We start from the raw sequence: 53825 nt of genomic DNA, 5'->3' as shown, positions 1-53825 counted from the left end.
TGGGGTGGCTCGCGGTCGGCCGGCGGGGGGGGGGGGGGGGGGGGGGGGGCGGGCGGCCCCCCCGGCCGGCCCCTCGCGCGCGGCGGTCGCTCAGAAGTCCTCGGCGATGATGCGCTCGATGTTGCGCTCGGCGAGGGCGGTGATGGTGACGAAGGGGTTGACGCTGGTGTTGCCGGGGATGAGCGAGCCGTCCATGACGTAGAGGCCCCGGTAGCCGTGGAGGCGGCCGTGGTTGTCGGTGGCGCGGTCGAGGACGGCGCCGCCGAGCGGGTGGTAGGTGAGGTGGTCGCCCCAGATCTTGTAGGTGCCGAAGAGGTCGGTGCGGTAGATCGTCCCCTCCTTGGCGTTGATCTTGTCGAAGATGGACTTCGCCATGTCGATGGAGGTCTGCTTCCAGGCCCGGTCCCAGCTGAGGTCGACCCGGCCGGTGGCCGGGTTCCAGGTGAACTCGGCGCGGCGCGGGGTGCGGGTGATGGAGAGGTAGAAGGAGGCGTAGGTCTCGATGCCGGTGGGCAGCGGGGCGACCTCGGCGAAGGCGCCGCCCGCGTCCCAGTTGTCGATGCCGGCGGTGGGCATGGCGGACTGGAGCGTGCCGGTGGGGTCCCACATGTGGTTGGCACGGCCGCACATGACGTTGCCGTTGTCGCCCCAGCCCTTGCCGATGTGCTCGTTGAGGGCGGGCAGGGCCCCGGTGGCCTTGAGGCGGGTGAGGAGCTTGCTGGTGCCGACGCTGCCGGCGGCGAAGAAGACCCGGTCGGCGCGGACGGTCTTGGAGGCGAGGACGGCGCCGGTGGTGTCGATCTGGTCGATGGCGACCGTGTAGCCGCCGGCGGCGGCCGGGGTGACGGAGGTGACCCGGTGGAGGGCGGAGACGGTGACCCGGCCGGTGGCGGCGGCCTGGGCGAGGTAGGTCTTCTGGAGGCTCTTCTTGCCGTGGTTGTTGCCGTAGATGACCTCGCCGGCCAGGGCGGACTTCGGTACGGCTCCGGCGGCCTCCTGCTTCATGTAGTCCCAGTCGTAGACGTTGGGGACGAAGACGAAGGGGAAGCCGGAGCGCTGCGCGTGCTTCCGGCCGACGCGGGCGTACTGGTAGGCGTCGGTCGACTCCCACCAGGCGGTGTCCACGGGGGTGACGCCCAGGCCCGCGTTGGCGCGCGGGTAGTAGGTGGCGTACATCTCGGCCGGGTCGACGGTGGGCAGGATGGCGGGGAAGCGTTCCCGGAGCGGGGTGACGGCCATGCCGCCGTTGACGAGGGAGCCGCCGCCGATGCCGCGCCCCTGGTAGACGGTGATGCCGGCGAACTCCTCGGCGTCGAGGATGCCGGTGTGGCGGGGCACGTCCTTGTCGAGGGGGAAGCCGAGGAACTGGCTCAGCGGCTGCTTGGTGCGGGTGCGCAGCCAGAAGGAGCGGTAGTCGGGGGTGGTGGTGTTGGCGAAGATCTTGCCGTCGGGGCCGGTGGCGTCCCAGGCCAGACCCATCTCGATCATGTGGACGTCGACACCGGCGCGGGCGAGCCGGAGGGCGGTGACCGAGCCGCCGTAGCCGGTGCCGATGACGAGGGCGCGCACCTGGGAGCCGTCGGGGATGGGACAGACGTTCAGGCCGGGGACCTCGGCGCGGGCGGGGGTGGTCAGGGTCCCGGCGAGGGCGGCGGCGCCGAGAACGGAACCTGTTCCGGTCAGGAAGCGGCGGCGGCTGACTCCGTGAATTCCCCGGGCGGACAGGGGGTGTTCACTCATGTGATCTTCCTCACTCGTGAGCGAATGGGAACATGTTCTACGACCGGCCGCCGAGGAAGTCACGAGAAACCGACGGGTAACTTCAGGCCGGATACGCCCCCTTGATCGCCGCGGCGACGTGCGCCGCGTGGGCCCGCGCCGCCGGCAGCGCGTCCGCCCAGGAGCCGTACTCCCCCGCCAGGTACTGGGCCCGGGCGGCCGCGAGCACCGGCCGGTGCTCCGGGGGCAGTTCGGGCAGCAGCGCGGCGGCGGCCCCGTCCTTGGAGCGGATCCGGCCGGTGCGCAGGGTGGTGAGGATCCGGGCCAGGGTCAGCAGGACGTTGCGGGTGTCGCCGTCGAGGTCGGCGAGGAGTCCGGGCACCCCCTCGACGATCGCCGCCCGCAGGTCGGCCTCCGGCACCGGGTCGAACAGCTCGGAGGGGCGCGGGCCGAGGAGGGGGGCGTCGCCGGAGCGCGCCATGGTGATCAGCGGGGCCAGGTCGGGGCAGGGCGCGGGCCCGGGGGTGAGCCCCGCCTCGAAGTCGTCGCGCAGCCACTCGCCGTAGAGGTACTCGCAGACGGGCGGGTACCGCCAGGGCCGGACCCGGTCGTGGACGACCAGGCTCAGTTCCACGGGCCGCGCGGGGCCCTCGTACGCCCGGGCTCCGGAGACGGCGAGGAGCGCGTCGGTGAGGGCACGGCGCTCGGCCCCGGTGGTGGGCCGGTCCAGGACGACGAGCACGTCGACGTCACTGGTGGGGCGCAGTCCGCCGAGGACGGCCGAGCCGTGGAGGCAGGCGGCCCGCACGGCCGGGTCGCCGAGCGTCTCCCGGACGAGGCGGACGACGCGGCGGGCCTGCTCGGCGGCGCTGTCGGGGAGTGCGGGCACGGGAGCTCCTGGCGGCGGGGGCGGGGGTGGGCCGTCACCGTATCGGGAGCGGGGGTGCCGCGGAGGCTCCGCGGGCGCGGGCGGTGCGGGCACGGAGGCGTCACGGGCGCGGGCGGGGCGGCAGACGCCACAGGCACGAGCCGGGCGGCGGGTGCCGTACGGGGGCGGGCTCGCCCGGGAATGCGGACGCGGGGGCCGGTGCCGTACGGGAGGGGGTGCGGGCGGCGGCGGGGTCGTTACCGGCTCACGGGCGGAGGAGGGGGAGTTCGACGCCCGCGAGCCGGTGTTCGGGGGCCGTCAGGCGCGGGCCGGGGCGGGGGAGGCCTCGCGGGAGGCGCCGGTGGCGAGCGCGGGCGCGGCGCGGACCGGGCCTTCGAGGAGGCGGCGCAGGACGGCGGTGCGGCGGGCCGGGTCGTCGCCCTCGGTCCCCGCGAGGAGGGCGGCGAGGACGGCGATGCGGGCCTGGCCGGCGCGCAGGGAGCCGGTGAGCAGGCCGCCGTTGGCCACCAGGTCGACGGCGCCGCCGCCGGTGTAGATCTCGGCGAGCGGGCCCGCCGGGACGCGGGTGGTGACCGCGACGAGGACGCCCCGTGCGGTGGCCTCGGCGACCGCCTCGGCGATCTCCGGGGTGGCGTTGCCCGCACCGGTGGCGACGAGGACGATGCCCCGGGCGCCGGCGGCGAGGGCGGCGTCGAAGTGGAGCCGGTCGCCGTCGGTGTGGTGGAAGACGACGTCCACCCGGGGCAGCGCGCCGCGGCCCGCGTCGGGGTCGGCGGTGAGGGCGGCGGCGGGCAGCGGGAGGACCGCCGGGCGGTCGGGGAGGCGCTCGATGTCGACGCGGGAGAAGCCGACGCGGCCCAGGCGCTCGGCCGAGGGGTCGGAGAAGGCGTCGGCGGCCAGGGTCTGGGTCTTCACCGTGCCGCGGGCGGCGTGGACGCGGCCGTCGAAGACGACGAGGACGCCGAGGTCGCGGACGGTGGCGGCGACCTGGAGGGCGTCGTACAGGTTCCCGGGTCCGTCGCCGTCGCCGGTGCCGAAGGGGCGCTGGGCGCCGGTGAGGACGACCGGGCGGGGGTCCTCGTGGTGGAGGTCCAGGAGGAAGGCCGTCTCCTCCAGGGTGTCGGTGCCGTGGGTGACGACGATGCCGTCGACGCCGGGGTCCGCCAGGGTCTCGTGGACCGTGCGCAGCAGGACGAGCTGGTGGGCGGCGGTGAGGAGGGAGCTGTTGACGTTGAAGAGGTCGCGGACCTCGACGGTCACGCCCTCGGGCAGCGGGGCGGTGGCGAGGACGTCGTCGCCGGAGGCGTCGGCGGCGTAGCCGGTGCCCTGCCAGCGGCTGGCGATGGTGCCGCCGGTGCTGATGACGACGATCCGGCGCGGGCTTCCGTCGTTCGTTCGCTGCATGTCCGCCGCCTCTCCCTGGCCGTACCGGTTCCGCTCTTCTCGGCAACGTTAGGCCAGAGGGGGGAGCAGGCGATTGCCAATATGGGCGCAGAAATGTTTCATCGTGGCAGATAATCGCGTCATGGACCGAATCGATCTCCACATCTTGCGCGAGCTCCAGCAGGACGGCCGGCTGAGCAACCAGGAGCTGGCCCAGCGGGTCGGCCTGAGCCCCTCCCCCTGTCTGCGCCGGGTGCGCCAGCTGGAGCAGGACGGGGTGATCCGGGGCTACCGCGCGATCATCGACCCGGAGGCGGTCGGGCGGGGCTTCGAGGTGCTGGTCTCGGTCGAGGTGAAGCGGGACCGGGAGACGGTGGAGGCCTTCGAGGAGGCGCTCCAGTCGATCCCGGACGTCATCGAGGCGTACCGCCTCTTCGGGAGCCCGGGGTGCCTGCTGCGGATCGCGGTGGCGGACCTCTCGGCGTACGAGCGGCTGTGGATCGAGCAGCTGACGGCGCTGGCCGGGGTCACCGAGGTGAACTCCCAGATCATCATGAAGCGGATCAAGGAGCCGAAGGGGATGCCGGTGGACCTCCGGGGCACCTGAGGCGGAAGCGGCGCGACTCGCCCGCGGACGGCCGCGCCGTATGCGAGAACGTCACCGAATGGCTCTTTGTCCGTAACACGACAAGCCCTTCTCCCGTGCCACCCTCCGGGATGACACGAAATCAACACGCGTAGAACGCCGCCCCCTCGAGCCGGGCCCGGTGTTCGCCCGCGTGCCCGTCCCCGGGAAAGGGCCCCCCATGTCGGTTGCACGGATACGCAGTTGGAAGGCCTGGGCGGCACTGTCCGCCGCCGTCGTCGGACTCACGCTCCCCGCGGTCACGGCGACCCCCGCCGCCGCCACCACGACCGCGTACGACACCACGTACTACAAGAACGCCGTCGGCAAGACCGGCACCAGCCTCAAGTCGGCGCTGCACACCATCATCAGCAGCCAGAGCAAGATCTCGTACGACGCCGTCTGGAACGCGCTGAAGGTCACCGACCAGGACCCGAACAACACCAACAACGTCGTCCTGCTGTACAGCGGCGCCTCGCGCAGCAAGTCCCTCAACGGCGGAGCGGTCGGCAACTGGAACCGCGAGCACACCTGGGCGCAGTCGCACGGCTCCTTCGGCACCGCGGCCGGCCCCGGCACCGACCTGCACCACCTGCGCGCCTGCGACGTCCAGGTCAACAGCACCCGCGGCAACAAGGACTTCGACAACGGCGGCAGCGCGGTGAGCGGCGCCCCCGGCAGCTACACCGACTCCGACTCCTTCGAACCGCGCGACGCCGACAAGGGCGACGTGGCCCGCATGATCCTCTACATGGCCGTGCGGTACGAGGGCGGCGACGGCTGGCCGAACCTGGAGCCCAACGACTCCACCACCAACGGCAGCGTGCCCTACCACGGCCGGCTCTCCGTCCTGAAGCAGTGGAACGAGCAGGACCCGCCGAGCGCCTTCGAGGAACGCCGCAACGACGTCATCCACACCACCTACCAGGGCAACCGGAACCCCTTCATCGACCACCCGGAGTGGGTCGAGGCGATCTGGTAGCCCGTCAGGGCCGCGCGGCCGGCTCCCCGGAGGACGGGGAGCCGGACCCCGGTTTTGGATTGTCGGAGGATCATCAATACGATCCGCCGATGATCACGACAAAACGGCTGACGACCGGGGCCTGCGCCCTGCTCGTCGCCCTGAGCGCCGCGCTGCTGCCGACGAGCGCCTCCGCCGACGCACCGGAGGCGAAGGAATCCCCCAAGGTCGAGCTGGTCCTCGACGTCAGCGGCTCCATGCGCGCCAAGGACATCGACGGCAAGTCCCGGATGAGCGCCGCCAAGCAGGCCTTCAACGAGGTCCTGGACGCGGTGCCCGAGGAGGTCAGGCTCGGCATCCGCACCCTCGGCGCCGACTACCCCGGCAACGACCGCAAGCGCGGCTGCAAGGACACCCGGCAGCTCTACCCGGTCGGACCGCTGGACCGGACCGAGGCCAAGACCGCCGTCGCCACCCTCGCCCCCACCGGCTGGACCCCGATCGGCCCGGCACTGCTCGGCGCGGCCGACGACCTCGGCGAGGACGGGGCGACCAAGCGGATCGTCCTCATCACCGACGGCGAGGACACCTGCGCCCCGCTCGACCCCTGCCAGGTGGCCCGCGAGATCGCCGCCAAGGGCATCCACCTCGTGATCGACACCCTCGGCCTGGTGCCGGACGCCAAGACCCGGCAGCAGCTCACCTGCATCGCCGAGGCCACCGGAGGCACGTACACCTCCGTGCACCGCACCGAGGACCTCTCCCGCCGCGTCCGCCAGCTGGTGGACCGCGCCGCCGACCCGGTGGTGACCCCGGTCGCCACCGAGGGCGCCGGGCGGTGCGCGGACGCCCCGCAGCTCAAGCCCGGCCTCTACACGGACCGCGAGACCTTCGGCGAGCACCGCTGGTACAAGGTCGACCTGCTGCCCGGCCAGGAACTGCGCGCCTCCGTCAGCGTCTCCGCCGACCGGGCCGTGAACAACGACTACGGCGTGCTGCTGCGCGCCGTGACCCGGCACGGCCGGGAGATCGTGCGCGGCTCGGAGGCCGGCGACGGCCGCACCGACGTCGTCTCGACCGGGCTGCGCTACCCGAAGGCCGAGGTCGAGGACGCGGACGAGGACGGCGACGGCAAGCCGGCCGCCGAGACCGTCTGCCTCCAGGTCAGCAACTCCTTCTCCGCTCCGCCGGCCGTGAAGACCACGCCCGGCATGCCGATCGAGCTGACCGTGGACATCGTGGACGGCCCGGCGAGCGCCTCGGACGTGGCCTCCTTCGGGCTCGGCCGCGGCTGGTGGCTGCTCGGCACGCTGGTGCTCGCCGGCTTCCTCGCCGGACTGATCTGGGGCTGGCTGTCCCGCTGGCGCTTCGCCGTCTGGAGGACCCACTGATGCGCACCGTACGGATGCTCGCGGCCACCGCGCTGGCCGGCGCCGCCCTGCTGGGCCCCGCCGCGCCGGGCGCCCTCGCCGACACGCCCGCGCCGTCGGCCCCGGCCGACGGGGAGGCGGGCCCCACGGAGGCCGGCACCACCTTCCGCACCGCCGCCGCCTTCCGTCCCGGCCAACAGGCCACCGCGCAGGCGGCGACGGGCGACTACCTCTACTGGGTGTTCCCCGCCGACACCGGCGAGCGGCCCACCGTCAGGGCCACGGTGACGCTCCCGGAGAGCGCCCTGCGGCACGGCGCCGCCACCTGGCGGGTCGACGTGTACGACGGCCTGCGGCGCCGTCAGCCCTGCGTGTACGGCGCCCAGTCGCGTACCGCCGCCAAGGAGGCCGCCTCGCTGGAGCTGGCCTGCGTGCTGCGGCCGGTGCGCGCCTCCGCCGACGCCTGGGCGAACGACCCGCTGCCGGGCAGCTACTACGTGCGGCTGACGGTCACCGGGCTGCCGGACGAGGACCTGGGGCAGCCGTTCTCGGCCCGCGTCGGCGCCGACGTCGACGACCGGGACGGCGCGTACGCCACCGACGGGGCGCTCGCCGCGCCGCTGGTGCCCGGCGCGACCACCGCCGAGCAGGCCGAGGCCGAGGAGGAGGCGGGCCGCCGGACCGCCGTGGAGGCCGCCGCGCCGGAGGACGGCTGGTCCTCCGGACGCTGGTCCGACCGCTGGATCTGGACCGCGGCCGGCGGCGTCCTCGCCGCGCTCGCGGGCATCGGCGGCTACGCCCTGACCAGGGGGTCGGGCCGTCCGTCCCGGGTTCCGCCGGCCGCCTGACCCGCCCGGCTCCGAAGGCCCCCGCCGCACGCGCGGCGGGGGCCTTCGCGCGTCAGGCCATGCGCCGGTCGCCCTCCATGACGGCCTGCCGGATGCGGTGGTAGGTGCCGCAGCGGCAGATGTTGCGCAGTTCGTCGAGGTCGGCCTCGGTGACCGCGCGGCCCGCCTCCCTGGCCCGGCGGACCGCGTCGACGGCCGCCATGATCTGACCGGGCTGGCAGTAGCCGCACTGGGCGACGTCGAGGTCGAGCCACGCCTCCTGCATCGGGTGGAGTTCGGCGCCGACGGTGTCGGCCAGGCCCTCGATGGTGGTGACCTCGTCGTCGGCCGCGAGCGCGCCGACGGGGACGGCGCAGGGCGTGAACGCCCTGCCGTTGAGGTGGCTCGTACAGGCCCGGCAGACGCCGACCCCGCAGCCGTACTTGGGTCCGGTCACGCCGAGGACGTCCCTGAGGACCCACAGCAGCCGGACGTCGGACTCGACCTCGGCGGTGACCGCCTTGCCGTTGAGGATGAAGGTGTGCTGAGGCACGGGGGGGCTCCGGGAGGGATCAGAGGACGCGGTCGCGGCCGTCGGTCGGGGACGCCGGGACCGGGGGGACGGCCGGGGCGGGGGTGAAGGGGAGCGGGGCGGTGTGGTTGACCGGGAAGTCGGTCGGCATCGTGCCCGTCGCCCGGCCGTAGGCGCAGGCGACGGCCGCCATGGCCGCCGCGACGGCCAGCTCGCCCGCGCCGCCGGGCTTGTCGCCGGTCGGCGGCATGACGACGATCTCCAGCTCGGGCGGGGTGTTCCACTGCCGGGTGTAGAAGTAGTTGTCCCAGCTCGACTCCAGGAAGGCGCCGTCCCTCAGGTGCAGTCCCGAGGTGAGGGCCAGGGCGATGCCGTCGGAGATGCCGCCCATCATCTGGGCCTCCAGGCCCTTCGGGTTGACGGCGAGGCCGACGTCGACGGCGCAGACCACCTTGGTGACGCGGGGGCCGGTGCAGGCGTTCGGGACGGTGCGCCCGGTCGTCGCGGGACGGCAGTCGATCTCGGCGAGCACCGCCACGTACGAGTGGTACTCGGGGTGCACGGCGATGCCCTGCGCGGTGCCGGGCTCCATCGGCCGGCCCCAGCGGCCCCGCCGGGCGACCTCGTCGAGGACGGCGCGGGCCCGGGCCTCCTTCAGCAGGCGGCGGCGCAGCGCGCAGGCGTCCTCGCCCAGGCGGTCGGCCAGCGCGTCGACGACGAGCTCCTGCGCGGTGCGCACGTTGGGCGAGTAGATGTTCCGCATCGAGCCGGTGTGGTAGCCCTTGTCGGTCTCGGCCAGGAGCTGGGTGGTGACGCCGAGGTGGTAGGGGCTGGTCTGGGTGAGCTGGAACATCGTCTCGGAGAAGGTGAGGTCCGCGACCGGCAGCCGGGCCGCCTCCGCCGTCAGCACCTCGCCGATGCCGTGGCCGAAGTCGGTGGCGACCGAGGTGTGCCGCTGCTCGTACGTCAGGACCTCGCCCAGCGAGTAGGTGGCGCGGACCCGCGAGGTCGACATCGGGTGGGTACGCCCCTGCCGGAAGTCGTCGGTGCGGTGCCACATCAGCTTCACCGGCTTGCCGAGCTTCTCCGAGATCTCGACGGCCTCGTGGGCGGCGTCGTGGAAGAGCTTGCGGCCGAAGGAGCCGCCGCCCTCGGTGACGTGCACCCGCACGGCGGAGACGGGCAGCCCGAGGCGGAGCGCGATCTGCTCCTGGGCGACGATCGGGGCCTTGAGGGAGCCCCAGATCTCGGCGGAGTCCGGGCGGACGTCCGCGATGGCGCAGTTGGTCTCCAGGGCGGCGTTGCTGGCGAAGCGGAAGGTGAAGCGGGCGTCGACGGCCTTCGTGAGGAGCGGCAGCGGCGGGACGACGAGCGGGAGTTCGGCCCGGCGCAGCTCGGCGAGGACGGTGGCGTCGGTGGCGCCCTCCGCGGTGCCGGGGCCCCAGTCGACGTCGAGGGCGCGGATCGCGTCGACGCACTGGCCGAAGGTGCGGGCGCGGACGGCGACGCCGGTGGAGACGGTGACGGCGTCGGTGACGCCCGGCATGGCCCGGACGGCGTCGAGGTTGGCGACGGAGCGGACGGTGCCGTTGATCGTGGGCGGGCGGCAGACCATCGTCGGCAGGGCGCCCTCGACCCGGAGGTCCATGGCGAACTTCTTGCGGCCGGTGACGGCGTCGAGCGCGTCGAGGCGGCGGCGGGCCGTGCCGATGACCCGGAAGTCCTCGCGGTCCTTGAGGGTGACGGCGACGGCGGAGTCCGCCACGGCCGCGGCCCGCGCGGCGAGTTCGCCGTAGCCGAGGACGGCTCCGGCCGGGGAGAGGACCGTGCCGGCCTTGGTAGTGAGGGTGGAGACGGCCTCGCCGAGGACGAGGGAGGCGGCGTGCAGCAGCCGGCCGCGGGCGACGGCGGCGGCGACCCGGATCGGGGTGTAGGTGGAGACGGTGGTGTTGGAACCGCCGGTGAGCTGGTTGAAGAGCAGCTCGGGGCGGGCGTCGGCGAGGGTGACCCTCACCTTCTCCAGGGGCAGGTCCAGCTCTTCCGCGATGAGCATGGCGGAGGAGGTGGTGACGCCCTGGCCGACCTCGGCGCGCGGCAGGGCGAAGTGGACGGTGCCGTCGGCTTCGAGGCGCAGGGTGATGAGGTGGCTGGTCGGGAGCGCGGCCGCGGTCAGCAGGTCGTTGAGGTCGAGGAGTTCGGCCGGTCCGGGCAGCGAGGGGACGGCGGCCCCGGCCGTCGTGGGGGCGAGCGCCTCCGCGCCGGCCTGCGCGGCGACGGTGAGGGTGGGCGCGGCGAGCACGTAGCCGAGGAAGCGGCGCCGGCCGATGCCGGGCGCGCCGTCGGACGGCTGCCCGGCCGGCGGGGGGTTCTGTTCGTTCGCGGACGCGGGGTGCCGCCTGGCCATGGGGGGTTGCCTCTCGACGCTGCCGTACCGGCCCTGGGGCCGGCCTCCTCCTCGGGTGCGGGGCGATCATCGCGCATCCGGGGGCGCGGCGGGGCCACTTCGGCGAGGAATCCGCGCAGGATCCGCACTGGTCAGAGCCGTTTTCAGTCAGGTCCGCCGGTTTTCGTCCGGTGGGCGGCCCGGAGGTGGCGGTGGCCCGGGGCGCGGGTGCGGGGCGGCGCGGGACGGCGCGGGTGGCCGCGCGCCTGAGGGAGCCGGGCGTGGAGACGTACGGGGCCGGCTGGAGTCGGCCCACGGGCACGGGGAGGACTCGCGACGTCTACCGCCGGGCACCGGACCGCGTCGTCCGGCTGGCGGCCGCCGCCGGTCCGGTGGAGGCGGCGCGGCCGGTACGCGCGCCGGGCGCGGAGGAGGGTTCGCCCCGGGGCTTCGTCCTGGCCCGCAGGCCGCGCACGGCCTGGACCCGGCGGGCGTTCATCCGCCTCCGGCAGGAGCGCAGCTGGTCCCGGGAGACGCGGGCCCGCTGCCCGCCGCCGGCGATGAGGGCGTTCACCGAGACCATCGGGTCGCCGCCGACCGAGCGGGCGAGCAGCGCGCCCACCACCACGGGCCCGAGGGCCACCACGAGGGCGGTGCCGGTGGCCGTGGCGTGGCGGAGGGGCCGGGGGCGGCGCGGTGTGCGAAGGCTCATGGGTCCATTCCAGCGGCCGCGGGCGCCCGGCGGATCCGCCCGCGTACTCAGGCGGTGCCGGGGGGTACTCATGGGCGGGTGACCGTGGGGGCGCACCCAGGGGGTGCGTACTCACCGGGGCGGACGCGGCCGGAAGGTGCCGGGGACCGGGCGTCGGACGGGGACCGGGCCGCCCGCGAGCGCGGAGGGCCCGGTCGGCGGGGGTGGCGGGCAGGGGCCGGGGCGGTCAGTGGGCGCCGTGGGTGCGGCGGGCGCGGGCGAGGGCCCGGGTCGCCAGGGCCGTCGCGGCGGCGCCGACGAGGAGGGAGACGTAGGCGCCGCCGCGGCCGTTGCCGGTGCCGAGGCCGCCGTCGGCCGTGGCGACGACCAGACCGCCGAGGACGAGGGCGGCCGCACCGGCGGCGAGGGCGAGCAGCGACCCGCGCGGTCCGGTCGTGGTGCCGAGGCGGCCGGTGGGGCGGGTGAGGGCGCGCCAGGCGGCGGCCAGGCCGAACAGGCCGAGCAGCGCGCCGAGGCTCGAACCGAGCCGGCCGGGGCCGAAGCCGGTGACGGGGGCGGCGACGGGTCCGGCGGGCGCGGACGCGGCGGCGGCCCCGGCCGCGGCCGCGGTGAGGACGACGGCGGCGAGCAGGGCGGTCGCGCCGGTGACGAGGTGACGGCGGCGGACGGGCATGGGAGGGATCCTCTCCTTCGGACATCGGACGCTCCGAGCATGTCCGGAGGCACGCGTCCCGGTCGTCCGCCCGCCGTCGGCACTTCACCTGCCGCCGCCGCGGTACGGAACGCCTCCCTACCGCGTCCGTGGTAGCCGGGGTCTCCTCCCCGGGGCCCGCTCCCCCGCGCGGGCGCCCCGGCGCGGCGGCGGTCCGGCCGCGTCGGCCGTCCCGGCGGCCCCCGGTGTCCACTGGGACGGCGAGAGGGCGAGACGGCGGGAGGGCGAGGGCATGGCGGTGACGGTGCCGGTGGTGCGGCACGAGGAGGGGGCGGCGCGGGACGCGGGGCGCTGAGGTGCGGCCGGGTCGGGTGGGACGGGAGGCCCGGGCGCCGTAGCGTACGGGGCATCTGTCCGTACGCAGCTGAGGAGCACTCCCCATGGCCGACTACCGCGTCGAGGCCGAACGCACCGGATACCGGCGGTGGACCGCCCGCAACGACCGGGGGGCGGAGGTGCTGATGGCCGCGGCCGACGACGACGGGGCGCAGCCGTCGTTCACGCCGGTGGAGCTGCTGCTGGCGGCGATGGCCGGCTGCGGGGGGCTGGTGATCGACCGGACCGCGCGGGCCGTGGAGCACGACGACCTCCGGATCGTCGTGGAGTCGGTGTCGACGCCGGAGGACGACGGGCGGATCGGCCGGATCCGGGTGAGCTACGAGTTCGAGCTGCCGGACTCGAATCCGAAGGCGGCGGAGGTCTTCGCGCGCGGGGTGCGGCTCACGCACGAGAAGTTCTGCACGGTGAGCCGCACCGTCGAGCACGGGGCGCGGGTGGAGGCCGTCCTCCCGGACGGGACGGTCGGCTTCGAGGGCTGACCGGCCCCGGCCCCGGCGGTCTGCGGGCCGCGCCGCCGGTGGCCGGTGGCCGGTCAGTTCAGCCAGAGGTCGCGGACGTGGGCGACCGGGTCCTCCTCGACGCGGCTCTCGGCGTCCCAGACCCTGGTGGCGCGGGTGCCGGGGGCGTAGCGGGGCCAGTCGGGGCCGGGGTCCTGGTCCTTGACGAAGGCGACCCAGGCGCGGTGGACGGCGTCGGCGAGGGCCTGCGGCGGGGTGTCGCCGGCGGCCTCGGGGACGCCCTCGGCGTCCAGGAGGTCGAAGGCGAAGGGCAGGTCCAGGCAGTGCGTCGAGAGGCCGAGGAGCGGTGAGCGCCAGGCGAACTCGTAGAGCCAGGTGGGGCGTTCGCGGGCGGCGCGGGCGTCGGCGACGGCGAGGTTCGGCGCCCGGAACATGACGTCGGTGAGCGCCTGGCCGAAGAGGGTCCCCTCGGGGGCGGCCGGGTAGGCGGCGGCGAACTCGGCCGCGCGGTCGGGGGCGAGGCCGAGCGCGCCGAGGAGGACCGGCAGCGGCAGCCCCTCGGGGCCGGGCACCATCGAGAACTCCTCGGCGGTGAAGCCCAGCATCAGCGGGACGTCGGCGCCCGCGTCGCCGGCGGTGAGCGCCTCGGCGGGCGGTACGGGGATCAGCTCGCCGTCCGCGAAGGGGGCGAGGGCCAGCATCGGGGGCAGCCCCTCGCGGTCGGGTCCGTCCTCGGCGAGCCGGTCCTGGAGGGCCAGGATCTCGTCGTCGTCCAGGTCGCGCAGGGCCGCGGCGGTGGCGGGCAGGCCGGTGCGGGCGGTGAGGAGGCGGGCGGCGGAGCGGGCGACGTCGGGGCCGTCGGGGCGCAGGACCGCGCCGGAGACGGCGAGCGCGCCGCGGAAGAGGCCCCGGGCGGAGGGGACGGACAGCAGGGTGAGGACGGCGCCGCCGCCGGCGGACTGGCCGGCGACGGTGACCTTGGCGGGGTCTCCGCCGAAGGCGGCGATGTTGTCGCGGACCCACTCCAGGGCGGCGATCCAGTCGCGGACGCCGCGGTTGTCGGGGGCGCCCTCCAGGTGCAGGAAGCCCTCGATGCCGAGCCGGTAGCCGAGGGAGACGAGGACGACCCCGTCGCGGTTGAAGGCGGCGCCGTCGTACCAGGGGCTGGCGGCGGAGCCCGCGACGTAGCCGCCGCCGTGGATCCAGACGAGGACCGGGAGGCCCTCGGCGGGGGCGGTGTCGGGGGTGAAGACGTTGAGGTTGAGGACGCCGGCGCCCGGGACGCTGGGCTCGGGGATGGCGGTGACCTCCGCGAAGGGGCGGCGCTGGGCGGTGGGGCCGTAGGCGGTGGCGTCCAGCGGCTCGGTCCACGGTTCGGGCGGCTCGGGGGCGGCGAAGCGCAGGTCGCCGACGGGCGGCTTGGCATAGGGGATGCCGAGGAAGCGGGAGCTGCCGTCGGCGCGGCGCTCGCCGCGGACGGGGCCGCGGGTGGTGGTGACGAGAGGGCCGGTGGAGGTCATCGGGGGCGGCTCCTGAGGTGCGTGGGCCGGTGCGGCGGCCGGGGGGTGACACCGCCAGGTTCGGGGCCGGAAGCAGGCAGGTCAATGGCGGGAGCGGAGAAGGTGACACGAGTCACTTACACGAGTCACCTCCCTTCTGGTCCGGCGTCTCCGGCCGGGCGGTTCCCCCGCGCCGCCCCACCGCTCCCCCGCGCCCGTCCACCGCTCCGCCGGGCGTCGGCGCGGGCCGCCAGCGGGTGCGGGGCGCGACGGCGCGTGGGCATGATGAAGGCATGACCGACCGGGACGACTTCCTGACGTGGGTCAGGACCGACCTCCAGGACGCCGAACGGGCGCTGCACGACGGGGACCCGGGGCCGCGCCGGGCGCTCTGGTCGCGCCGCGAGCCGGTGAGCGTGCTCGGGGCCTGGTACAACGCCGTCGGGCAGGAGGACGTGGACACGCTGTTCACGGCGCTCGCCCGGCGCTTCTCCGCCTGCACGGCGTACCGCATCGAGGTGGTCAGCCACGACGTCGTCGGCGACATGGCCTACACCGCGTGCTACGAGCACATCTCGGCCTCGGTGGACGGGGAGGCGCGCGTCTACACGCTGCGGGCCACCCAGACGTACCGCCGCGAGGACGGCGAGTGGCGGGTGGTGCACCGGCACGGCGACCTCGTCCAGGCGTGACCCGCCGTAGGATCGGCGGCGGGTCGGACCCGGACGAGGGGGAGGTCGACGGCCGGTGGGCTGGAGCGTCGAGGGCATCGTGGGCGGTGCGCTGCTGGGCGGCACGGGGCTCGGCCTGATGGCGGCCGGGCTGGTCTGGAAGGGCCGCGCCACGCGGCCGTTCGCCCCCCGGCGGGCCCGGCGGATGGCGTACCGGACGTACGTCAGGGACCTGACGCGCGCGACCGACCAGGCGATCGCGGCGGCCCGTCGCGCCGCGGGCGAGGGCGAGCCGGCGATCGTCACGGTCGAGGCCGTGGAACGGCTGCTGCGCGAGCGGTACGGGCACGAGCACGTCGAACGGGCGCACGCGGCGGCGGCCCTGCGCCGCGGCTTCCGGCAGCACGGCTGCGCGGCGGACTGCGTGACGGACGCCTACGGGTGAGCCGTCCGGCGGGTGACGGGACGGCGGGGGCGGGACGGCGCGGACAGGACGACGCGAGGGCGGGGCGGACGGCCGCGGCGCCGGGCGCACCACCGGACGCGGCTACTCCTCCGGCTCCGGTACCGGAGTGCCCTGGTGGTAGTAGAGGCGGAGGACGCCCTCGGGGTCGCGGCGCCAGACGGACGAGCGGCGGGCGCGGCGGCCGTCGATGACGGTCTCGTAGGTGAGGTGGACGATGCCGGGGGCGAGGACGGCGCCGGTGAACTCCCCGGCCTCGATGGGCGGTCCGTCCTCGCCGCCGTGCAGCTCGGGCAGGGCGGCGATCATCTCCGCGTGCGTCCAGCGCCGCCCCGAGGCCCCGACCTCGATGAACTCGGGGTCGAACAGGGCCTCGGCGAGCGGCCGGGACAGGCGGACGGCGGGGTCGTGGAGGCGCCGCTCGCGGACGATCGCCTCGGTGATGTCGGGGTGCTGCTCCCGCGCCACGGCCGCCGTCACTCCCCCGTCGCGCCGTCGATGCGCTCGCGGAGCAGGTCCGCGTGGCCGTTGTGCCGGGCGTACTCCTCGATCATGTGGGCCAGGACGTAGCGGACGGAGTAGGTCTCGCCGTCGCGGCTGCCGGTCTCGTCCAGGGACTCCGCCGCGTCCACGATCGCGCGGGAGCGGGCGCACTCGGCGCGCCAGACCTCGAAGTCCGCTTCGGCGTCGGCGTGTTCGACGTCGAAGTCGGCCCATTCGGTGGAGCCGGGCGGGGTCCAGGGGCTGCGGCTGTCCTCGCCCGCCAGGACGTTGCGGAACCAGCCGCGCTCGACCTCGGCGGTGTGCCGGACCAGGCCGAGGAGGGACAGCGCGGAGGGCGCCACGGCCCGCTCCTTGAGCTGGTCGGGGGTGAGCCCGGCGCACTTGAGCATGAGCGTGTCGCGCTGGAACTGGAGCATGGCGGTGAGCGTGGCGCGCTCGTCGGCGCCGGTGGTCGGCACGGGGGTGCGGCGGTCTTCCTGGATCATGCCCGCATTCTGCCCGACCCCCGCTCCGGGGTCGTCAGGATTTCAGCGGGCGGGCGGCCCCGCGACGGCCTCGTCGCGCTTGACGGCCTCCTCGCCCTCGGTGTCCAGGTGCGGGAGGATCCGGTCGAGCCACCGCGGGGTCCACCAGGCGTGCCGGCCGAGCAGGGTCATCACGGCGGGCACCAGCAGGAGCCGCACCACGGTCGCGTCGATGAGGACGCTGGCGGCGAGGCCCAGGCCGAGCATCTTGACGACGATGTTGTCGGAGACGACGAAGGCGGCGAAGACGCTCACCATGATGAGGGCGGCGCAGGTGATCACCCGGGCGGTGATCTCCAGGGCGTGGGCGACGCTGGCCTTGGAGTCGCCGGTGCGCAGCCACGCCTCCCGGACGCGGGAGAGCAGGAAGATCTCGTAGTCCATGCTGAGGCCGAAAACGATCGCGAACATCATCATCGGCACGTAGCTCTCGATCGGTACCTTGCCGGAGACGCCGAGCGCGGGCCCGCCCCAGCCCCACTGGAAGACGGCGACGACGACGCCGTAGGAGGCCGCGATGGAGAGCACGTTGAGGACGGCCGCCTTGACGGCGACGAGGACGCCGCGGAAGACGGTCAGGATCACCAGGAAGGCGAGGCCGACGACGACGGCGATGATCAGCGGCAGGCGGCTGGAGACGAGGTCGAGGAAGTCGACCTGGGCGGCGGTCGTCCCGGTGACGTAGGTCTGTGCCCCGGTGCCGGCCACGGCGCCCGGGAGGACGTCGTCGACGAGGTGGTCGGTGAGTTCGGTGGTCCGCTCGTCCTGCGGGGAGGCGACCGAGTAGGCGGTGCCGACGAGGACGTCGCCGTCGGAGGTGGGCTGCAGCGGGGTGATGACGGCCGCGTCGGGCACCCCGGTGAGGGCCTTCTGGAGGCTGGTGGCGAGCGCGGCCCGGTCGGCGGACGGCACCGCGGACTGGTCGACGACGACGGTGAGGGGGCCGTTGGCTCCGGGGCCGAAGGCCGTGGAGATCAGGTCGTAGGCGCGCCGGTCGGTGAAGGACTTCGGGTCGGCTCCGTCGCCGATGTGGCCGAGCTGGATGAAGAGCAGCGGGAAGGCCAGGATCAGCAGGGCGACCACGCCGCCGACGAGGAAGTACCAGGGGCGCCGCTCGACGCGCTGGGCGTAGCGGTGCCAGGTGCCGTGGGCCTCGGCCCCCGGCTCGGCGTCGGTCTCCGCGACCGGCTTGCGGACGTGGTAGCGGTCGATGCGGCGGCCGACGAGGCCGAGCAGGGCGGGGACGAGGGTGAGCGCGGCGAGGACGGCGGTGACGACGGTGAAGGCCGCCGCCAGGCCGAGCTTGCCGATGAAGGTGACGCCGGAGACCCACAGTCCCGACAGGGCGATGATGACCGTGCAGCCGGAGACGAGGACGGCCCGGCCGCTGGTGGTGGTCGCCAGGCCGGCGGAGTCGGCGGGATCGTGGCCGTCCATGACGTTCTGCCGGTGGCGGGTGATCAGGAACAGCGCGTAGTCGATGCCGACGCCGAGGCCGATCATGGTGGCCAGGGTCGGGGAGACGGTGCCGAAGGTGAAGGCGGCGGCCACGAGGCCGAGCAGGGCGAGGCCGCAGACGGCGCCGACGAGGGCGGTGACCAGCGGCATGACGGCGCCGATGACGCTGCCGAAGCCGATCAGGAGGACCACGATCGCGACGGCGAAGCCGATGGCCTCGCTGGTGCGGTCGTCGGCGGCGGGGCGGGCCAGTTCGCCGAGCGAGCCGCCGTACTCGACGGTCACGCCGGCGTCGCGGAGCGGCTGTACGGCGCTGTCGACGCCGGTCAGGTAGTCGTCGCCGAGCGTGGACGGCGGCACGCTGAAGCGGACCGTGATGTAGGCGGTCTTGCCGTCGGTGGACAGCGGGCCCGTGTTCGGGGTGGTCGAGGACGCCGGGGGCGGGGTGGAGCCGGGCGGCGGCAGCGGGTTCTGGGCGCCGATGACGTCCGGCAGCTTCTCCAGGGCGGTGACCGCCGAGTTCACGGCGGACGCCTCGTCGGTGAGCGGCTTGGAGGGGTCGTCGAGGACGATCTGCGCGCCGTAGCCGCCGGCCGCCGGGTCGTGCGCCTCCAGGACGGCCAGGCCCTCGGCGGACTGGGTGCCGGGGAGGTCGAAGTCGTCGGAGTACTGGCCGCCGATCGCCCGGTCGGCGATCTGGAGCCCGGCGAGGGCGGCCAGCCAGAGGACCACGACGACGACGAAGTGGCGGGCGCACCAGTGCCCGAGCCGGTAGAGGCCGCTCTGCTTCGCGGGGCGGTCCCGCTGTGCCGCGGGCGTTGCGTTCATGGCCTCGCCGTGTCCGGATAGGCGGGTCCCCGAGCCGGCCGTGCTGCTGTTCTCCCTACGGGTTCGCCGTTCTCCGTCCATGGTGCGCCCGCCGGGCGGCGACGGCATCTCGTCGGCCGGGCGCGCCGGGCGGGGCGGGGGGCCTCGTCGGCGGGACGGGACGAGGCGGGACGAGGCGGGGCGGGGCCCGCCGACAGCGCGTGCCGGGGCACGATCGCGGATAGTGGGGGGATGAAGCGCTATCCGCTCATCGCCGAGCACGGTCTGGTGGGGGATCTGCAGACCGCCGCGCTCATCTCGGACGAGGGCGTCGTGGACTGGTTCGCGGCGCCCCGCTTCGACTCGCCGGGCGTGTTCTCCGCACTGCTCGACCACGACCGGGGCGGCTACTTCCGGCTCTCGGTCGACGGTCCGGACGTGACGGTCAAGCAGCTCTACTATCCGGACACCGCGATGCTGGTCACCCGGTTCATGTCCCCGGACGGGGTGGGCGAGCTGATGGACTGGATGCCGCCGGACCGGACCGGGCGGCCGACCGACCGGCACGCGCTGATGCGGGTGATGCGGTGCACGCGGGGCACCGTCGCCTTCACGCTGGAGTGCCGGCCGCGGTTCGGCTTCGGGCGGTCCCCGCACGACCTCCGGCTGGACGGCCGCACGGCGGCCTTCCGCTCGGCGGCGATGGCGGGCTTCCTCCAGTCGAACGTGCCGCTGGAGCGGGACGGGCCGCACGACGTGCGGGGCCGGCTGGAGCTGTCCGAGGGGCAGATCGCCGGGGCCTCGTTCACCGTGGACGGCCCCGAGGCCGCGCCGCCGCCGCTGCCGGACGTTGCGGAGGTGGAGGCGGCGCTGTGGGACGCGGTGGACTTCTGGCAGCGGTGGGTGCGCACCGCGCGGTACCGGGGGCGCTGGCCCGACATGGTGCACCGGTCGGCGATCACGCTGAAGCTGCTGACGTACCTGCCGTCGGGGGCGCCGATCGCGGCGCCGACGCTGGGGCTGCCGGAGCAGGTGGGCGGCGAGCGGAACTGGGACTACCGCTACACCTGGGTGCGGGACGGGTCGCTGGCCGTACGGGCGCTGCTCGACCTGGGCTTCGCCGAGGAGGCGGCGGCGTTCACGGACTGGCTGACGGCGCGGGTGACCGAGCGGGCGGCGGGTCCTTCGGGCGGACGGCCCCTGCAGATCATGTACCGGGTGGACGGCGACCCGTCGCTCCCGGAGGAGGTCCTCGCGGAGTTCGAGGGGTACCGGGGTTCGGCGCCGGTGCGGGTCGGGAACGCCGCGGCGGACCAGCTCCAGCTCGACATCTTCGGCGAGGCGCTGTACGCGCTGGCGCAGGGCGGCGGCCAGGACATCCAGCCGACGTACGAGGGGTGGCGGGCGGTGTCCGGGATGCTGGACTGGCTCGCCGCGTCGTGGGACTCCCCCGACGAGGGCATCTGGGAGACGCGGGGCGGCCGCAAGGACTTCACCTTCAGCCGAGTGATGTCCTGGGTGGCCTTCGACCGGGGGCTGCGGCTGGCGGAGGAGTTCGGCCGGCCGGCCGCGCTGGACACCTGGCGGGCGGCGCGGGACGAGATCTTCGCGCAGGTGATGCGGCGGGGGTGGAGCGACCGGCGCAAGGCCCTGGCCCAGTACTTCGGCGGCGACGTGCTCGACGCCTCGCTCCTCCTGATCCCCCGCACCGGCCTGCTCAACCCGACGGACCCGGTGTGGCTGAGCACCCTCGACGCGATCGAGCGGGGTCTGGTCCGCGACAACCTGGTGCACCGCTACGACCCCGGGGCCGCCCCCGACGGACTGCGCGGCGCCGAGGGCACGTTCAGTCTCTGCACCTTCCTGTACGTGGACGCGCTGGCCCGGGCCGGCCGGGTCCGCCAGGCCCGCTTCGCCTTCGAGAAGATGCTGACGTACGCCAACCACGTCGGCCTGTTCGCCGAGGAGATCGGCCCGACCGGGGAGCAACTGGGGAACTTCCCGCAGGCGTTCACCCATCTGTCCCTGATCATGGCGGCGACGCAGCTGGACGAGACCCTGGACGCCCTCGCGGCCCGGCCCGGGTAGCCGGGCCCGTCACTCGAAGGCGGCGGCGGCCTCCTCCAGGGCGGTGGCGACGGCCTCCGGGGAGTCGGGGCCCGGGGCGCCGGGCCGGTAGGTGACGGACCGGATCCCGCCGGTGTGGCGGAAGGACCGGTGGCGCTCGTGGAGCGGCCAGGAGACGGGCGACTTGCGGTCGACGCCGATGCTGATGCCCTGGAAGGGCGCCATGCCGATGAGCTGGTGGACGCTGTCGGGCGCCGCCCTGCGCTCGCCGTCGACCGCGACGGTGAAGCGCCAGCGCAGGCCCTCCTCCGCGGTGGCGGCGAGGAGGACCGTGTGGGGGCCGGGGCCGAGCGGTCCGGCGTCGGTCTCGTGGAGGTGGCCGTACTCGTTGTAGGCGAAGGCCAGGCGGCCGTCCTCGACGTAGAGGCTGTAGCCGCCGCCCTGGTCGCCGTGGGAGACGAGCACGCCCTCACCGGGCTCGTCGAGGAGCACCTCGACCGTGAAGGAGCGCAGCGAGACCAGCCGGGAGGAGCGGTACCGCTCCAGTTCCGGGGTGCCGGGCAGCAGGGTGAGCGGGCGGGCGAGGCGCTGCTCGGCGGGGTTGCGCCGGGCGAGGGCGCCGCTGTGGTCGGGCAGCGGGAAGACGCCGTTGCGGTGGGCGGCCTCCTCCCAGGCGGCGGCCAGTTCCTTGACGAGGCCCGGGCGTTCGGCGGCGAGGTCGTGGATCTCGGTGGGGTCGGTGCTCAGGTCGTACAGGGCCCATTCGGCGTCGTCGTAGGGGGTGCCCGGGCGGTGCAGGGTGACGAGCTTGTGGCCGTCGCGGTAGTGGCTGCGGTTGCCGGTGGTCTCGCAGTACTGCTCGGGGTGGGTGGAGGGGTGGGCGGGGTCGGCGAGGACGGGGGCGAAGCTGGTGCCGTCGGTCTCCTGGACGGGGACGCGCCGGCGGGTCGCGGGGCGGGCGATGCCGGCGAGGTCGAGGAGGGTGGGGGTGAGGTCGGTGACGTACTGGTACTGGGGGCGGATGCCGGGGGCGAGCCGGCCGGAGCGGACCCCGTCGGGCCAGGAGAGGACGAAGGGGACGCGGACGCCGCCCGCGTAGGTGTGCCCCTTGTAGAGGCGGAAGGGGGTGTTGGAGGCCATGCCCCAGCCGCGCGGGTAGTGGACGAGGCTGCGCGGTCCGCCGATGAGCTCGGGGTCGCGGTCGACGTCGGGGTCCCAGTCGCCGGGGAGGCGGGGGTGGTGGACGAAGCGGCTGAAGTAGGAGCGGGTGCCCTCGCGGCCGCCTTCGCCGGTGCCGCCGTTGTCGGAGGTGAAGACGATGATGGTGTTGTCGAGTTCGCCGAGGGCCGCGAGGGTGTCGGTGAGCCGGCCGAGGTTGTGGTCGATGTTGTCGACGAGGGCGGCGTAGACCTCCATGTAGCGGGCGTAGAGGCGCTGCTGCTCCGCGGTGAGGGAGTCCCAGGCGGGCACGTCCTGTCCGGCCTCGCTGTTGCGCTCGGGGAGTTCGGTGCCGGGCGGGAAGAGGCCGGCGGCGAGCTGCGCGGCGAAGCGGCGCTCGCGCAGGACGTCCCAGCCCTCGTCGTAGCGGCCCCGGTGGCGGGCGATGTCCTCGGCCTTCGCCTGGAGCGGGCCGTGGACGGCGTTGTGGGCGAGGTAGAGGAGGAAGGGTTTGTCGGGGTCGTGGGCGCGCAGCGACTTCACCATGGCGATCGCCTGGTCGGTGATGTCGTCGGTGTAGTAGTAGTCGTCGGGGAACTCGTCGATGTCGAGCGGGCTGTTGTCGCGGACCAGCTGGTGCGGGTGGAAGAGGCTGGTGAGTCCTTCGAGGACGCCGTAGTACTGGTCGAAGCCTTTCTGGAGGGGCCAGTTGGCCCGGTCGTCGGCGGCGTTGGAGGCCGAGTCGCGGACGAGGTGCCACTTGCCGACGGCGTAGGTGGCGTAGCCGGCGTCGTGGAGGAGTTCGGCGAGGGTGGGGACGGAGTCGGCGATCTGCATGGCGTAGCCGGGGAAGCCGGGGTCGGCGTTGGCGACCGTGGCGTAGCCGACGCGGTGCGGGTTGAGTCCCGTGAGGAGGGCGGCCCGGGCGGGCGAGCAGAGCGGCATGGTGTGGTAGTTGCCGAGCCGGACGCCGTCCGCGGCGAGCCGGTCGAGGACCGGGGTGGGGATCTCCGAGCCGAAGGGGCCGATGTCGCTGTAGCCCATGTCGTCGACGAGGACGACGACGACGTTCGGGGCGCCGGCGGGCGGTGTGGTGCGGTCGGGCCAGGAGGGGACGGAGTCGGCGAAGGTGCGGCCGACGTGCCCGGGGAAGCCGTCGTGGGGGTCGGGGCGGGTTCCGGTGCTCATGGGCGGGCGGTTCCTTCCGGGGTCACAGGGTGCGGGCGCAGCGGAATCCGCCGTGGCCGGTCGAGGAGTCGGGGGTGTTGTGGGAGCGGGCGGCCACGCGGTGGCGGTGGCAGTAGGAGGCGTGGCAGAGGTACGAGCCGCCGCGGATGACGCGTTCGCGGCCGGCCCGGTCCCAGGAGTCGGCGCACCACTCCCAGACGTTGCCGGAGGTGTTGTGGAGGCCGTACCCGTTGGGCGGGTACGCGGTGACGGGGACGGTGCCGGTGGCGCCGCCGGGCCGGTCGGAGCGGTGCGGGAAGTCGCCGAGCCAGGTGTTGCAGCGTTCCTCGCCGCCGGGGGCCGGGTCGTCGCCCCAGGGGTAGCGGGCGCCGTCGAGGCCGCCCCGGGCGGCGTACTCCCATTCGGCCTCGGTGGGCAGCCGGAGGCCGGCCCAGGCGCAGTAGGCGAGGGCGTCGGCGTGGCTGACGTGGACGACGGGGTGGTCGGCGCGGTCGCCGACGTCGGAGCCGGGGCCCTCGGGGGCGCGCCAGGAGGCGCCCTCGACCGCGAGCCACCAGGGGGCGGCGGCGACCCGGCCGAGGACGTGGGGCTCGGCGGCCGGGTGGAGCAGGAGGTGGAAGACGAAGGAGGAACCGTGGCGTTCGGCGTCGGTGCGGTGGCCGGTGGCGGCGGTGAAGGCGGCGAAGCGCGCGTTGGTGACGGCGGTGGTGTCGATCGCGAAGGGCGCGACGGTGACCTCCCGCACCGGTCCCTCGTGGTCGGCCGGGTAGCCCTCGTCGTGGGCGTCGCCCATCCGGAAGGTCCCGCCCGGGAGTTCGGCCATGGCGGGGGCGGGCGGGGCGGTCCGGACGGCGGGCGCGTCCAGGAGGACCGGGCCGCCCGGCGCGCCGCCGGAGCAGGGCCGGCCGGGGGTGCAGCAGGCGCTCACACGGACACCGCCTCGGCGCGTACGGGCACGGGTTCGGGGACGGCGGCGAGCAGCGCCCGGGTGTAGGGGTCGCGGGGGTGCTCGCACAGCTCGTCGGCGTCGCCCTCCTCGACGATCCGGCCCTCGTGCATGACGGCGATGCGGTGGCTGACCTGGCGGACGACGGCGAGGTCGTGGGCGATGAAGACCAGGGCGAGGCCGTACTCGCGCTGGAGGTCGGCGAGGAGTCCGGTGATCTGGGCCTGGACGGAGACGTCGAGGGCGGAGACGGGTTCGTCGCAGAGGAGGACGTCGGGTCCGGGGGCGAGGGCGCGGGCGATGCCGATCCGCTGCCGCTGGCCGCCGGAGAAGGAGCGCGGCAGCCGGTCGGCGGCGGCCGGGTCGAGCCCGACGCGGCCGAGGAGTTCGGCGACGCGGGCGGGGCGGTCGGCGGGGGTGCCGATGCCGAAGGCGCGCAGGGGTTCGGCGACGATGTCACCGGCGGTCATGCGCGGGTCGAGCGAGGCGTAGGGGTCCTGGAAGACCATCTGGACGCGGCGGCGGACCGCCCGCAGTTCGGCGCGGCCGGGGCGGGTGACGTCGCGGCCGTCGAGGAGGATCCGGCCGGCGTCGGCGGGATGAGCGTGGGCGAGGATCCGGGCGAGGGTCGACTTGCCGGAGCCGGACTCGCCGACGATGCCGAGGGTCTCCCCGGCCCGCAGGGTGAGGGAGACGCCGTCGAGGGCGGTGAAGCGGCGCCGGCGCGTGCCGTAGGTCTTGCGCAGTCCCTCGGCGGCGAGGACCACGGGCCCGGGCGCGGGCCGTTCGGTGCGGACCGGCGGCGGGGGCGGCGGCAGCGGGGCGGGGCTCTCGGCGGCGGGGTGGCAGGCGGCGCGGACGGTGTCGGTGAGCGCGGTGAGCTCCGGCGCGGCGGTGCGGCAGCGGTCCTCGGCGAGCGGGCAGCGGTCGGCGAAGGCGCAGCCGGCGAGCGGGAGGCGGGGGTCCGGCGGGTTGCCGGGGATGCCGGTGAGGCGGGTGCCGGAGGGGGTGGAGAGGCGGGGCACGGCGGCGAGCAGTCCGGCGGTGTAGGGATGGCGGGGCCGGGCCAGGACCTCGGCGGTGGGTCCGTCCTCGACGACGGTGCCGCCGTACAGCACGAGGACGCGCTCGCAGGTGCGGGCGACGACGCCGAGGTTGTGGGTGATGAGGACGAGGGCGGTGCCGGTGGTGCGGGTCAGCTCGCCGAGCAGGGTGAGGATCTGGTCCTGGACGGTGGCGTCGAGGGCGGTGGTGGGTTCGTCGGCGAGGAGGACGTCGGGTTCGCCCGCCAGGGCCATGGCGATGAGGATCCGCTGCCGCTGGCCTCCGGAGAACTGGTGCGGGTGGTCGTCGAGGCGCCGCTCGGGGTCGGGGATGCCGACGAGGCCGAGGAGTTCGAGGGCGCGGGCGCGGCGGGCGGCCCGGTCGCGGCCGCCGTGGGCGCGGAGCACCTCGTCGAGGTGGCGGCCGACGGTGAGGACGGGGTTGAGGGCGGTCATCGGGTCCTGGAAGACCATGCCGACGCGGGTGCCCCGGACGGCCCGCAGCTCGTCCTCGCCGGCGGTGGTGAGGTCGGTGCCGTCGAGGTGGACGGAGCCGCCGGTGATCCGGCCGGTGCCGGGGAGCATGCGGAGGAGGGCGAGGGCGGTGGTGGACTTGCCGGAGCCGGACTCGCCGACGACGGCGACGGTCTCGCCGCGCCGCAGGGTGAGGGAGACGCCGCGGACGGCGTGCAGCTCGGCGCCGTCGGGGGCGGTGAAGGAGACGTGGAGGTCGCGGACGTCGAGGAGCGGGGCGGCGGTCATCGGCGGATCTCCCGGTTCAGCGCCTCCGCGACGAGGGAGAGGCCGAGGACGAGCGCGGTCACGGTGACGAGGGGGCCCGCGGCGAAGTGCGGGGCCGGGGCGAGGTGCGGCATGGACTGGCTGAGGACGGCCCCGAGGGTGGGTTCGGGCGGCCGGACGCCGACGCCGAGGAAGCTCATGGCTCCTTCGAGGAAGACGGCGACGGTGAGGGAGACGGCGAACTGGACGACGAGCGGGTCGGCGGCGTTGGGCAGGACGTGGCGGGTGAGGATCCGGCGGCCGGAGGTGCCGCCGACGCGGGCGGCGGTGACGTACTCGCGGCCGCGCTGGGCGAGGATGCCGGTGCGCAGGAGCCGTCCGAAGACGGGGATCTCGGCGAGGGCGATGACGAGGACCACGGGGAGCCGGCCGGGGCCGAGGACGGCGGTGACGGCGAGCGCGAGGATCAGCCCGGGGAAGGCGAGGACGAGGTCGAAGGCGCGCTGGACGGCGGTGTCGACGGCCGGGTGGACGGTGGCGGCGAGGGCGAGGAGGCAGCCGAGGACGGCTCCGAGCGGGACGGCGACGGCGATGATGCCGAGGTCGGCGCGGATGCCGTACAGCAGCCGGGAGAGCAGGTCGCGGCCGAGGTCGTCGGTGCCGAGGGGGTGGCCGGGGGTGCCGACGGGGGCGAGGGTGAGGCCGCTCTGGTCGGTGGGCGGGTGCCCGGTGAGGAGCGGGGCGAGGAGTCCGGCGAGGACGACGAGGCCGACGAGGGCGAGGCCGGTGCGGCCCCGGGCGGTGCGCAGGGCGGTGAGGTAGGGGTGGCGGGGGCGGCGCGCGGCGGCCGGCGCGGGCGGGGCGAGGGTGGTCATGGCGGCTACTCCCACCTGATCCGGGGGTCGAGCCAGGCGTGGACGAGGTCGGACAGGAGCTGGACGAGGACGAAGACGGCGACGAGGAGGAGCAGGAGGTCCTGGACGACGGGGTAGTCGCGGCGGACCAGGGCCTGCTCGGCGAGCTGGCCGAGGCCGGGCCAGGCGAAGATCGCCTCGACGAGGACGGCGCCGCCGAGGAGGTGTCCGGTCTGGATGCCGAGGAGGGTGACGACGGGCGGGAGGGCGTGCGGCAGGGCGTGGCGCCAGAGGATGCGGCGGGGGGCGATGCCGGCGGCGGTCGCGGTCCGCACGTGGTCCTCGGCGAGGGCGCGGCGGAGGCTGTCCTCCAGGTAGCGGCCGAGGACGGCGGCGCTGGGCAGGGCGAGGCAGAGGGCGGGGAGGAGGAGGTACTGGATGCCGAGGTCGGGTGCGGTGAGGAGGGGGACGCGGCCGCCCGCCGGGAGGACGCCGAGGAGGACGGCGAAGAGGAGGACGAGGAGGACGCCGCTGACGTACGGGGGGACGGCGAGGGCGGCGGTGGTGGTGGAGCGGACGGCGGCGCGGAGCCAGCGGCGGCGGGCGGTGGCGCCGAGGATGCCGAGGGTGCCGCCGATGAGGACCGCGAAGAGCAGGGCGCCGAGGGTGAGTTCGACGGTGGCGCCGAGTCCGTCGGCGATGAGGTCGGCGGTCTCGCCGCCGATGACGTAGGAGGGGCCGAGGTCTCCGGTGAGCAGTCCGCCGATCCAGTGGAGGTACTGGGCGGGCAGGGGGTCGTCGAGGCCGAGGCGGTCGCGGATGGCGGCCTGGACCTCGGGGCCGGCGTCGGGGCCGGCGAGGACGGCGGCGGGGTCTCCGGGGACGAGCCGCAGGACGCCGAAGGCGAGGACGGAGGCGGCGGCGAGCACGAGGAGGGCGGAGGGGAGTCTCCGCAGCAGGTATCCGCGCACGTCAGCCCGCCAGGTAGGCGTCGTCGAGGTTGAGGTAGGAGAACTTGTTGAGGGTGGCGCCGTGCAGCTTCTTCGAGGCGACCTGGACGCTGCCGCGGATGGCGAGGTCGATGATGAAGGCCTCGTCGAGGAGGGTGTCGGTGATCCGCTGCCGCAGGGCGTTGGCCTCGGCGCCGGTGGCCCGGCTGGTCCAGGCCTCGCGGACGATCCGGGTGTACTCCTCCGAGCGGAAGCGGGAGGTGTTCTTGGCCGCGTTGAAGGGGTAGGCGCTGACCGCCAGGGTGGAGGGCCGGACCTGGGCGAAGCTGTGGCCCATGGCCCAGAGGGCGGGCATGGACTGGGAGATGAGCTTCTTCTGGGCGGTGGCCGGGTCGGTGGGCTCCAGGGTGACGTGGACGCCGACCTGCTTGAGGTCGTACTGGATCGCCTCGGCGAGCGCGGTCTCGCCGGGCAGGTTGACGTGGAGGAGGGGGAGGTCGAGCCGGGTGTGGCCGGCGGACCTCAGCAGCTCGCGGGCCTTGCCCGGGTCGTGCCGGTAGTGGGTGCGGCCCGCTTCGGTGAAGGCGGGCGAGGACTTGGGCCAGGGGGTGGCGGAGGCGAGGCCGTAGCCGCCGAGGACCTGCTTCAGGATCCGCTCGCGGTCGACGGCCCAGGCGAGGGCCTGGCGGACGGTCTTGTCGTCGAGCGGGGCGATCGAGGTGTTGACGCCGAGGTAGGAGGCGCCGCCTCCGGTGGCGTACTCGCTGACGACGAGGTCGGGGACGCCGGCGACGGTGGCGAGGTTACGGCCGGGGACGGAGTAGGAGAGCTGGGACTGGCCGGTGCGCAGCGAGGAGATGAGGGCGTCGGCCTGCGGGACGACGCGTATCTCGACGCCGTCGAGGTAGGGGCGGCCGGGCTGCCAGTACTTCTCGTGGCGCTTGAGGCTGAGTCCCGCGCCGGGGCTCCACCGGGTGAGGGAGAAGGGTCCGGTGCCGTTGAGCCGCTTGCCGGCGAAGGCCTCCTCGACGCTGTTCCGATCGGTGATGATCATGAACTCGAAGAGGTCGAAGAGGTTGTCGACGGGGTGGGCGAGCTTGAGGACCAGCTCGTGGTCGCCGCGCTTCTCGAAGCCGGTCACCGCCGCGGCGGTGGCCCTCAACTGGGCGGCTCGCACCGGGTTCTGAAGGTTCTTCACGGCGAAGATCACGTCGTCGGCGGTGAAGGGGCGGCCGTCGTGGAAGACGACGCCGGTGCGGAGCTTGAGGGTGAGGGCGCGGCCGTCCGCCGCGTACTCCCAGGAGGTGGCCAGCTCGGGCTGGGGTTCGAGCCGGTCGTCGTAGCGGGTGAGGGTGTTGTAGATCAGCCGCTGCTGGAGGGACTGGTTGCTCTGGGCGAAGAGCAGGCTCGGGGTGAAGTCGGAGTTGACGGCGACGCTGAGGGTGCCGCCGCGCCTCGGCCCGGCGGCGCCGGCGGCCGCGGGGGCGGCGGACTCCTCGACGGCCGAGCGGCAGCCGGTGAGCCCCAGACCGAGGAGCAGGGTGCCGCCGCCGGCGGCGCGCAGGGTGGTGCGCCGGGAGGGGGCGGTGGGCGCGGAGGGGTACAGCTCGGTCATCGATGCCTGCCTGGTGGAGGTCGGTTCGCTCGGCGGAGAGGGTTTCTTCCGCTGCGAGAGGAATGCGGGCGAAGGTGCGCGTCCGGGCCGGAGGGCACGGAAGCGTGGGGTGCGGGGGTGCGCAGGCCGCGGCGCGGGACCGGGCCGGGACGGACGTACGGAGCCGGGTGCGGCGGCCGGTCGCGCTGAGGGCGGGACCGGCCGGCGCTACGGGCGGAGGCCCTGGTCGGCGGGGGTACGGCGAGGGGCGCGGGGGGCGGGCCGCGCCGGAGGGTCAGACGCGGACGGCACAGACCGCGCTGGCGAGCCGACAGAGGTCGACGTGCCTGCGGGAGCAGAGGCGCAAGTCCGGATTCACGGGAGCAATATGGCAGCGGCCGGGAGAGCCGGTCAACCGACTGTTCCCGCATGATGAGACGGCCTCAGCTGAACACCCCTTCGGAGCGCAGCTCTTCGAAGGTCTCCAGAGGCCTTCTGAACAGGTGATTCAACAGAACGGTGCCCGCCGCGACGGGAAGCGTGGCCGGTCCGGCATGTGGACTGACGATCCGTTCGGGGTCGTCGCAGACGTGCGAGAGGTCGACCGCGGCCCCCCGGATCTCCTCCAGGTACTCCGGTTCGAGGACGCTCGCCTGCTCGGTGACGACGACGAGGTCGGGGTTGAGGACGTCCAGGAGGAGGGCGAGGGCCCGGCCCACCGCCCGGGCCCTCTCGCGCAGCAGGCGGTCGGCCCGCCGGTCCCCGGCCGCGGCGGCGTCGACGACGAGCGAGGTGTCGGCCTCGGGCACGATGCCGCGGCGCACCGCGGTCAGCGCGAGCGCGGTGTTGGAGGCGGTCGCCTCCAGGCAGCCCGAACGGCCGCACGGGCAGGGCGCGGTGGAGTCCGGTACGGGCAGGTGGGCGACGTCCCCCGCGGCTCCCCCGGGCCCCTGGTGGACGACCCCGGCGAGGCCGACGGCGGCGTCCACGACGTTGCCCACGAAGAGGTGCAGCAGGCCGCGGCGGGCGGCGGGCCGGCCGAAGAGGATCTCGGAGCGGGCGATGGCGCGGGCGTGGTTGTCGAGCCGGACCGCCGGACCGCCCAGGGCCCGGGAGAGTTCGGCGGCGAAGGGCCGGTGGCGCCAGCCGAGCGCGTCGTGCCGGACGACGACGCCGGTCGCCGGGTCGACCCGGCCGCCGATCGCGGCCCCGACCCCGAGCAGCGGCCGGCCCGCGGTGTGCCGGTCCAGGAAGGCGCGCAGCTCGGCGCCGACCTCCGCCGGGAGCCGCTCGGGCGCGAAGGGCGCGTGCGGGTGCTGGTGGCGGGCGAGGACCCGGCCGCGCAGGTCGACCAGGGCGAACGTGGAGGCGGGCACCCCGAGATGGACGCCGGCCACGACCGGGCCGCCGCCGGCACCGATGTGCAGGTCGACGGGGATGCGGGGGCGGCCGACTCCCCCGTCGCCGGAGGCTTCCGGCAGTTCGCGCAGCAGCCCGAGCCGGGTCAGGTCGGTGGCCTGGCGGGAGACGGCGGCCGGGCTGAGGCCGGAGAGCCGGGCGACGGCGCTGCGGGAGACCGGGCCGTGGTCGAGGACGGTGCGCAGCACGGTGGCCGCGTTCGCCTCGCGCCTTCCGTCGCCCGCCATCCGGGAGCCCTGGGGCGTACTGGTCATCTCTGCCTCTCTGTTGCGGGGACGTGAATTCCCCGGCCACCGGTGCGCGAGGCCGGGCGGCCCGCCCGCGCTCGCCCGTGCCCCGCTGTCGCCGAGGGTGAAGTGCCAGGTCAGCGGCGGTTCCCGGGGGCGGGGGCACGGACCGGGGAGGCGCCGATTCAACCACCGCGGGGGCGGGCCGGGGCAGGGGGACGGTGCTTGACGCGGCCCCGGGGGCGTTGTCAGTCTCCTGGACATGTTCGCGACCACCTCCTGTCCGGCCGTCACCGGCGCCTGACCCTCGCGACCCTTCCGGGGCCGGCGCACCGCTCCGCGAGCCCCGCCGGCCGCCGCCGCGCCCCCGTTCTCCGTACGGCCCCGCTCCGGCCGCCCTCGGCGTCGTCCCCCGCTGCCGGGCCTTCCCGCACCGTCATTACTTCCGCTCCGAGATTAATTGCCCTCCGGGCCTCCGGCGGACCTCCGCCCGAAAGGAAAACCCCATGTCGACCGCAACCACCACCTCCCTCACCGTGCAGAAGCTCGGCGGCCGTCTCGGCGCCGTCATCTCCGGCGTCCGCCTCGGCGGCGACCTCGACCCGGAGACCGTCGCCGGGATCCGCGCCGCCCTCCTGGCCCACAAGGTCGTCTTCTTCCGCGGCCAGGACCACCTCGACGAGGACTCCCACGAGGCCTTCGGCCGGCTCCTCGGCACGCCGGTCGCGCACCCCACGGTGCCGTCCGCCGACGGGCGCTACTCCTTCCCGATCGACTCCGACTACGGCGGCCGCGCCAACCAGTGGCACACCGACGTCACCTTCGTCCCCGCCTACCCGGCCTTCTCCATCCTGCGGGCCGTGGTCGTCCCGCCGTACGGCGGCAACACCCTGTGGGCCAACACCGCCACCGCGTACGAGAACCTGCCCGAGCCGCTGCGGCGGCTCGCCGACGGCCTGCGGGCCGTCCACTCCAACGCGTACGACTACGCGGCGCTGCGCCCCGACGCCGTGCCGGAGCAGCTCGCCCGCTTCCGGGACGTCTTCGCGTCCACGAAGTTCCTCACCGAGCACCCGGTCGTCCGCGTCCACCCGGAGACCGGCGAACGCACCCTCCTGCTCGGCAACTTCGTGCAGCGGATCAGCGGGCTGACCGGCGCCGACTCCCGCGCCCTGGTCGACCTCTTCCAGGCGCACGTGGAGCGTCCGGAGAACACGGTCCGCTGGCAGTGGCAGACCGGCGACGTGGCGATCTGGGACAACCGCGCCACCCAGCACTACGGCGTGGACGACTCCGACGACCACGTCCGCAAGCTGCGCCGGGTCACCATCGACGGGGACGTGCCGGTCGGTGCCGACGGGCTGCCGTCCCGGCTCCTGGAGCCCTCCTCGGTGCCGGACCCGGCCTTCGGGATCGCCTCCGGCGCGTCCACGGCCGAGCCGACCGCCTGACCGCGTGGGGAGGGGCGGCCGGCGCACCGCCCCTCCCCGCGCGCCCGCCTTCGCCCCGGGCGTCCCCGCCCGAGGGGCTCCGCCGGGCCTCCCGCCGGGGGCGCCCCGTCAGGACGACTTGGCGTAGTCGCCGAAGCCGACCCAGTCCAGGGCCACGCACGGCTCGTCGCCGACGACCCAGGCGTCGTGGCCCGGCGTGACCTCCATGAAGTCGCCGGGACCGAACTCGTCCTCCTGGCCGCCCTCGTCCATGACGACGTGGAGGCGGCCGCTGACCACGTACCCCACGTGCGAAGCCATGCAACTGTCCGTGCCCGCGAGCGGTTTGACGTGCTTGGACCACTGCCAGCCGGGTTCGAACACGGCGCGCCCGACGGCGCCGCGCCCGGTGCTGAGCAGGTCCAGCCTGCCCTTGCCGTCCTCGAAGGGACGGGTCTCGTCCGCTGAGTCGAAGCTTCTTCGTACGATGCCGGTCATCGTCTCCGCCTCCCGGCGGTGCGCGGGTGCCCCGAGTCCTCTCCCAGCGTACGCCGCACCGGTCGGCGGCTCTCGTTCCCGCTTCACATAAGGAACATATAAGAGCACAATGGGACTGCGGCCCCGTGCCGCGAGCGCGGTCCGACACGCAGCACGCCAGCAAGGAGGCGAGTCACATGGCCGACGTCTCTCACCGTCCCGGTGACATCTCGGGACACCCGGACGCGACGGAGATGCGCGAACGCTACGCGCAGATCATGCAGACCAGAGGAGTGGCGGCCGTCGAGGAACTCGTCATCCTCGCCGGCGTCTGGATCGCGATCTCCGCCTACACGGTCCACTTCGCGGCCGCCAGGCCGGAGCTGGCCCTCACCAACCTGATCGTCGGCATCGCCCTCGCGGTCCTCGGGCTGTGCACGTCGATGGCCCCCGAGCGCTCCCAGGACCTGAACTTCGTGGTCCTGCTGCTCGGCGCCTGGACGATCGTCGCCCCGTGGGTCGTCACCCGGAACCCCGACACCGGCATGGTCCTGAACAACGTCATCGCGGGCGCGTGCGTCTGCCTGTTCGCCCTCACCGCGGGCGGACTGCTGATGAGCAAGCGCAGGACGTGAGGCACCCGCCTCCCTCCCTGCCGGCACGGCGGCGCACCTCCGGGTGCGCCGCCGTACGCGTTCGCGCCGCCGCGCCCAGTGACGAAGCGGCGCGTTCCGCCGCCCCGGCTTGTGCAGGATGGAGCGGGCCGCACCGCCCGGCCGCCGCCTAGCCTCGCCGCATCGAGCCACACGAGGGGCGGTACCACCGGTGAACTGGCACATCCACGACTACCGCGAGAACGATCTCGCCGCCGTCGTCCATCTGATCGACACCACGGCCGAGCTGGGCCAGGAGTCCGTCTTCTCGCTCGCCGAGTGCATCGGCGCCCTCACCTCCCGGCAGCCGGCCGTCGTCGCCGTCCACCAGGGCGTCCCCATCGGCGCGGCGCTCGCCTGCGTCTCCGGCGAGCGCGCCTGGGTGATGCGGATCGCGATCGCCTCCGCCTGGCGCGGCCGGGGCCTGGCCAGCGCCCTCCTGGTGGAGCTGGAGCGCAAGCTCGTCGCCGCCCGGGTCGGGCGGATCGCGTACGTCCTGCCGGAGGAGGAGCTGCTCGGCGAGGGGCTGCTGAACGCCGGCTACACCCGCCAGCCCGCGGTCGCGTACTTCGAGAAGACCGAGCCGCTGCACGGCCCCGCCGCCGGCCTCCTCGAAGACCTCGGCGGCCGGCTGCTCCCCGGCGACCTGTGGGCCAAGGTCGCCGGCATGGAGCGGGAGAAGGACCTCATCGAGCGGCGGGTGGTGCTGCCGCTCGCGGAGCCCGAGCGGGCCACCCGGCACGGCGTCCGGCCGCCCCGCGCGATCTGCCTCTTCGGCCCGCCCGGCACCGGCAAGACCACCTTCGCCCGCGCGGTCGCGTCCCGGCTCGGCTGGCCGTTCGTGGAGATCCTGCCGTCGCGGCTGGCCGACGGCGGCAACCTCGCGGCGGCCCTGCGCACCGCCTTCGCGCGGATCGCGGAGCTGGACCGGGTCCTCGTCTTCATCGACGAGGTGGAGGAGATCGCGCCGGTCCGCTCCGAGCCCGCGCAGCCCGGCGGGCTGCACGGGGTCACCAACGAGCTCCTCAAGCTGATCCCGGGCTTCCGGGAGGGCGACGAGCGGCTGCTGGTGTGCGCGACCAACTCGGTCCGCTCGCTCGACCCGGCCTTCCTGCGGCCCGGCCGCTTCGACTACCTGATCCCGATCGGCACGCCGGACAAGGCCGCCCGGGCCGCGATCTGGTCCCGCTACACCGACGGCCGGCCGGAGGTGGACGTCGACGAACTGGTCCTCGCCAGCGACCTGTTCACCCCGGCGGACATCGAGCACGCGGCCCGGGTCGCGGCCCAGGCGTCCTTCGAGCGCGACCTCGTCGGCGCCGGCGGCCGGGGCCCGGACTCCCCGGCGCCGGGCGCGAGCACCGCGGACTACCTGGCGGCGATCGCCGCCGCCCGACCGACGGTGACGCCGGAGCTGGTCGAGCGGTTCGCGGCGGACATCACGAGCCACGCCCGCACGTGACCGTCATCCCCGCCCGGCGCCCAGGGCCGCGTCCAGCTCCGCCCGGTCCGGCGGCCGGGCACCCGCCCGGGAGACGGTGACGGCCGCCGCGGCCCCGGCCCTGGCCAGCAGCCCGGCGAGGTCGTCGGCGCCGAGCGCCGCCAGACCGGCCCGGTCGCGGCCGGCGAGGGCGTCGAGGACGGCCGACATGAAGGAGTCGCCCGCGCCGACCGTGTCGACGACGGCGACGGCCGGTGCCCCGGCGGCCACCGTGTGCTCCCGGGTCACCGCCAGCGCCCCGTCGCCGCCCCGGGTGACCAGGACGACGGCCGGTCCGAGGGCCAGCCAGCGGGCGGCCACCGCCTCCACCGGCTCCCCCGGGTACAGCCAGGCCAGGTCCTCGTCGCTGGCCTTCACGACGTCGGCGAGGGCCGCGCACCGCTCGACCCGGCCCACGGCCGGCCCGTGCTCCCCCATCAGCGCGGGCCGCACGTTCGGGTCGTAGCTGACGGTGGCGGCGGGCCGGAGCCGTCCGGTGAGCGCGAGCACGGCGGCGGCGCCCGGCTCGGTGACGGCCGCGATCGAGCCGATGTGGACGTGCCGGACCGGCTCCGGGGTCGCCGGCGGCTCCTCGGCGGTGAGGGTCCAGGCGATGTCGAAGGCGTACGCCGCCTGCCCGCGCCCGTCGAGGGTGACGACGGCGGACGGCGTGCGCGCCGGCACGCCGCCGATCGCCAGCCGCACCCCGGCGCCGGTGAGGTGGGCGGCGACGAGCCGGCCGGCGGGGTCGTCGGCGAGCTGGGTGAGCAGGGTGGTGGGGCGGCCGAGGCGGGCGAGGCCGTAGGCGACGTTGGCGGGACTGCCCCCGGGGTGGACGACGTCGGCGGCGCCGGGGCCGCGGACGATGTCGGCGACGCACTCGCCGATCACCAGGAAGGACATCGGGTTTCACAGCTCCTTGGCGTAGGTGTCCTGGAAGCCTGCGCGGCCGCCGAAGACGTTCAGGCCGACGTGGCCGGAGGCGTACGTGCCGTCCGGGTCGGTCAGGTCGATGATCCCGTTCCCGTCGAGGAAGACCTGGATCCGGGTGCCCCGGTGGACGACCCTCAGGTGGTACGTGACCCCGTGGCGGACGAGCAGCGGCACCCTGGCGAGGGCGGCCGCGTCGTCGAAGGAGCCGCCGCGCCGGACCACCAGGCGGACGGCCCGCAGGTCGGGGTCGACGTTGAGGACGTAGCCGTCCGCGCCGTCCGCCGAGGCCCGCCACAGCAGGGACGCGGCGCCGCGCACCCCGTCGGGGCCGCCGAGGCGCAGCAGGGTGGTGAGTTCGAGGTCGGCGAAGCGGCGGGTGGACAGGGCGTCGCTGTCCCGGTCGAAGACGCAGGTCCGTCCCGCGCCGGTGGGTTCCCAGCGTCCGGCGGGCGTGACGGCGAGGGTGCCCAGGTCGGTGCGGTGCTCCCCCGCCGGGGGCGCGGGGGGCAGGGCCCGGCCGGGGTCCCCGCCCGGGCGGCAGGTGGGGGCGAGGGGGTGGAGGGCGAGGGTGGTGAGCCGGACCGTGCCGCCCTCGGCGGTGAAGGAGATCCCGGCCGCGTCCGGGTCGGGCAGCACGAGGCTCGTGAGGACGGCCTCCCCTCCGCCGCCGAAGACCTCCACGGAGGAGGAGTCGACGAGGATCCGCAGCCGCGCGGTGCGTCCGCCGGCGCCGTCGGGCAGGGCCGCGAGCGGCGCCTCGGAGCGGCCGGCGAACCAGCGGGTGAAGTCGGTGCGTCCGGAGTCGGTGCGGTCGGTGGAGAGGAGGCCGCGCCCGGGATCGTAGCCGACCCGGACGCCCCGGCCGTCCTTGCCGCGCAGCAGGAAGGCGCACGCGGTCGCGGCGCCCGTGGCGGGGAAGGCGAGTTCGGCCTCGATCTCGTACGCGGTCCCGGTGAGGCCCGCGCAGGGGTCGGGGAGGCCGGGTCCCGCGGTGAGGCCGGTGCGCACGGTCGACCCGGTGCGCAGGGCGGCGAGTTCGGCGACGGGGCGCTGGCACAGGACGGGGCGGCCGTCGGGGCCCGTGGAGAGGGCGAGTTCGCGCGGCACGCTGTGCTGGCCCTGCCAGCGGCCGGTGGGGGCGCTGAAGGGGTAGTCCCAGTTGGTGGTCCAGCCGAGCCAGATCCGGCGCCCGCCGGGGGCGTTGTCGAAGGTGACGGCGGCGTAGAAGTCGCGGCCGTGGTCGCTGCGGAGCCAGCCTCCGGGGGCCTGGTCCGGAGTGAAGGCGGTGCCGTCCCAGGTGCCGGTCAGGTACACGGCCGCGGATCCGTCGGTGGCGCGGACGGCTCCGGTGGAGAGCGTCAGGACCCAGACGGTGCGGGCGGGGTCGCCGTCGACGGGCAGCGGGAAGAGGTCGGGGCACTCCCAGACGCCGCCGGTGACCCAGGGGCCGTAGCCGAAGGAGCCGGCGTGGGTCCAGTGGAGCAGGTCGCGGGAGGTGAGGAAGCGGACGTGGTCGCCGCCGGAGACGACCATCACCCACTGGTCGCGGGCCTCGTCCCGGAGCACCTTGGGGTCGCGGAAGTCCCAGCCGCCGTCCGGGCCGCCGGGGTTCCCGACGAGCGGTTCCGGGCCTCCGTGGTCGTGCCAGGAGCGTCCCCGGTCGGTGCTGTAGGCGGCCCGCACGGACTGGTTCCCGCCGGTCCGGTCGGGGTGGAAGCTCGTGTAGAAGGCGATCAGTCCGGAGCCTCCGCCGAAGAGGCCGGAGGCGTCGTGGAGGTCGGCGACGGCGGAGCCGGACCAGCGGTGGCCGTGCTCGTTCCACTCCAGGGCGAGCGGCAGCGCCCGCCAGTGCAGCAGGTCGGTGGAGACGGCGTGCGCCCACCGCCCCTGGTCCTGGTGGAAGAGGTGGTACTCGCCGTCGAACCACACGAGTCCGTTGGGGTCGCTGGCGGAGCCGGCGCGCCGGGAGTGGTGGTAGGAGGGCCGGTACGGTTCCGTGAAGTGGTCGCGGACCGCGCCGGCGTACACCTCCCGGAAGCAGGCGGTGCCGCCGTCGGCGACGAGCCCCACGGTGGGTCCGGTGGTGGCGGCGGGTGCGGCGAGGACCCGCACCCCGTCGGCGTACACCGTGAACTCCCCGTCCAGGAGCTGTGCTTCGAGGCGTACGAGGTCCCCGTCCCGCAGCGGCCGCACGGGCGACGGGGCGCTGGCGAGGACGGTGCCGCGCGCGTGGTCGAGGAGGCGGACGGCGCCGGCGGTCCGGTCGAGGAGGACGGCGTGGCCGCGGACGAGGAGGCCGGCGGCGCGGGCGCCGGCGAGCCGGACGTCGGCGGAGACGACGAGGTCGGGGTCGTCCGGTGCGGGTGCGGTGCGGACGCCGTCCCGGCCGCGCAGTCCGGCGAGGTCGCGGGTCCAGGTGCCCGACTCGGTTTCTCCGCCCGGGAGTTCGTCCGCTCCGGGGGCGGTGACGTTCTCGTAGGCGACCCGTCCGTTGTAGGCCAGCAGGCCGTGGCGGCCGGAGAGGTGGGGGTCGGGCGCCGGGTCCTCGGTGTCGATGACGGGGGCGTAGCCGTCGGGGCGGAGGAAGTCGCTCTGCCAGTGGACGCGCAGCCGACGGCCCTCGGCCTCGATCCGGAGCCGGTGGACGGTGCCGGGGAGGACCGGGACGGCGTGCGTGGCGAGGGTGGTGTTGCCGTCGACGCGGTAGAGGCGCAACCGCCCCTGGTGGGGGTCGGCTTCGACGGCGTAGCCGCGGCTGCCGGTGGCGTCGGCGCGGACGAGGAGGGCGGCGACCGCGTACGGGTCGCGGACGACGAGGTCGGCCTGGAGGGAGGTGTCGTGGGCCTCCTCGGCGGCGAGGGTGCGGATGTTGGTGTCGGCGGGGGCGTCGGCGGCGAGGCCGAGCGGGGTGGGCGTCCAGCCGGGGTCGCCGGTCCAGCCGGTGAGGTCGGTGGTGACGGTCCAGGCCCGGGGCGGGCCGAGGAGCGCGGTCCCGGAGTCGGCGTACAGGCCGGTGTGGCCGGTGCGGTGCCGGTGGTCGGTGGCCGCCAGGGCGGGGCGGCCGTCGACGTGGACGGTGAGGGCGGGCCCGTCGGTGGTGACCTCCAGGAGTTCGCCCGGACCGGTGGCGCCGGCGGCGAGGACGGTGCCGTCGGCGAGGTCCAGGAGGCGGACCTGCCCGTGGGCGGGTTCCAGGGTGACCGCGTACCCGGTGGAGCCGTCGGCGGCGGCCCGCAGCAGGAGCCCGCCGCGGGCGTTGGGGGTGGCCGGGTCGGCGGTCACCCGGACGGCGAGGCCGGCGCGGGCGCCGGTCCGGTGCTCGGTGAGGGCGAGGGCGGCGCCCCCGGCCGGGGCGGTGGCCCGCTGCCCGCCGTCGGCCGTGCGCTGCCAGCTCCCCCGGTACGGAAGGGGGTCGGGCACGGGCGAGGTCACCGCGCCGGCGGGCGCGGCCGTCGTGCGGCGGGCGGGCGGCGCGGCTCCGGCCGGGGCGGCGGTCAGGGCGAGGGGGAGGGCGGCGAGCGCCCCGGTGGCGAGCACGGCGCGCCGGGACGGGGCGGCGGGGGGAGGTGCGGGGTTCATGGGGCCTCCTCGGCGGTGGGTGGCGCGTGAGGACGACAGGACGGGGAGCGCGCGGCGGGACGGCCGCGCGCTCCCGGGGGAAGGGGCCCGTCAGGGCCAGAGGGCGCGGGGCGCGGTGAGGGCCGGGGCCATGTGCCAGGCGTCCAGGCGGTGGACGCGGGCCGTGCCGGTGGCGGTCAGGGAGACGCCGACGGCCTCGTCGGGGCGGGTCGGGTAGACGCGGGAGGCGAGTGCGCGGCCTCCGGCGAAGACCTCCAGGGCCGAGTGGTCGACCAGGACGCGCAGTGCGACGGTTCCGTCCTCGGCGAGGGGCACCGCGCCGGAGCGGGGGGTGGTGTCGGTGTCCGGGTCGAGGCTGCTCGCCTCGCGGTGGAGCCGCAGGGTGGCGGTCGGGGCGGTCCCCTCCCGGGCGAGTTCGACGACGGTGCGTTCGGCGCCGTCGGGGGTCTCCCGCACGCCGAGGCGTACGACCGCGCCCGGGGCGAGGCGCAGGGAGGCCTCCAGGTCGAGCTGGTCGCCGCGGATCGCGTCCAGGGCCTCGGCGGGGGCGGGTCCGGGGGTGAAGGGGCCGACGGCGACGTGGTCGCGGCGGAGCGCGGCGAGTTCGGGGACGGGGGCCTGGTGGAGGGCGCCGTCGGCGCCGAGGGTGACCAGGCGCGGCAGGGACATGACGCCGGACCAGCCGGCGCGGGCGGTGGCCTCCTCGCCGCGGCCCTCCTGGAGCCAGCCGAACATGATGCGGCGGCCGGCGGCGTCGCGGGTGGACTGGGGGGCGTAGAAGTGGTTCTGCCCGTAGTCGAGGCGGTGCAGGGCGGTGGGGGTGAAGCGGTCGCCCTCGTACCGTCCGGTCCAGTACAGCGGGTGGTGGGTGGTGCCCTCGTCCCAGGCGGAGAAGGCGAGGACGTCGGTGCCGTCCCCCTCTCCGACGCGGAAGAGGTCGACGCACTCCCACATGGTGCCGGTCCAGTCGGGGTCGCCGGAGCGGCCGTCGCTCGCGTCGCCGGTGAGCAGGGGGCCGACGTACCGCCAGCTGCGCAGGTCCTCGGAGTCGTACAGGAGGGCGGTGCCGCCCCGGCCCCGGACCCCGGAGCCGACGAGCTGGCGCCAGCGACCGTCCTCCCGCCACACGCAGTGGTCGCGGTAGGCGGTGAGGTCGAGGCCCTCCGGCGGGGCGGCGATCACCGGGTTGGCGGGGTCCTTGGTCCAGTGGCGGAGGTCGGGGGTGCCGGTGGCGACGCAGGGCAGTTCGCGGTCGCCGTGGCGGCCCGAGTAGACGAGCGTGGGGACGCCGCCGTCGTCGACGAGGACGCCGGACCAGCAGCCGTCGCGGTCGGGGCCGGTGGCGCCCGGGACGAGGGCGACGGGTTCGTCGGTCCAGGTGACGAGGTCGGTGGAGGTGGCGTGGCCCCAGTGGATGCGGTGGTGGGCGGGGGCGAGCGGGTTGTACTGGTAGAAGAGGTGGTAGACGCCGTTCCAGTGGGTGAGCCCGTTGGGGTCGTTGAGCCAGCCGCCGGGCGAGGTGAAGTGGTAGCGGGGGCGGTGCGGGTCGCGGGAGGCGCGGGCGGCGAGGTCCTCGGCGGCGGGCCGGTGCGCGGTGATCAGGTCGTGTGTCATGCGGCGGTGGTCTCGGCTTCCGGGGTGTCCGCGGCCTGGAGGGCGCGGTGGGCGAGTTCGCCGGCGGGGGCGTAGAGGTGGCAGCGCACCCAGTGCGGCTGCCCCTCGTCCTCGCCGACGACGTGGCGTACGGGGGTGGTGGCGCTGCACGTGCCGTCGTCGTACGGGCAGGACTCGGGGGTGAGGACGGCGGCGCGGAGCCGGGCCCGTTCGGCCCTGTCGTAGCCGGTGCGCCGTGCGGGATCGGGGACGGCGGAGAGCAGCAGCCGGGTGTAGGGGTGGGCGGGGGCGTCCATGACGGCGAGCGCGTCGCCGCCCTCGACGAGTTCGCCGGCGAACATGACGGCGGTGGTGTCGGCGAGGTAGCGCGCGGAGCCCAGGTCGTGGGTGATGTACAGCAGGGAGAGGTCGCGTTCGTCGCGCAGGCGGCGCATCAGGTTGAGGACGCCGACGCGGACGGAGACGTCGAGCATGGAGGTGGGTTCGTCGGCGAGGAGGACGCGGGGGCCGACGGCGAGGGCGCGGGCGATGGCGACCCGCTGGCGCTGGCCGCCGGAGAGTTCGTGCGGGTGGGCGTCGAGGTGGTCGGCGGGGAGGCCGACCTCGGCCATGAGGTCGGTGAGCCGGCCCCGGTCGGCCCGGTGGCCGTGCAGGACGAGGGCGCGGGTGAGGAAGTGCTCGACGCGGTGGACGGGGTTGAGGGAGCCGAAGGGGTCCTGGAAGACCATCTGGACGGCGCCCCGGTAGGCGCGGCTCGCCCGGCGGCGCTGGGTGCGCAGGACGTCCTCGCCGTCGAGCAGGATCTGTCCGGCGGTGGGCCGTTCGAGGCGGGCGAGGCAGCGGGCGATGGTGGACTTGCCGCTGCCGGACTCGCCGACCAGGGCGGTGACGCGGCCCCGGTCGAGGTCGAGGTCGACGCCGTGCACGGCGCGGACGCGGCGGCGGGAGAAGACGGAGCCGACCTGGAAGTCCTTGGTGAGTCCTCGGACGCGGAGGAGTGTCATGGGGTGGCGCCTTCGGTGAGGGCGGCCCAGTGGCCGGGGGCGAGCTCGCGCAGGTCCGGGATGTTTCCCGAGCAGTCGGAGCGGTCGGCGGGGCAGGCGAGGTGGAAGCCGCAGCTGTCGGCGGTGCGCGGGCCGTCGAAGAGGCCCGTGAGGGTGGTGCGGGGGCCGGTGAGCGGCGGGAAGGCGCGCATCAGCGCCTCCGTGTAGGGGTGCCGGGGGCGGGCGAAGAGGTCGCGGGCGGGGGCGAGTTCGACGATCCGGCCGCCGTACATGACGCCCATGCGGTGGGACATCTCGACCATGAGGGACATGTCGTGGGTGATGAAGAGGACGGAGAAGCCGAGTTCGCGCTGGAGGTCGGCGATCTGGGCCATGATCTCCTGCTGCACGACGACGTCGAGGGCGGTGGTCGGCTCGTCCATGATGAGCAGCGACGGGCGCAGGGCGACGGCCATCGCGATGACGACCCGCTGGCGCATGCCGCCGGAGAGCTGGTGGGGGTAGGCGCGGAGCCGGTCGGGGCTGATGCCGACGAGGCCGAGGAGGTCCGCGGCCCGCTCGCGGGCGGCCCGTTTCCGCAGCTTCTCGTGGGTGGTGAAGATGTCGGCGATCTGCTCGCCGACGGTGAGGACGGGGTTGAGGGAGTTCATCGCGGACTGGAAGACCATGGCGATCTCGCGCCAGCGGAAGGCGCGCAGTTCGCGGTCGTCGAGGGCGAGGACGTCGCGGCCCTTGAAGAGGACGCGGCCGGCGGTGATCTCGGCGGGGTCCTTGAGGAGCCGCATGACGGCGTTGGCGAGGGTGGACTTGCCGCAGCCGGACTCTCCGGCGAGGCCGAAGACCTCGCCGGGGCCGATGGCGAAGGAGACGTCGCCGGCCCCGACGACGGTGCGGCCCTCGCCGCGGTACTCGACCGTGAGGCCCTGGACGTCGAGGACGTTCACTTCTGCTCCTTCCGGCGCCGGGACCGCAGCCGCGGGTTGGTGACCTCGTCGACGGCGTAGTTGACGAGGGCGAGGGCGAAGGCGACGAGGGCGATGCACAGGCCCGAGGGGACGAAGGCCCACCAGGCGCCGGTCATCAGGGCGCCGTCGTTGCCGGCCCAGTAGAGGTTGGTGCCCCAGCTGACGACCGAGGAGTCGCCGAGGCCGAGGAACTCCAGGCCGGCCTGGGCGCCGATGCCGAAGATGACGCAGCCGAGGAGGGTGGTCATCACCACGGAGGCCATGTTGGGCAGGATCTCCCGGAACATGATCCGCAACGGGCGTTCCCCGGTGACGACGGCGGCGGCGACGAAGTCCTTGCCGCGGATCGAGGCGGCCTGGGCGCGCAGCACCCGGGCCGATCCGGCCCAGCCGGTGACGGTGAGGACGAGGACGACGGTGGTCGTGCCGGGCGGCAGGAAGGCGGCCAGGATGACCAGGAGCGGAAGGCCGGGGAGGAGCAGGAAGACGTTGGTGACGAGGGTGAGGAGGTCGTCGACGAGCCGGCCGAGGTAGGCGGAGGCGAGGCCGACGAGGAGGGCGACGAGGGTGGCGGCGAGCCCGACGGTGAAGCCGACGAGCATCGAGCTGCGGGTGCCCCACAGGGTGAGGGCGAGGACGTCCTGACCCTTGGCGGTGGTGCCCAGCCAGTGGTCGGCGGAGGGCGGGGCGGCGCCGGAGTCGCCGATCAGCGAGGGGTCGCCGGGGGCGAGGACGGGGGCGAGCAGGCCGAGGAGGGCGAAGGCGGCGAGGAGCAGGAGCCCGGTGCGGGCCTTGCGGTCGGCGAGGACCCGGCGGAGCGTGCTCCGGCGGCCGGGCGGCCGGGCGGGGGCCGGGGCGGCGGGCCCGGTGTCGGGCGCGGCCGGTTCCCGGGTGTCCAGGACGGACATGGTGGCGGCTCCTTCCTCAGCGGACGCGGACGCGCGGGTCGAGGCGGACGTGGACGAGGTCGACGACGAAGTTGGCGAGCAGGACGGCGGCCGTGAGGGTGAGGAAGATGCCCTGCATCAGCGGGTAGTCGAGGGCCTGCACGGAGGAGAGGAGCTGGTAGCCGATGCCGGGGTAGGCGAAGACGACCTCGGTGAGGAGGGCGCCGCCGACCATGAAGCCGAGCGCCATGCCGAAGTTGGTGACGGAGGGCAGGAGGGCGTTGCGGGCCGCGTACCGGAACATGATCCGGGACGGGCTGAGCCCCTTGGCCTCGGCCATGGTGATGTAGTCCTCGGCGGTGGTGGCGATCATCGTGTTGCGCATGCCGAGCATCCAGCCGCCGACGGAGACGAGCACGATGGTGAGGGCGGGCAGCACGAGGTGGGTGGCGACGTTGCCGAGGAAGGCGGCGTCGAGCCCGGGGACCAGGCCGGCGTCGTAGGCGTGCCGGAGCGGGAACCAGCCGAGCGTGACGCCGAAGAGGTACAGGGCGCCCATCGCCAGCCAGAAGTACGGGAACGAGCCGACGAAGATCAGCAGTGGCGGGAAGGCGGAGTCGAGGATCCCGCCGCGCCGCCAGGCGGCCAGCACGCCGAGGAGGTTGCCGACGACGGCGGCGACGACGAGGGCGGTGCCGCCGAGGAGGAGGGTCCAGCCGATCTGGGAGCCGATGACCTCGGAGACGGGGGTCGGGAAGCGTGAGATGGAGATGCCGAGGTCGCCGGTGGCGACCTGGTGGAGGTAGTCGGCGTACTGGCGCCAGAGGGGCCGTTCGTCGAGACCGAAGAGTTTCTGCAGCTGGGCTATCTGCTCGGGCCGCATCGTCCCCTGGGCCTGGGCGAACATGCGGGAGACGGGGTCTCCGGGCATGAACCGCGGCAGCAGGAAGTTCAGGGTGACGGAGGCCCAGAAGGCGAGGAGATAGAACCCCAGGTTGCGCAGGACGAGACGCACTGCTCTTCTCCCTGGTGGGGTACGGGGCGGGGGCGGCCGGGCGGGTCGGCCGCCCCCGCGGGCTTACTTGCCCGGGACGGGCTGGAGGGAGGTGAGCACCAGGACGGTGGTCACGGACCGGTTGGAGAGCGTCGCGTACGGGTTCTCCTCGGTCGGCCAGCCGGTGAAGCGGCGGTCGGTGTACGCGCCCCACTCGGGCCCGGGGAAGAGCGGGACGACGGGGGCGTCGGCGGCGAACAGCTTCTGCAGCTCGGCGGACTTGGCCTTCTGGGTCGCGGCGTCGCCGGCGGCGAAGGCGTCGATGAGGGCGTCGGCCTTCGGGTCGCCGAAGCGGTGGTAGTTCTCGGTGGCCTTCTCGCCGACGGGCTTGACGGTCGCCTTCGCCATGGCGCCCCGGTAGAACTCGTAGGGGGTGGCGCCGTTGCCGCTCCAGACGATGCCGCTGTCGAAGGAGCCGTCCTCGTAGGAGGCGACGACGGCGGACCAGTCGGGGGACTTCACGGTGGCGGTGACGCCGACCTCGGCGAGGTTCTGCTTGATGATGTTGGCGACCGAGATCCAGTCGGAGGAGGCGGAGCCGACGGAGATGTCGAGGGTGAGCGGCTTGCCGTCCTTCCGGGTCCGCTTCCCGTCGCCGCCCGCCTTGTAGCCGGCCGCGTCGAGGGCGGCCGCGGCCGCCTTCGGGTCGTGGGCGGTCCAGTCGCAGGAGGCGGCGACGGTCGCGTCGCGCCAGGAGTCGTAGCCGTTCGAGAGGCCGGTGCAGTCGGCGGGTTCGGTGTAGCCGTTCATGGCGACCTTGGCGATCTTCGCCCGGTCGACGGCCCGGCTGAGGGCCTTGCGCAGGGCGGGGTCGTCGAAGGGGGCCTTGGCGGTGTTGAGCTGCCAGTTGACCATCGAGCCGGTGGTGGGGAACCAGTAGTGGTTGTGCTCCGGGTCCTTCGCGACGAAGGACTTCTCGATCTCCGGGATGAAGGACTGGGTCCAGTCGACCTCGCCGTTGGTGAAGGCGAGGTTGGCGCTGTCGTTGCCGGAGAAGGCGAGCATCCGGATGCCGGCGATCCGCTGCTTGGCGGGCTGCCAGTACGAGGGGTTCTTCCGCAGCTCGTAGGACTGGGCCTGGAAGGCTCCGACCTGGGTGTAGGGACCGGTGCCGACGGGGGTGGCGTTCACGTCCTTCGCGGGGTCGGCGATCTTCGACCAGATGTGCTCGGGGGTGACGAAGTGGCCGCCGATCTCGTACAGCGCGGGCGAGAACGGCTTGGAGAGGTGGAAGGTGACCTTCGCCGGGGTGTCTGCGGTGACCTCGGTGAGGTAGTCGAAGCCGCCCAGGAGCTTCTTCTGGAGCGCGAAGGTGTGGACGACGTCCGCGGCGGTGAAGGGCTTGCCGTCGGACCACTTCACGCCCTCGCGGAGGGTGAAGGTGACGGACCTTCCGTCGGCGGACCGGGCCCACGAGGTGGCGAGCCAGGGGGTGTCCTTGCCGTCGGCCGGGTTGTGGATCATCAGCGGCTCGTAGACCGCCTCCCGGGTCATCGGGGCGGCCTTGGGCGAGTACGGGTTGAAGTTCCTGGTGAAGGTGCCCATGTCCTCACGGGGGATCGTGAGCAGACGGGTCTCCGGGGCGCCCTGGGAACCGGTCGCCCCGGCGCCGCCGGAACAGCCGGTCAGCAGCAGCGCGGCCGTGGCCGCGGCGGCCGCGAGCGGGGCGGGGCGGAACCTTCGGGAAGATCGGCCGCGGACGGGGGGAGGTGTCATAATGGAGGCTCTTTCCTCTCTTCAACACACCGGACGAAGACGGGACGAGATGACTCGCCGGACCTGATTCGCAGTCAGACCGACGAGCGTTCGAGCAGCGGGCAGTCGACCGTCACCCTGCGGGTGTCGAGCGGCTGCCCCGCTGCGAGGGCGGCCAGCATCTCCACGCCCCTGGCGCCCATCTCCTCGAAGGGGAGGGCGAGGGTGGTCAGCTTGGGCCGCAGATAGGCGGCGATCAGTTCCTGGTTGTCGTAGCCCACCACGGCCACGTCGTCCGGGATGCGCAGCCCGCGTTCCTTGATGGCGTCGTACGCGCCCATCGCCATCCGGTCGTTGGCGCAGAAGAGCGCGGTGGGCCGGTCGGCGCGGTCGAGCAGTTCGCAGGCGGCGGCGTAGCCGCCGTCGGCGGTCGCGTGGCCGGAGACGACCAGCGCGGGGTCGAGGGGGAGACCCGCCTCGCGCAGCGCCCGCTCGTACCCCTCGCGGCGGCCGACGGCGGCCGGGATGGCGGGGTCGAGGTTGATGAGACCGATGCGCTCGTGGCCGGCCCGGACCAGGTGCCGGGCGGCGCGGTGGCCGCCGGTGACCTCGTCGGGGACCACGGAGGGCAGTTCGCCCTCGGCGTCGTAGCAGTTGACGAGGACGGTGGGGACCTCGCGGGCGGCCCTGGGGAGGGCGACGGCCCGGTGCCAGGTCGTGGCGTAGAGCAGTCCCTCCACCCGCTGTTCCAGAAGCTTGTCGAGGGCGGCGGCCTCCTGGGCCGGGTCGCCCTCGCTCGCGGCGATCAGCAGGAACTTCCGGTCGAGCCAGGCCCGGTCCTGGGCGCCCTTGATGACGTCGACCGCGAAGGGGGCGGTGACGATCTCGGTGATCAGGCCGTACCACTCGCTGCGCTGGGCGGCGAGCGCGCGGGCCCCGGCGTTGGGCCGGTAGCCCAGCTCCTCGATGGCGGCGAGGATCCGGCGCCGGGTCTCGTCCGGGATCGCCGCGCCCGGCCGGTCGTTCAGGACGAACGACACGGCGGTGCGCGAGACTCCGGCCCGCCGGGCCACATCGCTCATGGTGACGCTGCGGGTGTTGCCGGCCGCCACGATGACCCCTCCCTCTTCCTGCACGGCCCCCCGGCCGGAACTGATGGGTTACGCGCTTTAGTAACGCGCGTTAGTTCGACGTTGCACGCAAGTTACGGCCGATCTCCGGCCAGTGTCAATATCTTGTGCGGGACGGGCCCGAGGGGGCGCGCCGGCGGCTCGCGGGCACGGGGAGGGCGGACGGGTGGAGACGGTCGGCACGGACGAGGGGCTCGCCGTCCTCGGCTTCGACGGCGGCGGCGAGCTGGAGGCCTGGCTCGGCGAGCACCACGGCGACACCCCGGGCGTCTGGCTGCTGCTCGGCCGCAAGGGCGCCGGCCTGCCCTCGCCGACGGCCGGCGACATCCTGGACCTGACGCTGGCCTACGGCTGGATCACCGGCAAGCGCAAGGCCCGCGACGAGCGCTCCTACCTCCAGAAGATCACCCCGCGCCGGCCGGGCAGCCTGTGGTCGCAGGTCAACGTGCGGCAGGTCGAGCGGCTGCTCGCGGACGGCCGGATGCGCGAGCCGGGGCTCGCGGAGGTGCGGGCGGCGCGGGCCGACGGGCGGTGGGAGGCGGCGTACCCCTCCCAGAAGGACGCCACGGTCCCGGACGACCTGGCGGCCGCCCTCGCCGCCCGCCCGGAGGCGGCCCGCGCCTTCGAGGCGCTGGGGAGGACGGACCGCTACCTGGTGATCCTCTCCCTGTGGCAGGCCCGGACGGCGAAGACCCGCGCGGCCCGGATCGAGCGGGCGGTGGCCCGGCTGGCCGGGGGCGGCGCGTAGGGAGGGGTCAGGCGCGGCGGCGGTAGAGCACCTGGCGGGCGTCCCACTCCTCGAAGGAGCCGGCGTGCTCCAGGCCGACGGCCTCCAGGAGGCGACGGGAGCGGGCGTTGGCCTCCTGGGTGACGGCGACGACGCTGGGGGCCGTCTCCAGGGCCCGGGCCACGGCGGCGGCCACGGCCTCGCGGGCGTATCCGCTCCCCCAGTGCTCGGGCAGGAACTGGTACGACACCTCGGTCTCGCCCCCGTGGCCGGCGGGCTCGACGGTGACGAGGCCGAGCACCACGCCGTCCTCGGCGCGGACCACGGCGTGGAAGCCGGGCGCGCCGACGATCCGCCGCTGCCGGATCCGGACGACGGACGCGATGACCGGCCCGCCGAGGTGGCGCCGGACCTCGGGGTCGGTCCAGAGCCGGGTCACGGCGGGCAGGTCGGCGCTCCGCACGGGCCGCAGCTCCAGCCGCTCGGTGCGCAGCGCGGTCGCCGGGTGCCGGGACGGTGGGACGGTCATGGCCGGATCATCGCAGAACGGCGGGGCGGCGGGCGGGTCAGCCCCCGGACGGCCGCGCGGCGCCCCGGCAGCGGACGAGCGGGAGGTAGACCTCGTCGACGATCTCGACGAGGACGTCGTCGGGCGCGCTGGGCACGCCCCGCACGACGAACTCGTCGCGCAGCAGGACGACGGCGACGGTGGCGACCCGGGGGTGCAACGCCTCGGGGGCGGCCTCGCCCCGGGCGACCGCCCGGCCCAGCACGGTGAGCCAGGGCGCCGCGGCGTCGCCGGACTGCTCCTGGAGCGAGGCGAGGAACTCGGCGGCCCCGCCGGCCGCGGCGAGGAGTTCGCGCAGGACGGCGCCGAGCGGGGAGCTCCAGTGGCGGTTGGCCCGGCGCAGGAGCTCCAGGACGTCGCCGCGCAGGGTGCCGGTGTCGGGGACGGGGGCGGCGGTGGCGAGCCGCTTGTACGCGGCGGTGCCGAGGGCCAGGCGGTGGGGCCAGCGGCGGTAGAGGGCGTTCTTGTTGGTGCCGGCGCGGGCGGCGACCTTGTCCATGGTCATGCCGGCGAAACCGGACTCGACGAGCTCCCGGGCGGCGGCGTCGAGGATCGCGTCCTCCAGCGCGGCGCCGCGCCGCCGGGTCCGTCCGGGCTCCGCGCGTTCCGTCATGTCCACCCCTTCCGGTACCGGCCGTACCTCCCCATCTTCCTTGCCGACCGCGGCGGCGGCCAATTAAGGTACGGCCAGTACCTTAAATTCGAGGAAGGTGAGCACCTCATGCGCGCCAAGGGCATCAGCTACGACACGGGGTTCGTGAAGCACGGGCGGAACGCCCGCCGCGCCTTCGAACCGGAGACCGTCCGGCGGGAGCTGGAGATCATCCGCGACGACCTCGGCTGCACGGCGGTCCGGGTCATGGGCGGCGACCCGGACCGCATCGAACTGGCGGCAGGACACGCGGCGGACCTGGGCCTGGAGGTCTGGTTCTCGCCGTACCCCCTCGAACGGACCGAAGCGGACATGCTCGCGCTCTTCGCCGACTGCGCGGAGCGCGCCGAGCGGCTGCGCCGGAGCGGCGCGGCGGTCGTCTTCGTCGCCGGCGCGGAACTCAGCCTGATGAACCCGGGGTTCCTCCCCGGAGCCGACACCGACGAGCGGATCGCGGTGCTCGGCCGCCCCGACGAGCTGCGGGCGGCGCTCCCCGGCACCCGGGCCCGGGTGAACGCCTTCCTCGCCGAGGCGGCGACGGTGGTCCGCGCCCGCTTCGGCGGCCCGGTCACCTACGCCTCCGTCCCCCTCGAAGGCGTCGACTGGACGCCGTTCGACCTGGTGTCCGTCGACGTCTACCGCTCCTCGGCGATCGCCGACGGCTTCGCCGAGGGGGTGCGCGGCATGGTCGCGGCCGCCGGCGGCAAGCCGGTGGCCGTCACCGAGTTCGGATCGGCCTGCTACCGGGGCGCCGGCGACCGCGGCGCGCTCGGCCTGGAGGTCGTCGAGTACGACGCGTCCGGCCCGATCCGGCTGACCGGGACGTACGAGCGGGACGAGGAGGGCCAGGCCGGCCACGTCCGCGAACTCCTCGCCGTGTTCGACGAGTCCGGCGTCGACGCGACCTTCGTCTTCACCTTCGCGCTGCACGACCACGTCCACCGCCCCGACGGCGACCCGACGGCGGACCTCGACCTCGCGAGCTACGGCGTGGTCAAGGTCTACGAGGACCGCGAGGGCACCCGCTACCCCGGACTGCCGTGGGAGCCGAAGGCCGCCTTCGACGCGATCGCCGAGTACCACCGGACGCACTGACGGCGCCCGGCGGCCCCTTCACCCCTCCAGCAGCCCCCGGACGGCGTCCCAGTCGGCGTCCGCCGGTGCGGCGGACGCCCGCCCCGTCGCCACGTCCTTGTAGCCGCTGGAGGTGACCACGCAGACGACGGGCCCCTCCTCGGCCGCCGGATCCGGACCGTGGGCGCGCAGTCCGGCGAGCCCCGCGGCGGCGGACGTCTCGCACCAGACGCCCTGCGCGGCCAACTCCTCCCGCGCCGCACGGAACTGGTCCTCCGTCACCGTGCGCGCCCCGCCGCCGGTGCGGCGGACGGCCAGCACCCCCCGGTAGCCGTTCACCTCGCAGTCGATGGCGTACGCGGCGGTCGGGCCGACGGGCACCCGGGCGGCCGGCCGGCCGGTCCGCAGCGCCTCGGTGAGGGCACCGGCGGCGGCCGGCTCGACGCCGTACATCCGGGGCACGCCGCCGGTCACCCCCAGCCGGGCCAGCTCCTCGAAACCCTTGGCGACGCCGAACAGCAACTCGCCGTAGCCGGTGGGGACGTGGACGGCGGCCGGGGCCCGCCCGAGCGCGAGGGCGATCTCGTAGGCGATCGTCTTGTAGCCCTCCGGGCCGAACGGATGCCCCGTGTGAGCGGAGTCCGTGACGCTGCTGACCGACTGGAAGCCCAGCTCCTCGACGATGCGCCGCATCAGGGGCCGCACCGAGGCCGGCGGGACGGTCAGCACCGTCGCACCGTAGGCCCGCAGGTGGGACGCGACGGCGGGCGGCGCCTGCGGCGAGGTGAACACGGCGCACCGCAGCCCCGCCCGGGCCGCGTACGCGGCGGCGGCCGCGCCGTGGTTGCCGGACGAGGAGACGACGACGCCGCGCGCGCCCGAGGCGACGGCGGCGCTCACCGCCACCCGGTTCAGCCGGTCCTTGTGGCTCCACGTCGGATTGCGCGACTCGTCCTTCACCCACACCCCGTCGGCCAGTTCCACCAGCGGCGTGTTCCCCTCCCCCAGCCCCGGCGCGGCCAGCGGAGGCAGCAGCGGCGCCCACCGCTCCAGACCGTGCGCGGCGGGCCCTTCGAAGAGGTCCGCCGGCACCGCGTCGTAGTCGTAGTCGACCTCCAGCGGATACGCGACCTCCTCCGTGGAGGTCACCGGACACCCGGCGGTCAGCGGCGGCCAGAGCGGATGCCGGACGGACGGATCGGCGAGCGACCGCTGGGCGCGGGCGAGAGACGTCACGTGGAGCCCTTCTGCTGGTACGGACCCGGTCCCGGCCGGCCGGGTCAGCGGGTGTGCATCCGCCGGCGGAGCGCCTCCAGGGCGCCGGGACGGCGGCCCGGGACCCGGCGGCGAAGCGCCACCAGGGTGGGGCCGAGGGCGCGGGCGCGGGCCGGATCGGCGATCTGCTCCCACTGGTGGTGCGCCCGGTCCACCGCACCCTCCACGTCCCGGTCGTCCGGCTGCTGGCGCAGCCCGAGCCGCGCCTCGGCGACCGCGAGCCACAGCTCGCAGCTGCGGGCCGGCTCCCCCGCCAGCCGCGCCAGGTCGGCCCGCACCTCCATCCAGTGCACCGCCTCCCCCGACCGCGGCCCGAACCGCCGCAGCGCGTCCCGCTCCCACGCCGCCGCCATCTCCGCCGCCTCGGCGTGCCGCCCCGCCATCGCGGCCGACAGGATCGCCGGATGCGGATCGTGCGCGGCCGGCTCGGCGGAGGCGGCGGGCGCGGTCGGCGGGGTCGGCGCGGCCGTGCCGTAACCCGCCGCCCGGCGCGGATCGACGGCCGCCGGCGCCCGCCCGGCCGCCCCGGCGGTACGAGCCCGGGCCCCGGGCTCCGCGACCGGGGCGGGCGCGGGCGGCGCGGGCGGCGCTGCGGGTGGGGCGGGCGGCGCTGCGGGTGGGGCGGGCGGCAGCGGCGGGACGGGCGGGGCCGCTCCGTGGGCCGCCGGTGCCGCCTCCTTCGCCTTCGGCGGGGCCGACTTCATGGTGCCGAGCCCCTCTTCGGCCTCGACGGGCACGAAACCGGCCGGCAGGGGCGGAACGGGGGCAGGGGCCACGCTCGGCCCCTCGGCACGAGGCGGCACCGCGACCGGGGCCGGGCCCCCCGCCGGGGCCGGGACCAGCGGTGAAGCCGAGGCGGGAGTCGAAGCCGAGGCAGGAGCCGAAGCAGAAGCCGAGGCCGGAGCCGGAGTCGAGGCCGAAGTCGAGGCCGGAGCCGGAGCCGAGGCCGGAGCCGGAGTCGAGGCCGAAGTCGAGGCCGAAGCCGGAGTCCGGTCCGGCTTGGAGAACGAGACCGGGACCGGCGCCCCGTCCGGGACCGGCCCTTCGACGACAGGCGCCACGGGGGCCGGTGCCGGAGCGGGGACGGACACCGGTGCCGGGGGCGAGGCCGGAGCAGGGACGGGTGCCGGGGCCGGGATGCCGGGGGCGGGAGCGGCGGACGTCCGCACGGAGAGCGGTGCCGGGGCGGGAGGCGAGACCGGAGCGGGGGCGGGGGCCGGAGCAGGGACCGGGACGGGGACCGGGGCGGGGGCCGGTCGGGGCTCCGGGGTCGGCCTCGCGCCTTCCCGGGCGGCCGTCACCAGGAACAGGGGCGGGGTCGGGGACGACTGGGTGCGGGTGGCCGCCTCCGCGTGGAGCGCGGCGAAGGAGGGGCGGGCGCCGGCGCGCCACTGGTCGGCCCAGGCGCGGAGGTAGTCGGGGGCGGCCAGTTCGCCGCGGCGCGGGGGCGCGCCGACGCGGGCGTAGAGCGTGGGCGCCGGGACGAGCCGGAGGAGGTCGGGCGCGGCGGCAAGGCGGGCCCACGCCTCCGGGTCGGCGACCAGGTCCGCGACCACCGTCGTCGTGCCCGGCCGCCGGGACGCCGCCGCCTCCGCGAGCCAGTGC

At 75.2% G+C, this 53825-nt stretch carries 46 protein-coding genes (1 of these 46 running past the window's edge); 13 read left to right on the top strand and 33 right to left on the bottom strand.

Annotated elements, in window-relative coordinates; translation table 11 throughout:
- Nucleotides 1-90: 90 nt before the first annotated feature.
- The 3 genes from ACFW6A_RS11775 to ACFW6A_RS11765 all read right to left on the bottom strand — a co-directional run bounded on the left by ACFW6A_RS11775 (nt 91) and on the right by ACFW6A_RS11765 (nt 4012).
- Nucleotides 91-1740, bottom strand: a complete 1650-nt coding sequence (locus tag ACFW6A_RS11775; RefSeq protein ID WP_386479892.1) for a GMC oxidoreductase — start codon at nt 1738-1740, stop codon at nt 91-93.
- Nucleotides 1741-1822: 82 nt separating this feature from the next.
- A complete protein-coding gene (locus tag ACFW6A_RS11770; RefSeq protein ID WP_351856816.1) occupies nt 1823-2608 on the bottom strand; it encodes an aminoglycoside adenylyltransferase family protein in 786 nt (261 codons plus the stop codon).
- Nucleotides 2609-2905: 297 nt separating this feature from the next.
- On the bottom strand, nt 2906-4012 hold the full coding sequence (locus ACFW6A_RS11765) for an asparaginase (RefSeq protein WP_386640169.1): 1107 nt from the start codon (nt 4010-4012) through the stop codon (nt 2906-2908).
- Nucleotides 4013-4133: 121 nt separating this feature from the next.
- Between ACFW6A_RS11765 and ACFW6A_RS11760 the strand changes: the two genes are divergently transcribed.
- The 4 genes from ACFW6A_RS11760 (at nt 4134) to ACFW6A_RS11745 (ending at nt 7795) form a co-directional block, all read left to right on the top strand.
- Entirely contained in the window at nt 4134-4598 is a 465-nt protein-coding gene (locus ACFW6A_RS11760) for an Lrp/AsnC family transcriptional regulator (RefSeq protein WP_351856812.1), read from the top strand.
- 199 nt (nt 4599-4797) lie between these two features.
- Nucleotides 4798-5598 carry an endonuclease gene (locus tag ACFW6A_RS11755; protein ID WP_351856810.1) on the top strand — a complete coding sequence of 267 codons (801 nt, stop codon included), beginning with the start codon at nt 4798-4800 and terminating at the stop codon, nt 5596-5598.
- An 89-nt stretch (nt 5599-5687) separates the two neighbouring features.
- Nucleotides 5688-6968, top strand: a complete 1281-nt coding sequence (locus tag ACFW6A_RS11750) for a VWA domain-containing protein (protein WP_351856808.1) — start codon at nt 5688-5690, stop codon at nt 6966-6968.
- Nucleotides 6968-7795 (top strand): hypothetical protein, encoded by an 828-nt coding sequence (locus tag ACFW6A_RS11745; protein ID WP_386484790.1) that lies wholly within the window; start codon nt 6968-6970, stop codon nt 7793-7795. The genes ACFW6A_RS11750 and ACFW6A_RS11745 overlap by 1 nt, the downstream gene beginning before the upstream one ends.
- A gap of 52 nt (nt 7796-7847) precedes the next feature.
- Here the strand turns inward: ACFW6A_RS11745 and ACFW6A_RS11740 are convergent, their stop codons facing one another.
- From ACFW6A_RS11740 to ACFW6A_RS11725, 4 genes are all read right to left on the bottom strand, one after another.
- The gene (locus tag ACFW6A_RS11740; RefSeq protein ID WP_351856804.1) at nt 7848-8327 is read right to left on the bottom strand and encodes a (2Fe-2S)-binding protein; all 480 of its coding nucleotides are present in this window, start codon (nt 8325-8327) and stop codon (nt 7848-7850) included.
- Between the two features lie 19 nt (nt 8328-8346).
- The gene (locus tag ACFW6A_RS11735; RefSeq protein WP_386640165.1) at nt 8347-10710 is read right to left on the bottom strand and encodes a molybdopterin cofactor-binding domain-containing protein; all 2364 of its coding nucleotides are present in this window, start codon (nt 10708-10710) and stop codon (nt 8347-8349) included.
- A 319-nt stretch (nt 10711-11029) separates the two neighbouring features.
- The gene (locus ACFW6A_RS11730) at nt 11030-11401 is read right to left on the bottom strand and encodes a hypothetical protein (RefSeq protein WP_386640162.1); all 372 of its coding nucleotides are present in this window, start codon (nt 11399-11401) and stop codon (nt 11030-11032) included.
- Between the two features lie 226 nt (nt 11402-11627).
- A complete protein-coding gene (locus tag ACFW6A_RS11725) occupies nt 11628-12074 on the bottom strand; it encodes a DUF6223 family protein (RefSeq protein WP_386640159.1) in 447 nt (148 codons plus the stop codon).
- A gap of 419 nt (nt 12075-12493) precedes the next feature.
- Between ACFW6A_RS11725 and ACFW6A_RS11720 the strand changes: the two genes are divergently transcribed.
- Nucleotides 12494-12931, top strand: coding sequence for an OsmC family protein (locus ACFW6A_RS11720; protein WP_351843256.1), 438 nt, complete (start codon nt 12494-12496; stop codon nt 12929-12931).
- 53 nt (nt 12932-12984) lie between these two features.
- On the opposite strand, the gene ACFW6A_RS11715 is transcribed toward ACFW6A_RS11720, so the two are convergent.
- Complete coding sequence (locus ACFW6A_RS11715) at nt 12985-14430, bottom strand: carboxylesterase/lipase family protein (protein ID WP_386640156.1); 1446 nt, start codon at nt 14428-14430, stop codon at nt 12985-12987.
- A 272-nt stretch (nt 14431-14702) separates the two neighbouring features.
- Here ACFW6A_RS11715 and ACFW6A_RS11710 point away from each other — a divergent pair, with 272 nt between their 5' ends.
- A complete protein-coding gene (locus ACFW6A_RS11710) occupies nt 14703-15101 on the top strand; it encodes a nuclear transport factor 2 family protein (protein WP_351843252.1) in 399 nt (132 codons plus the stop codon).
- Nucleotides 15102-15156: 55 nt separating this feature from the next.
- Nucleotides 15157-15525, top strand: a complete 369-nt coding sequence (locus tag ACFW6A_RS11705) for a hypothetical protein (protein ID WP_351843250.1) — start codon at nt 15157-15159, stop codon at nt 15523-15525.
- Between the two features lie 102 nt (nt 15526-15627).
- Here ACFW6A_RS11705 and ACFW6A_RS11700 read toward each other — a convergent pair whose 3' ends face one another.
- From ACFW6A_RS11700 to ACFW6A_RS11690, 3 genes are read right to left on the bottom strand one after another with little or no spacing between them, the layout of a single operon-like run.
- Nucleotides 15628-16011 (bottom strand): nuclear transport factor 2 family protein, encoded by a 384-nt coding sequence (locus ACFW6A_RS11700; RefSeq protein WP_351843248.1) that lies wholly within the window; start codon nt 16009-16011, stop codon nt 15628-15630.
- Between the two features lie 8 nt (nt 16012-16019).
- Entirely contained in the window at nt 16020-16532 is a 513-nt protein-coding gene (locus ACFW6A_RS11695; protein ID WP_351843246.1) for a DinB family protein, read from the bottom strand.
- 42 nt (nt 16533-16574) lie between these two features.
- Nucleotides 16575-18857: an MMPL family transporter gene (locus tag ACFW6A_RS11690; RefSeq protein ID WP_386486091.1), complete on the bottom strand. Its 2283-nt coding sequence runs from the start codon at nt 18855-18857 to the stop codon at nt 16575-16577.
- A gap of 231 nt (nt 18858-19088) precedes the next feature.
- Here ACFW6A_RS11690 and ACFW6A_RS11685 point away from each other — a divergent pair, with 231 nt between their 5' ends.
- Nucleotides 19089-20924, top strand: coding sequence for a glycoside hydrolase family 15 protein (locus ACFW6A_RS11685; protein WP_351843242.1), 1836 nt, complete (start codon nt 19089-19091; stop codon nt 20922-20924).
- A gap of 9 nt (nt 20925-20933) precedes the next feature.
- Here ACFW6A_RS11685 and ACFW6A_RS11680 read toward each other — a convergent pair whose 3' ends face one another.
- The 8 genes from ACFW6A_RS11680 to ACFW6A_RS11645 all read right to left on the bottom strand — a co-directional run bounded on the left by ACFW6A_RS11680 (nt 20934) and on the right by ACFW6A_RS11645 (nt 31050).
- Complete coding sequence (locus ACFW6A_RS11680; RefSeq protein ID WP_386640151.1) at nt 20934-23249, bottom strand: arylsulfatase; 2316 nt, start codon at nt 23247-23249, stop codon at nt 20934-20936.
- Between the two features lie 22 nt (nt 23250-23271).
- The gene (locus ACFW6A_RS11675) at nt 23272-24177 is read right to left on the bottom strand and encodes a formylglycine-generating enzyme family protein (RefSeq protein ID WP_386640148.1); all 906 of its coding nucleotides are present in this window, start codon (nt 24175-24177) and stop codon (nt 23272-23274) included.
- Nucleotides 24174-26000, bottom strand: coding sequence for an ABC transporter ATP-binding protein (locus ACFW6A_RS11670; protein WP_386640145.1), 1827 nt, complete (start codon nt 25998-26000; stop codon nt 24174-24176). The genes ACFW6A_RS11675 and ACFW6A_RS11670 overlap by 4 nt, the downstream gene beginning before the upstream one ends.
- Entirely contained in the window at nt 25997-26854 is an 858-nt protein-coding gene (locus ACFW6A_RS11665; protein WP_386640142.1) for an ABC transporter permease, read from the bottom strand. The genes ACFW6A_RS11670 and ACFW6A_RS11665 overlap by 4 nt, the downstream gene beginning before the upstream one ends.
- 5 nt (nt 26855-26859) lie before the next feature.
- On the bottom strand, nt 26860-27804 hold the full coding sequence (locus ACFW6A_RS11660) for an ABC transporter permease (RefSeq protein WP_351843235.1): 945 nt from the start codon (nt 27802-27804) through the stop codon (nt 26860-26862).
- A 1-nt stretch (nt 27805) separates the two neighbouring features.
- Nucleotides 27806-29398, bottom strand: coding sequence for an ABC transporter substrate-binding protein (locus ACFW6A_RS11655; RefSeq protein ID WP_351843233.1), 1593 nt, complete (start codon nt 29396-29398; stop codon nt 27806-27808).
- 274 nt (nt 29399-29672) lie between these two features.
- On the bottom strand, nt 29673-29756 hold the full coding sequence (locus tag ACFW6A_RS11650; protein ID WP_351843272.1) for a putative leader peptide: 84 nt from the start codon (nt 29754-29756) through the stop codon (nt 29673-29675).
- A 64-nt stretch (nt 29757-29820) separates the two neighbouring features.
- On the bottom strand, nt 29821-31050 hold the full coding sequence (locus ACFW6A_RS11645; RefSeq protein ID WP_386486082.1) for an ROK family protein: 1230 nt from the start codon (nt 31048-31050) through the stop codon (nt 29821-29823).
- Between the two features lie 479 nt (nt 31051-31529).
- On the opposite strand from ACFW6A_RS11645, the gene ACFW6A_RS11640 reads away from it, so the two are divergent.
- Nucleotides 31530-32474 carry a TauD/TfdA dioxygenase family protein gene (locus tag ACFW6A_RS11640; protein WP_386640139.1) on the top strand — a complete coding sequence of 315 codons (945 nt, stop codon included), beginning with the start codon at nt 31530-31532 and terminating at the stop codon, nt 32472-32474.
- Nucleotides 32475-32582: 108 nt separating this feature from the next.
- On the opposite strand, the gene ACFW6A_RS11635 is transcribed toward ACFW6A_RS11640, so the two are convergent.
- Nucleotides 32583-32951, bottom strand: a complete 369-nt coding sequence (locus tag ACFW6A_RS11635; RefSeq protein WP_386486078.1) for a cupin domain-containing protein — start codon at nt 32949-32951, stop codon at nt 32583-32585.
- A 176-nt stretch (nt 32952-33127) separates the two neighbouring features.
- On the opposite strand from ACFW6A_RS11635, the gene ACFW6A_RS11630 reads away from it, so the two are divergent.
- Both ACFW6A_RS11630 and ACFW6A_RS11625 read left to right on the top strand, forming a co-directional pair.
- The gene (locus tag ACFW6A_RS11630) at nt 33128-33565 is read left to right on the top strand and encodes an SPW repeat protein (RefSeq protein WP_386640136.1); all 438 of its coding nucleotides are present in this window, start codon (nt 33128-33130) and stop codon (nt 33563-33565) included.
- A 190-nt stretch (nt 33566-33755) separates the two neighbouring features.
- Nucleotides 33756-35045, top strand: a complete 1290-nt coding sequence (locus ACFW6A_RS11625) for an ATP-binding protein (protein WP_386640133.1) — start codon at nt 33756-33758, stop codon at nt 35043-35045.
- Nucleotides 35046-35048: 3 nt separating this feature from the next.
- Here ACFW6A_RS11625 and ACFW6A_RS11620 read toward each other — a convergent pair whose 3' ends face one another.
- The 9 genes from ACFW6A_RS11620 to ACFW6A_RS11580 form a co-directional block, all read right to left on the bottom strand.
- Entirely contained in the window at nt 35049-35966 is a 918-nt protein-coding gene (locus ACFW6A_RS11620) for a carbohydrate kinase (RefSeq protein WP_386640130.1), read from the bottom strand.
- 6 nt (nt 35967-35972) lie between these two features.
- Nucleotides 35973-39575, bottom strand: a complete 3603-nt coding sequence (locus ACFW6A_RS11615) for a GH32 C-terminal domain-containing protein (RefSeq protein ID WP_386485306.1) — start codon at nt 39573-39575, stop codon at nt 35973-35975.
- Nucleotides 39576-39665: 90 nt separating this feature from the next.
- Nucleotides 39666-41189, bottom strand: a complete 1524-nt coding sequence (locus ACFW6A_RS11610; protein WP_386640127.1) for a glycoside hydrolase family 32 protein — start codon at nt 41187-41189, stop codon at nt 39666-39668.
- The gene (locus tag ACFW6A_RS11605; RefSeq protein ID WP_351843215.1) at nt 41186-42193 is read right to left on the bottom strand and encodes an ATP-binding cassette domain-containing protein; all 1008 of its coding nucleotides are present in this window, start codon (nt 42191-42193) and stop codon (nt 41186-41188) included. The genes ACFW6A_RS11610 and ACFW6A_RS11605 overlap by 4 nt, the downstream gene beginning before the upstream one ends.
- Nucleotides 42190-43137, bottom strand: a complete 948-nt coding sequence (locus ACFW6A_RS11600) for an ABC transporter ATP-binding protein (RefSeq protein WP_386640124.1) — start codon at nt 43135-43137, stop codon at nt 42190-42192. Before ACFW6A_RS11600 ends, ACFW6A_RS11605 begins: the two co-directional genes overlap by 4 nt.
- A complete protein-coding gene (locus tag ACFW6A_RS11595; protein ID WP_351843211.1) occupies nt 43134-44066 on the bottom strand; it encodes an ABC transporter permease in 933 nt (310 codons plus the stop codon). Before ACFW6A_RS11595 ends, ACFW6A_RS11600 begins: the two co-directional genes overlap by 4 nt.
- A gap of 16 nt (nt 44067-44082) precedes the next feature.
- Nucleotides 44083-45060: an ABC transporter permease gene (locus ACFW6A_RS11590; RefSeq protein ID WP_351843209.1), complete on the bottom strand. Its 978-nt coding sequence runs from the start codon at nt 45058-45060 to the stop codon at nt 44083-44085.
- Nucleotides 45061-45123: 63 nt separating this feature from the next.
- Complete coding sequence (locus tag ACFW6A_RS11585; RefSeq protein ID WP_386640120.1) at nt 45124-46815, bottom strand: ABC transporter substrate-binding protein; 1692 nt, start codon at nt 46813-46815, stop codon at nt 45124-45126.
- A gap of 74 nt (nt 46816-46889) precedes the next feature.
- On the bottom strand, nt 46890-47906 hold the full coding sequence (locus ACFW6A_RS11580; RefSeq protein ID WP_386640117.1) for a LacI family DNA-binding transcriptional regulator: 1017 nt from the start codon (nt 47904-47906) through the stop codon (nt 46890-46892).
- Nucleotides 47907-48090: 184 nt separating this feature from the next.
- On the opposite strand from ACFW6A_RS11580, the gene ACFW6A_RS11575 reads away from it, so the two are divergent.
- Nucleotides 48091-48672 carry a YdeI family protein gene (locus tag ACFW6A_RS11575; RefSeq protein WP_386640114.1) on the top strand — a complete coding sequence of 194 codons (582 nt, stop codon included), beginning with the start codon at nt 48091-48093 and terminating at the stop codon, nt 48670-48672.
- Between the two features lie 7 nt (nt 48673-48679).
- Here ACFW6A_RS11575 and ACFW6A_RS11570 read toward each other — a convergent pair whose 3' ends face one another.
- Both ACFW6A_RS11570 and ACFW6A_RS11565 read right to left on the bottom strand, forming a co-directional pair.
- Nucleotides 48680-49180, bottom strand: a complete 501-nt coding sequence (locus tag ACFW6A_RS11570; protein WP_351843201.1) for a GNAT family N-acetyltransferase — start codon at nt 49178-49180, stop codon at nt 48680-48682.
- Nucleotides 49181-49217: 37 nt separating this feature from the next.
- Nucleotides 49218-49832 carry a TetR/AcrR family transcriptional regulator gene (locus ACFW6A_RS11565; protein ID WP_386640111.1) on the bottom strand — a complete coding sequence of 205 codons (615 nt, stop codon included), beginning with the start codon at nt 49830-49832 and terminating at the stop codon, nt 49218-49220.
- Nucleotides 49833-49940: 108 nt separating this feature from the next.
- On the opposite strand from ACFW6A_RS11565, the gene ACFW6A_RS11560 reads away from it, so the two are divergent.
- Entirely contained in the window at nt 49941-50966 is a 1026-nt protein-coding gene (locus tag ACFW6A_RS11560) for a hypothetical protein (protein WP_386640108.1), read from the top strand.
- 18 nt (nt 50967-50984) lie between these two features.
- Here ACFW6A_RS11560 and ACFW6A_RS11555 read toward each other — a convergent pair whose 3' ends face one another.
- Both ACFW6A_RS11555 and ACFW6A_RS11550 read right to left on the bottom strand, forming a co-directional pair.
- Complete coding sequence (locus ACFW6A_RS11555; protein ID WP_386640105.1) at nt 50985-52181, bottom strand: pyridoxal-phosphate dependent enzyme; 1197 nt, start codon at nt 52179-52181, stop codon at nt 50985-50987.
- A 44-nt stretch (nt 52182-52225) separates the two neighbouring features.
- Nucleotides 52226-53825 carry the 3' portion of a hypothetical protein gene (locus ACFW6A_RS11550; protein WP_386640102.1) on the bottom strand. Its footprint extends 392 nt past the window's final position, so the window shows 1600 of its 1992 coding nt (coding positions 393-1992); the start codon falls outside the window, past its right edge; its stop codon occupies nt 52226-52228.

Source organism: Streptomyces sp. NPDC058758 (assembly GCF_042746075.1).
GTDB lineage: Bacteria > Actinomycetota > Actinomycetes > Streptomycetales > Streptomycetaceae > Streptomyces.
This window is presented reverse-complemented; position numbering and strand designations above follow the sequence as displayed.

Excerpts from the sequence above, each read along its gene's own strand:
- ACFW6A_RS11605 (WP_351843215.1), bottom strand. The coding sequence starts at position 42,193 with ATGACACTCCTCCGCGTCCGAGGACTCACCAAGGACTTCCAGGTCGGC.
- ACFW6A_RS11615 (WP_386485306.1), bottom strand. The coding sequence starts at position 39,575 with ATGAACCCCGCACCTCCCCCCGCCGCCCCGTCCCGGCGCGCCGTGCTC.
- ACFW6A_RS11775 (WP_386479892.1), bottom strand. The coding sequence starts at position 1,740 with ATGAGTGAACACCCCCTGTCCGCCCGGGGAATTCACGGAGTCAGCCGC.
- ACFW6A_RS11765 (WP_386640169.1), bottom strand. The coding sequence starts at position 4,012 with ATGCAGCGAACGAACGACGGAAGCCCGCGCCGGATCGTCGTCATCAGC.
- ACFW6A_RS11665 (WP_386640142.1), bottom strand. The coding sequence starts at position 26,854 with ATGACCACCCTCGCCCCGCCCGCGCCGGCCGCCGCGCGCCGCCCCCGC.
- ACFW6A_RS11695 (WP_351843246.1), bottom strand. The coding sequence starts at position 16,532 with ATGATCCAGGAAGACCGCCGCACCCCCGTGCCGACCACCGGCGCCGAC.
- ACFW6A_RS11680 (WP_386640151.1), bottom strand. The coding sequence starts at position 23,249 with ATGAGCACCGGAACCCGCCCCGACCCCCACGACGGCTTCCCCGGGCAC.
- ACFW6A_RS11570 (WP_351843201.1), bottom strand. The coding sequence starts at position 49,180 with ATGACCGTCCCACCGTCCCGGCACCCGGCGACCGCGCTGCGCACCGAG.
- ACFW6A_RS11640 (WP_386640139.1), top strand. The coding sequence starts at position 31,530 with ATGTCGACCGCAACCACCACCTCCCTCACCGTGCAGAAGCTCGGCGGC.
- ACFW6A_RS11755 (WP_351856810.1), top strand. The coding sequence starts at position 4,798 with ATGTCGGTTGCACGGATACGCAGTTGGAAGGCCTGGGCGGCACTGTCC.
- ACFW6A_RS11635 (WP_386486078.1), bottom strand. The coding sequence starts at position 32,951 with ATGACCGGCATCGTACGAAGAAGCTTCGACTCAGCGGACGAGACCCGT.
- ACFW6A_RS11735 (WP_386640165.1), bottom strand. The coding sequence starts at position 10,710 with ATGGCCAGGCGGCACCCCGCGTCCGCGAACGAACAGAACCCCCCGCCG.
- ACFW6A_RS11725 (WP_386640159.1), bottom strand. The coding sequence starts at position 12,074 with ATGCCCGTCCGCCGCCGTCACCTCGTCACCGGCGCGACCGCCCTGCTC.
- ACFW6A_RS11685 (WP_351843242.1), top strand. The coding sequence starts at position 19,089 with ATGAAGCGCTATCCGCTCATCGCCGAGCACGGTCTGGTGGGGGATCTG.
- ACFW6A_RS11730 (WP_386640162.1), bottom strand. The coding sequence starts at position 11,401 with ATGAGCCTTCGCACACCGCGCCGCCCCCGGCCCCTCCGCCACGCCACG.
- ACFW6A_RS11565 (WP_386640111.1), bottom strand. The coding sequence starts at position 49,832 with ATGACGGAACGCGCGGAGCCCGGACGGACCCGGCGGCGCGGCGCCGCG.
- ACFW6A_RS11630 (WP_386640136.1), top strand. The coding sequence starts at position 33,128 with ATGGCCGACGTCTCTCACCGTCCCGGTGACATCTCGGGACACCCGGAC.
- ACFW6A_RS11745 (WP_386484790.1), top strand. The coding sequence starts at position 6,968 with ATGCGCACCGTACGGATGCTCGCGGCCACCGCGCTGGCCGGCGCCGCC.
- ACFW6A_RS11670 (WP_386640145.1), bottom strand. The coding sequence starts at position 26,000 with ATGACCGCCGCCCCGCTCCTCGACGTCCGCGACCTCCACGTCTCCTTC.
- ACFW6A_RS11620 (WP_386640130.1), bottom strand. The coding sequence starts at position 35,966 with ATGTCCTTCCTGGTGATCGGCGAGTGCGTCGCCGACATCGTCCGCGGC.
- ACFW6A_RS11560 (WP_386640108.1), top strand. The coding sequence starts at position 49,941 with ATGCGCGCCAAGGGCATCAGCTACGACACGGGGTTCGTGAAGCACGGG.
- ACFW6A_RS11595 (WP_351843211.1), bottom strand. The coding sequence starts at position 44,066 with ATGTCCGTCCTGGACACCCGGGAACCGGCCGCGCCCGACACCGGGCCC.
- ACFW6A_RS11690 (WP_386486091.1), bottom strand. The coding sequence starts at position 18,857 with ATGAACGCAACGCCCGCGGCACAGCGGGACCGCCCCGCGAAGCAGAGC.
- ACFW6A_RS11760 (WP_351856812.1), top strand. The coding sequence starts at position 4,134 with ATGGACCGAATCGATCTCCACATCTTGCGCGAGCTCCAGCAGGACGGC.
- ACFW6A_RS11655 (WP_351843233.1), bottom strand. The coding sequence starts at position 29,398 with ATGACCGAGCTGTACCCCTCCGCGCCCACCGCCCCCTCCCGGCGCACC.
- ACFW6A_RS11715 (WP_386640156.1), bottom strand. The coding sequence starts at position 14,430 with ATGACCTCCACCGGCCCTCTCGTCACCACCACCCGCGGCCCCGTCCGC.
- ACFW6A_RS11720 (WP_351843256.1), top strand. The coding sequence starts at position 12,494 with ATGGCCGACTACCGCGTCGAGGCCGAACGCACCGGATACCGGCGGTGG.
- ACFW6A_RS11710 (WP_351843252.1), top strand. The coding sequence starts at position 14,703 with ATGACCGACCGGGACGACTTCCTGACGTGGGTCAGGACCGACCTCCAG.
- ACFW6A_RS11585 (WP_386640120.1), bottom strand. The coding sequence starts at position 46,815 with ATGACACCTCCCCCCGTCCGCGGCCGATCTTCCCGAAGGTTCCGCCCC.
- ACFW6A_RS11610 (WP_386640127.1), bottom strand. The coding sequence starts at position 41,189 with ATGACACACGACCTGATCACCGCGCACCGGCCCGCCGCCGAGGACCTC.
- ACFW6A_RS11645 (WP_386486082.1), bottom strand. The coding sequence starts at position 31,050 with ATGACCAGTACGCCCCAGGGCTCCCGGATGGCGGGCGACGGAAGGCGC.
- ACFW6A_RS11750 (WP_351856808.1), top strand. The coding sequence starts at position 5,688 with ATGATCACGACAAAACGGCTGACGACCGGGGCCTGCGCCCTGCTCGTC.